The sequence below is a fragment of the bacterium genome, assembly GCA_021372535.1.
GTDB lineage: Bacteria > Latescibacterota > Latescibacteria > Latescibacterales > Latescibacteraceae > JAFGMP01.
In genome coordinates this window covers 1-57,671 of the sequence record JAJFUH010000183.1, presented here as the reverse complement: position 1 = coordinate 57,671, position 57,671 = coordinate 1, and the positions used below count along the sequence as shown (strand labels likewise).

47 protein-coding genes (1 of these 47 running past the window's edge) are annotated in these 57,671 nt (G+C 50.2%); 18 read left to right on the top strand and 29 right to left on the bottom strand.

The window, feature by feature from the left end; translation table 11 throughout:
- From LLG96_16270 to LLG96_16220, 11 genes are all read right to left on the bottom strand, one after another.
- Positions 1 to 214, bottom strand: the beginning of a protein-coding gene (locus tag LLG96_16270) for a phosphomannomutase (GenBank protein ID MCE5251765.1). 1,166 nt of this gene lie to the left of the window's left edge; only the first 214 of its 1,380 coding nucleotides appear in the window; it begins with the start codon at positions 212 to 214; the stop codon falls past the left edge of the window.
- A 188-nt stretch (positions 215 to 402) separates the two neighbouring features.
- Positions 403 to 2,466 carry an AAA family ATPase gene (locus tag LLG96_16265; protein ID MCE5251764.1) on the bottom strand — a complete coding sequence of 688 codons (2,064 nt, stop codon included), beginning with the start codon at positions 2,464 to 2,466 and terminating at the stop codon, positions 403 to 405.
- Between the two features lie 270 nt (positions 2,467 to 2,736).
- On the bottom strand, positions 2,737 to 3,747 hold the full coding sequence (locus LLG96_16260) for an SLBB domain-containing protein (GenBank protein ID MCE5251763.1): 1,011 nt from the start codon (positions 3,745 to 3,747) through the stop codon (positions 2,737 to 2,739).
- Positions 3,744 to 4,148, bottom strand: a complete 405-nt coding sequence (locus LLG96_16255) for a response regulator (GenBank protein MCE5251762.1) — start codon at positions 4,146 to 4,148, stop codon at positions 3,744 to 3,746. The genes LLG96_16260 and LLG96_16255 overlap by 4 nt, the downstream gene beginning before the upstream one ends.
- A gap of 16 nt (positions 4,149 to 4,164) precedes the next feature.
- Positions 4,165 to 4,749, bottom strand: coding sequence for a dephospho-CoA kinase (gene coaE / locus LLG96_16250; protein ID MCE5251761.1), 585 nt, complete (start codon positions 4,747 to 4,749; stop codon positions 4,165 to 4,167).
- Positions 4,750 to 4,989: 240 nt separating this feature from the next.
- On the bottom strand, positions 4,990 to 5,883 hold the full coding sequence (locus LLG96_16245) for a lysophospholipid acyltransferase family protein (GenBank protein MCE5251760.1): 894 nt from the start codon (positions 5,881 to 5,883) through the stop codon (positions 4,990 to 4,992).
- A 169-nt stretch (positions 5,884 to 6,052) separates the two neighbouring features.
- Complete coding sequence (locus LLG96_16240; protein ID MCE5251759.1) at positions 6,053 to 7,036, bottom strand: hypothetical protein; 984 nt, start codon at positions 7,034 to 7,036, stop codon at positions 6,053 to 6,055.
- A 44-nt stretch (positions 7,037 to 7,080) separates the two neighbouring features.
- Complete coding sequence (locus LLG96_16235) at positions 7,081 to 7,842, bottom strand: 2,4-dihydroxyhept-2-ene-1,7-dioic acid aldolase (GenBank protein ID MCE5251758.1); 762 nt, start codon at positions 7,840 to 7,842, stop codon at positions 7,081 to 7,083.
- Between the two features lie 391 nt (positions 7,843 to 8,233).
- Positions 8,234 to 9,658 (bottom strand): FAD-binding protein, encoded by a 1,425-nt coding sequence (locus LLG96_16230; GenBank protein MCE5251757.1) that lies wholly within the window; start codon positions 9,656 to 9,658, stop codon positions 8,234 to 8,236.
- Positions 9,659 to 9,662: 4 nt separating this feature from the next.
- The gene (locus LLG96_16225; GenBank protein MCE5251756.1) at positions 9,663 to 10,667 is read right to left on the bottom strand and encodes an electron transfer flavoprotein subunit alpha/FixB family protein; all 1,005 of its coding nucleotides are present in this window, start codon (positions 10,665 to 10,667) and stop codon (positions 9,663 to 9,665) included.
- A gap of 15 nt (positions 10,668 to 10,682) precedes the next feature.
- Positions 10,683 to 11,477, bottom strand: coding sequence for an electron transfer flavoprotein subunit beta/FixA family protein (locus LLG96_16220; GenBank protein ID MCE5251755.1), 795 nt, complete (start codon positions 11,475 to 11,477; stop codon positions 10,683 to 10,685).
- 409 nt (positions 11,478 to 11,886) lie between these two features.
- Here LLG96_16220 and LLG96_16215 point away from each other — a divergent pair, with 409 nt between their 5' ends.
- From LLG96_16215 to LLG96_16150, 14 genes are all read left to right on the top strand, one after another.
- Positions 11,887 to 14,721, top strand: a complete 2,835-nt coding sequence (locus tag LLG96_16215; GenBank protein ID MCE5251754.1) for a M14 family metallopeptidase — start codon at positions 11,887 to 11,889, stop codon at positions 14,719 to 14,721.
- A 158-nt stretch (positions 14,722 to 14,879) separates the two neighbouring features.
- Positions 14,880 to 15,329, top strand: a complete 450-nt coding sequence (gene smpB, locus LLG96_16210) for an SsrA-binding protein SmpB (protein MCE5251753.1) — start codon at positions 14,880 to 14,882, stop codon at positions 15,327 to 15,329.
- Positions 15,326 to 17,005 carry an N-acetylmuramoyl-L-alanine amidase gene (locus LLG96_16205; protein MCE5251752.1) on the top strand — a complete coding sequence of 560 codons (1,680 nt, stop codon included), beginning with the start codon at positions 15,326 to 15,328 and terminating at the stop codon, positions 17,003 to 17,005. Before smpB ends, LLG96_16205 begins: the two co-directional genes overlap by 4 nt.
- Before the next feature lie 3 nt (positions 17,006 to 17,008).
- The gene (locus LLG96_16200; GenBank protein MCE5251751.1) at positions 17,009 to 17,818 is read left to right on the top strand and encodes an ATP-binding protein; all 810 of its coding nucleotides are present in this window, start codon (positions 17,009 to 17,011) and stop codon (positions 17,816 to 17,818) included.
- Between the two features lie 9 nt (positions 17,819 to 17,827).
- On the top strand, positions 17,828 to 18,553 hold the full coding sequence (gene rph / locus LLG96_16195) for a ribonuclease PH (GenBank protein MCE5251750.1): 726 nt from the start codon (positions 17,828 to 17,830) through the stop codon (positions 18,551 to 18,553).
- Positions 18,550 to 19,158, top strand: a complete 609-nt coding sequence (gene rdgB, locus LLG96_16190) for an RdgB/HAM1 family non-canonical purine NTP pyrophosphatase (GenBank protein MCE5251749.1) — start codon at positions 18,550 to 18,552, stop codon at positions 19,156 to 19,158. The genes rph and rdgB overlap by 4 nt, the downstream gene beginning before the upstream one ends.
- Before the next feature lie 5 nt (positions 19,159 to 19,163).
- Positions 19,164 to 20,918, top strand: coding sequence for a BatD family protein (locus LLG96_16185; GenBank protein MCE5251748.1), 1,755 nt, complete (start codon positions 19,164 to 19,166; stop codon positions 20,916 to 20,918).
- A gap of 57 nt (positions 20,919 to 20,975) precedes the next feature.
- Positions 20,976 to 21,779, top strand: a complete 804-nt coding sequence (locus tag LLG96_16180) for a glycerophosphodiester phosphodiesterase (protein ID MCE5251747.1) — start codon at positions 20,976 to 20,978, stop codon at positions 21,777 to 21,779.
- A 413-nt stretch (positions 21,780 to 22,192) separates the two neighbouring features.
- The gene (locus LLG96_16175) at positions 22,193 to 23,575 is read left to right on the top strand and encodes a 4Fe-4S dicluster domain-containing protein (GenBank protein MCE5251746.1); all 1,383 of its coding nucleotides are present in this window, start codon (positions 22,193 to 22,195) and stop codon (positions 23,573 to 23,575) included.
- Positions 23,559 to 24,641: an RnfABCDGE type electron transport complex subunit D gene (locus LLG96_16170; GenBank protein ID MCE5251745.1), complete on the top strand. Its 1,083-nt coding sequence runs from the start codon at positions 23,559 to 23,561 to the stop codon at positions 24,639 to 24,641. Before LLG96_16175 ends, LLG96_16170 begins: the two co-directional genes overlap by 17 nt.
- Complete coding sequence (locus LLG96_16165; protein MCE5251744.1) at positions 24,638 to 25,213, top strand: RnfABCDGE type electron transport complex subunit G; 576 nt, start codon at positions 24,638 to 24,640, stop codon at positions 25,211 to 25,213. The genes LLG96_16170 and LLG96_16165 overlap by 4 nt, the downstream gene beginning before the upstream one ends.
- A gap of 25 nt (positions 25,214 to 25,238) precedes the next feature.
- Entirely contained in the window at positions 25,239 to 25,874 is a 636-nt protein-coding gene (rsxE, locus tag LLG96_16160; protein ID MCE5251743.1) for an electron transport complex subunit RsxE, read from the top strand.
- 3 nt (positions 25,875 to 25,877) lie between these two features.
- Entirely contained in the window at positions 25,878 to 26,471 is a 594-nt protein-coding gene (locus LLG96_16155; GenBank protein MCE5251742.1) for an NADH:ubiquinone reductase (Na(+)-transporting) subunit E, read from the top strand.
- A gap of 160 nt (positions 26,472 to 26,631) precedes the next feature.
- A complete protein-coding gene (locus tag LLG96_16150; protein MCE5251741.1) occupies positions 26,632 to 27,714 on the top strand; it encodes a 2Fe-2S iron-sulfur cluster binding domain-containing protein in 1,083 nt (360 codons plus the stop codon).
- A gap of 422 nt (positions 27,715 to 28,136) precedes the next feature.
- On the opposite strand, the gene LLG96_16145 is transcribed toward LLG96_16150, so the two are convergent.
- Positions 28,137 to 29,111, bottom strand: coding sequence for an aldo/keto reductase (locus LLG96_16145; GenBank protein MCE5251740.1), 975 nt, complete (start codon positions 29,109 to 29,111; stop codon positions 28,137 to 28,139).
- 342 nt (positions 29,112 to 29,453) lie between these two features.
- Between LLG96_16145 and LLG96_16140 the strand changes: the two genes are divergently transcribed.
- Positions 29,454 to 30,170 (top strand): GntR family transcriptional regulator, encoded by a 717-nt coding sequence (locus LLG96_16140; protein MCE5251739.1) that lies wholly within the window; start codon positions 29,454 to 29,456, stop codon positions 30,168 to 30,170.
- Positions 30,171 to 30,279: 109 nt separating this feature from the next.
- Here LLG96_16140 and LLG96_16135 read toward each other — a convergent pair whose 3' ends face one another.
- Complete coding sequence (locus LLG96_16135) at positions 30,280 to 31,263, bottom strand: hypothetical protein (GenBank protein MCE5251738.1); 984 nt, start codon at positions 31,261 to 31,263, stop codon at positions 30,280 to 30,282.
- A gap of 462 nt (positions 31,264 to 31,725) precedes the next feature.
- On the opposite strand from LLG96_16135, the gene LLG96_16130 reads away from it, so the two are divergent.
- A complete protein-coding gene (locus tag LLG96_16130) occupies positions 31,726 to 33,021 on the top strand; it encodes a transglutaminase-like domain-containing protein (protein MCE5251737.1) in 1,296 nt (431 codons plus the stop codon).
- 16 nt (positions 33,022 to 33,037) lie between these two features.
- Positions 33,038 to 33,658: a hypothetical protein gene (locus LLG96_16125; GenBank protein MCE5251736.1), complete on the top strand. Its 621-nt coding sequence runs from the start codon at positions 33,038 to 33,040 to the stop codon at positions 33,656 to 33,658.
- Positions 33,659 to 33,776: 118 nt separating this feature from the next.
- Here LLG96_16125 and LLG96_16120 read toward each other — a convergent pair whose 3' ends face one another.
- Positions 33,777 to 34,499 (bottom strand): TIGR00730 family Rossman fold protein, encoded by a 723-nt coding sequence (locus LLG96_16120; protein ID MCE5251735.1) that lies wholly within the window; start codon positions 34,497 to 34,499, stop codon positions 33,777 to 33,779.
- A gap of 233 nt (positions 34,500 to 34,732) precedes the next feature.
- Here LLG96_16120 and LLG96_16115 point away from each other — a divergent pair, with 233 nt between their 5' ends.
- On the top strand, positions 34,733 to 35,941 hold the full coding sequence (locus LLG96_16115) for a 2,3-bisphosphoglycerate-independent phosphoglycerate mutase (protein ID MCE5251734.1): 1,209 nt from the start codon (positions 34,733 to 34,735) through the stop codon (positions 35,939 to 35,941).
- Between the two features lie 140 nt (positions 35,942 to 36,081).
- Here LLG96_16115 and LLG96_16110 read toward each other — a convergent pair whose 3' ends face one another.
- From LLG96_16110 to topA, 15 genes are all read right to left on the bottom strand, one after another.
- On the bottom strand, positions 36,082 to 37,242 hold the full coding sequence (locus LLG96_16110) for a cysteine desulfurase (protein MCE5251733.1): 1,161 nt from the start codon (positions 37,240 to 37,242) through the stop codon (positions 36,082 to 36,084).
- Between the two features lie 387 nt (positions 37,243 to 37,629).
- On the bottom strand, positions 37,630 to 39,675 hold the full coding sequence (locus LLG96_16105; GenBank protein MCE5251732.1) for a BatA domain-containing protein: 2,046 nt from the start codon (positions 39,673 to 39,675) through the stop codon (positions 37,630 to 37,632).
- A gap of 43 nt (positions 39,676 to 39,718) precedes the next feature.
- Entirely contained in the window at positions 39,719 to 40,618 is a 900-nt protein-coding gene (locus LLG96_16100) for a DUF58 domain-containing protein (protein MCE5251731.1), read from the bottom strand.
- Positions 40,615 to 41,613: a MoxR family ATPase gene (locus LLG96_16095; protein MCE5251730.1), complete on the bottom strand. Its 999-nt coding sequence runs from the start codon at positions 41,611 to 41,613 to the stop codon at positions 40,615 to 40,617. Before LLG96_16095 ends, LLG96_16100 begins: the two co-directional genes overlap by 4 nt.
- Positions 41,614 to 41,684: 71 nt before the next feature.
- The gene (locus LLG96_16090) at positions 41,685 to 42,944 is read right to left on the bottom strand and encodes an asparagine synthetase B (GenBank protein ID MCE5251729.1); all 1,260 of its coding nucleotides are present in this window, start codon (positions 42,942 to 42,944) and stop codon (positions 41,685 to 41,687) included.
- 8 nt (positions 42,945 to 42,952) lie between these two features.
- Positions 42,953 to 44,725, bottom strand: coding sequence for a hypothetical protein (locus LLG96_16085; protein ID MCE5251728.1), 1,773 nt, complete (start codon positions 44,723 to 44,725; stop codon positions 42,953 to 42,955).
- Positions 44,722 to 47,940: a hypothetical protein gene (locus LLG96_16080; protein ID MCE5251727.1), complete on the bottom strand. Its 3,219-nt coding sequence runs from the start codon at positions 47,938 to 47,940 to the stop codon at positions 44,722 to 44,724. Before LLG96_16080 ends, LLG96_16085 begins: the two co-directional genes overlap by 4 nt.
- 85 nt (positions 47,941 to 48,025) lie before the next feature.
- Positions 48,026 to 48,700 (bottom strand): DUF4159 domain-containing protein, encoded by a 675-nt coding sequence (locus LLG96_16075; protein MCE5251726.1) that lies wholly within the window; start codon positions 48,698 to 48,700, stop codon positions 48,026 to 48,028.
- A gap of 1 nt (position 48,701) precedes the next feature.
- Positions 48,702 to 49,862, bottom strand: a complete 1,161-nt coding sequence (locus LLG96_16070) for a GuaB3 family IMP dehydrogenase-related protein (protein ID MCE5251725.1) — start codon at positions 49,860 to 49,862, stop codon at positions 48,702 to 48,704.
- Positions 49,863 to 49,883: 21 nt separating this feature from the next.
- Complete coding sequence (locus LLG96_16065) at positions 49,884 to 51,575, bottom strand: Ig-like domain-containing protein (protein ID MCE5251724.1); 1,692 nt, start codon at positions 51,573 to 51,575, stop codon at positions 49,884 to 49,886.
- A 5-nt stretch (positions 51,576 to 51,580) separates the two neighbouring features.
- Complete coding sequence (gene argF / locus LLG96_16060) at positions 51,581 to 52,513, bottom strand: ornithine carbamoyltransferase (GenBank protein ID MCE5251723.1); 933 nt, start codon at positions 52,511 to 52,513, stop codon at positions 51,581 to 51,583.
- Between the two features lie 170 nt (positions 52,514 to 52,683).
- A complete protein-coding gene (hslU, locus tag LLG96_16055; protein ID MCE5251722.1) occupies positions 52,684 to 54,048 on the bottom strand; it encodes an ATP-dependent protease ATPase subunit HslU in 1,365 nt (454 codons plus the stop codon).
- A 1-nt stretch (position 54,049) separates the two neighbouring features.
- Positions 54,050 to 54,589, bottom strand: coding sequence for an ATP-dependent protease subunit HslV (hslV, locus tag LLG96_16050; GenBank protein ID MCE5251721.1), 540 nt, complete (start codon positions 54,587 to 54,589; stop codon positions 54,050 to 54,052).
- 92 nt (positions 54,590 to 54,681) lie between these two features.
- A complete protein-coding gene (gene xerC, locus LLG96_16045; protein ID MCE5251720.1) occupies positions 54,682 to 55,584 on the bottom strand; it encodes a tyrosine recombinase XerC in 903 nt (300 codons plus the stop codon).
- A partial coding sequence (gene topA, locus LLG96_16040) for a type I DNA topoisomerase (GenBank protein ID MCE5251719.1) occupies positions 55,584 to 57,671 on the bottom strand: 2,088 nt, incomplete at its 5' end. The genes topA and xerC, both read right to left, overlap by 1 nt.

Here is a 57,671-nt window from a genome sequence, read left to right as displayed (position 1 = left end):
CTACCGTATCGACCCCGGCATCATGAATACCTCTCTGAAGAGACTCCGAGACTGCTTCACTTGTTTCCCTGATATCACGACCGACTGCCACCGGTCCCTGGGGACAAATTTCCGCAACATATGCACGGCCAATGTCATAGGCCATATCTATATTGAAATCATCGGGGATTCTTCCCCGGATGTCATATGCTTTGAAGCAAGCGAGTTTCCTGATATCCATATATGACCCTCACCGGTAAAATGATTATGATCTTCAGTATGTATATCAAAGTAATATCAGAGATAAATAAGTGCAAGAGGGTACTGTCATGAAATGAAGAAAAAAGAGGAATACCTGCGGCAGGGTCCCCCCCTTTATACTGCACCCCTTAGTGGTATCCCTGCCGCAGGCAAGCAAATCGCTCATGAAAAACGGCTTATAAATCCTCCCATGAGTTTCTTGATTTTTTCAACATTATTTTTCGGTATTTCTTCCTGTTCCTCGAGCCCGTAATATGCTTCGTTGTATTTGTATTCAGGGTAATCGGCAGTATTATCGGCTCTCATACCATTGAGCACTATTCCGACCAGATGAGCCTTGACCGTGTCCAGCTGTGATTTAGCCCGTTTTAATGAGCCACGGGATACTTTCCCGACAGCATAAACGAGTACAACCCCATCCACCTTTCGTCCCAGAACAGCCGGGTCAGTGGTCGGAAGTACCGGTGTACAGTCAAACAGTACCATATCGTAATCATTCCGGACCTCATGTATGAATTCATCCATGACATCGCTGTTCAGCAGTTCGGACGGATTCGGAGGTATCGCCCCGCAGGTAATGATATGAAGATTATCGATGCCGGGAGTAAGAACAATATCGCTCATCCCAAGCTCGCCGGTAATAATATCCGTAACCGTCTTAACGCAGTCACGCCACTTGAAATTACCGAGGATAATCTCGCTGAGTCCCCGCTCACGATCGAGTCCGAAAATCTGATTCAACTTGGGTTTACGCATATCGCCATCGACGAGGAGCACGCGGTTTCCGCTCTGGGCCATGGTCAGGGCAAGGTTAACGATAGTGGTCGTTTTCCCTTCGCGGGGTGACGATGACGAGAACATGAGCACTTTGACTTCCCTCTCAAATGAAATGAACTGAATATTGGTTCTCAGCGCCCTGTATGACTCGGCGAGTGTGCTCTTTGGAGCATACTTGATTACGAGACGTATCTGGTCATCATTCGTTTCCGGACTGGCAGCATCGCTTGCGGCACTTTCCGAGCTGTATCGCCCGGGGCCGTATTTATCTTTGAGATACGACATTTCTATTTGGGGAATGATGCCTACAACCGGCACACCGAGATAGGCTTCCACATCTTCGATGGTTCCGATGGATGTATCAAGGGCCTCAAAAACAAATCCAAAAACCAGGCCGAGTATCAGACCGAGAAGCAGTCCGATAAATGTAACCGATGTGGTTGATGCCGGCGAATTAACCGGTTTAGGTTCAATGACAGCAGGAGTTATTATAGTAATTTCGTCGATGTTTTCGGATTTCTTTATCTGAACGGCCTGGAGCTGGCTCATGTAATCAATATACTGATTACGAAGGAGATCTATGTCGGTCTGCATTTTCTGGAGTTCTTCCTTCTTATTATTAACATCCTGAAGCTGCTGCCTGAGATTTTTGCCGACCATTTTAAAACCTTGTTTCTGCGAATTTATCAGGTTAAGTGTCCCTTTCAACTGGTCAAGGAGCGTTTTTTTGGTACTCTCAATTTTATTATTAACCGTCCTGACTTCGGGATGCTCATCGGTATAATACCGTTTGAGATCGTCCCGCTCACTATAAAGTTTCAGGAGCTGGGAATAGTTATCCCTGAAAATAACCCCCTCTTTCTCAGCAAACGCTCCCGAAATTGCTGAATCATCCAATATGCCATTTTTACCAACCTGGGCTATCATCGCCTCAATGGAATGTTCACGGGGGGTGAGATCATTTTCATTGCGATAGAGGTTCATCATATCCTGAGAAATCGCATTATTTGTGTAATAAGGCATAAGACTGTCATTGTCGGCTGAAAATTGTTTTAATGCAGCTTTTGCCACTGCCATTGCTTTTTCATTTTCCACAAGCTTCTGTTTGAGATACTCGATGGAATTATCGATACGCTTGTTGACTTCAACCCGCCTGAAGTCTTTATAGGTTTCGGCAACTATCTGAGCCAGGTCACGAGCTTCCACCGGATCATATCCCATAGTATTTATGGTAACAATATTCGTAAACTCAGATCGTTCCGGAGTTACCATGGTGGTAATATTATTCACGACACTTAAAAGCTTTGGGTCTACCCTGATAGCCTCATTACTGTCAACTTCGGCAATCGCTCCGAATCTCCGGGCCACCTCCGCCATGACAGGAAACGATGTTATGGTCTTGACCTCGGTTTCGATTTCATCGGTACTTGTATAACCATACGACTGCATAAAAATCTCGTCACCCTTTATTACCTTATCGATACGAATCGTCGACGAAGAAGCATAATATGCAACGGTATTTCTTGCCTTGAATTTAGCAAACACAAAAGATAAAACCGCCATCGCAATCATGGAAAATATTATAATCGATCTTCTTTTCCTTATTATTCTCCAATAATCGCGCAAATCAATATCATACTGTGCCATTCCGGTTACCTCGATATTACACTAATAAGCTTTATAAAACAGTTCTTTAAAGTATTTATGCGAATACTCTCATCATTTCGTTGTCTGATATAACGTGAAAGTATAAGTCAACGTTGAAAGAATTCCAAAGAATGTCGACACGGTTTGTAGAACGAGCGGCATCCTGCTCGTAGGTACAAAAATCATGTCACCATCCCGGAGTTGATAATTCAACTGTGTATTACCTTTATTAAATATATTTTTCAGGTCTACTTCCATTACCTGAGCCTTTTTCCCTTTGTTTACCCTGATAATTCTCACGTTTTTAAGATCGGCCTGTGCGGTCCATGAACCGGCTTTGACAAGAGCGTCGAGGAGCCTTTCCCCCTGGCGCATTTTATATACTCCCGCCGTTCGAATATCGCCGAATACAATCACCGAAAAGTCTTCAATACCGGGAACATAAACGATATCACCGGGCTTCAGTAAAAAATTAGTTTCATTTGTGGGATTTAAATTTACTTTCCTGAAATTGAAAAACCGAATCGTTCCATCCCGTGAAATAACCCGGATAGAATCCTCATGGGCATTCTCGAGGGGACCTCCGGCTCGTGCAATGAGCTGCAGAATACGCATGGGAGCATTCAACTCGAAGTTTCTGTTGGCGATTTTCCCATACGTGGAAACAGTCTGGGAATACGAGCTCATGACGGTGATGACGACACGGGGTTCCTTGATATAGGTTCGCGCAAGCTCCTCGAGTTTCTTTTGTGCCTCAAGCACCATCAATCCTCCGAGTACGACATCCTGCTCGATAAAGGGAAGGTAAACGCTGCCGTCGCTCTGAACATATTTTTCAAGTTCAGTGGTCTGTTTTTCGCCAGCATAAACAACAATAAGCAGTCTGTCGAGGGGATTAATCATATACGTTTTCATGATATCCTGGGTATTGAAAGAGTTGTCACCGGCAGGAACATTAGGGGTTACCGGAGCAGTTTCCTGTGCCGAAACCGTCCCGTTCAAAACCAGTATACCCACAATGAATAAACAGCGTAATCCCTTTATCACACACGCCGAAATATCGTTTACCATGAGGTTTTTCACAGATACTCCACAAATTTCGTGATTTTAATGAACTGTAAAACGTTCTTGAGGTGATTGAAACACAATGGTTTGTTTATGTAATCAAATGCCCCGATTTCAAGGGATTTCTGGGCAATGTGCTCTGTAGCAAATCCTGACATCATCACTACCTGAATCCGGGTATTCATGTCCTTAATAGAGCGAAGGCACTGGAGACCGTCCATATCGGGCATGCGAATGTCGAGCAATACCACGTGGGGCTCGAAATCGTCAACTATTGGTAAAGCGGTAACCCCGCTGTCGGCGGTTTTGACAGTATATCCCTCGCTATCGAGAAAATCAACCAGAACATCCCTGATTGTTTCTTCATCGTCCACAACAAGAATTTTAAAAGCTCCCTTTACCAAAGAATCACTTTCCATTTCAAGCCTCTATACATCATTTATGTATGTGAGTCAGTATTCCCCCAAAATCAGGTAAAGAATCATCAGAACCGTTGTTTTGTACCACGATATCGGCTCTTCTGATCTTTTCTTCCTCCGAAAGCTGAGCAGCAAAGAGATCATCAATTTCCAACGAAGTACGACCGTCCCGCCGGATTAACCGTTTTCTTCTTATATCTTCATCGGCAGCAACACAAACAACTTTATCGAATATATTCCCGATTCCCCATTCGAAAATAAGAGCACAGTCCACGACAGCATCGCGCCCGGAGGATCGCAACGCGAGAACATGCTCTTTAATCTTCAGTATAAGAAGCGGATGGACAATCTGATTGAGCTTGCGTGTCTGTTCAGGGCCGGAAAAAGCACGTTTGGCAAGTACCCGTCTCTGAAGTCTTCCATCGGGACCGATTATATCGCTGCCAAAAACATGTGCCAGCTTTCCCAGAATCTCCTGATCGTTTTCAACTATCTCACGGCCGATTTTATCGGCATCAACAACAATCCATCCGTGTTTTTCAAACTCACTGGCAAGAAACGATTTCCCTGAACCGGGACATCCGGTCAGTCCGATTATCATAGCAATTTCACTATCTTACTGATAAAAAGTTCCCGGGTTTATCAAAATACTGCTATAATCCGGTATGGTTTTCAATGATATACCGATCAAAACTACCCTTTTTGCCGTGGTTAATACTTAATGGATTCCCGTTTTCACGGGAATGACACAAAACCGATTAATCAGTAACAATATGAGTTTTATGAATTAATTGAACAACAATATTATTATATCTTTCAGAGTACCGAGTATTTTATACTTTCAATCTTCCTGAGGTGACGATTTCCAGCGGCGGTGCATCCAGAAATACTGCTCTGGATAAAGCCGTATAACATCCTCCATTACTTTCGTATACCGCTGCGTGAGCGATTCCACCGTATCACCGGGGTAAATATCGACTTCACGGAAATAAGACTTATAACGGCCCGGGCGTGTTCTGACCGTCATAATCACCATCAGAGGAGTGTTATATTTCAGCGAAAGCTGCGCCGGCCCCTGAGGAGTCGAAGCTTTCCTTCCGAAAAAATCCACATATACGCCTTTTCTGCCGACATCCTGATCGGAAATAAGCCCGACAGCGCCTCCTTCTCTCAAAGCCCGGACGATATGTTTAATCGGTGCACCGAGGTTTACAATCCTCAGGCCGAACAATTCACGATACCGTGTTATCAACGTGTCCACAAACGGATTGGACTGGGATTTTGCCACAACAGTCACCGGAATACCCGCAGCCACAACCGACGCACCATTCAGTTCCCAGCTGCCGAAATGACCGGTGGTCATGATAATTCCACGACCTTGCATGAATACCCGGTGAGCCTCATCGGCATCAGACATATCGACTATCGAAAGAATCCGGCCTGCCAGCTTCGGGGCGAGGAGCAGCTCGATGAATGTTATTCCGATATGCTCATATGACCGGCGTGCTATCTCTTCCAGCTTTCGTTCGGTTAATTCCCCGCCCAGAGCATTCCTGAGATTGTCCATGGTGACATTACGGCGAATTCTGAACACATGGAAAGCCCAGAACCCAAGAATCCGCACAAATACATATACCCAGGCTGTCGGTATCGTCCTCAACACAGCACCGGCCATTACGAGCGAAATATACTCGATACGGTGCATGAATGTCCTGACGATACCCCTCTTTTTCAATCCTTTTCTCCACAAATACTGATATCAGCGGTTTCATTCAACCGCATACTATAGAAAAATATAGTATTTATCATAATAATGTCAAGGACTTTGATTATCAACAGGAAAAATACAAATCCACGTAAATTCGCAGCTTCTTGAATTTTATCAAAAACAAGAGCTGTTCCTGTTACTCTTCGGATGGCGGTCCGGGCCTGAACCGTATGATGTTCTCGGCGGCATCGACAACCTCCCACTGGCTCATGAGACGTTTATTCCGCCTTCGCTTGATAATGTATACAAAAAAAGACAAGAGCAGTATGATCGTCCATGTGCCGGGTATATATGTGAGAAGCATCCGTTTGCCATATGCCCTGCGGACAGAATCCAGATAATCACGCTCAAATTCCGCGGTCGTTAAACCGGAAGCCTCGAAAAATGCACGGTCAAATTCATATCCCCGCGACAGGTTTCCGAGTATCAGCGGCACAACGGAAGGACCACGCAGTGTTCCCAGGCGATTCACCGCCAGGAGCGACTGATCATAAGCAAGGGTAACATCGGCCCCGCGTGCCGAAAACACATCTTCGATATCCCGGAATGACATGAGCTCACCGCGAGAAACCTTCCATACCATATAGAGCCTGCCGCGGATTCCCCATTCGCCCGACAAGGCCTCGGCACAACCCTCGTGAAACCAGCGCGGTACGAACGTTCCTCCGGCGGCATCATAAATGACACAATGGACAATTTCATGGGCGAGAATCCGCTCGATTTCCATTTTCAGACCGGGCAGAGGGGATACAACGATTCTGTTTCCCGGCATGGCAGCCGCCGCGCTCCAGTCTGGAAGCACTCCCTCGGTTGCTTTACTGAATTCCTCGTCGGTGCCGGTGAGGATTATCGTTAAGGGTTTTTCAGGCACATGTCCGAGCTCGGCGGTAATGACCCGGAAACTCTGTTCGGCGGACTCTGAAACGAGCCGTGCATACCTTTCCCCGATGTCCTCATACTGTACGACGATATGGGGTGACGAAACAGTTCCGGTCTCACAGCGACATTCCGAGGGTATCCACATCATGAGAAGAGAGATTAATAGAATATCATACCCTGTCTTCCGTAAAACCGACCAAAACCGGATATCCCTTATCTTACATGATTTGTTGCCATTCATGCGATATTCCAGGAATTCTGTAATTTATTTTATCTACCTTACTTTCATTTCGAACCACGGAGCGCATCAATAACCGCATGAGCCGATTTCCAGAGATAAACGGTATCCATACCCACGGTAACCAGTGTAAAGCCCTGTTTGATATACTCTTTTGCTGCTTCAGTATCGAATCCGAAAATACCGATGGGCATCCCTGATTTCGAACACGCTTCCCTGACCCTGTTGATTGCGCTCAGAACTTCCTGATCCCTGACTTTTCCGATTTTCCCCATGCTCCCCGACAAATCATACGGTCCCACAAAAACAGCATCGATTCCCGGAACAGCAAGAATCGAATCGATATTTTCAACAGCATCTTTATGCTCGATCTGTATAATTACCGCTACACGCTCATTGGCATGCGCGACATATTCAGCGAAATTCATTCCATATTTCTGAGCCCTGGACATTCCCACGCTCCGCGCTCCCAGAGGGGGATACTTGCACAGCCTGATTACCTTTCGCGCTTCCTCGGCTGTGTTTACCAGCGGAATAATGATGCCTTCGACCCCCGTATCGAGCAGTTTTTTTATCCAGACCTCATCATTCGCGGGAGCACGAACAATGCAATGGCAGGGTCCATGAACCACGCCGAGAATTACCTGAATATCATCAACATCGAGAGTAGTGTGCTCAGTATCGAGAAAAAGCCAGTCAAAACCTGAATCAGACAGTATTTCAGCAACCTCGGGTGAAGACAGCGTAAGCGCTGTTCCGATAAGGGTGTCTTTTCTCCGCAGCTTGTCCAGAAACGTTTCATTCGGCATGGCAACCTCATGGGATTAACGGATTTAAAATGAAATACGCACCGGTAACTGTATATTTTAATAAATAACCATTGATGTTAATCCGTCCTGTTCGCAAATATTTAACGGAATGCGGATGTTCGCGGATTTATTGTTTTATTCTTTTCAGATGTGATCTATCGGCAATTTCAAAAGATAGTATAAATAATCTATTATATCAATTTGTGTTTTGTGGTGAAATATTCTCATAGATAATCCAGGCTAATAATATCTGGTAAAACAGATTTATTCATACGACAGATGTCGGCAGTATCGCTTGAATACGTCTGTAAAACCCGCAGATTCATAACAAAGAGGGCGGCATACAGTTAACCGCCCCCCCGGAGATTGTGCAATACGTGCCGTCAATGACTCATACATCAAAAATCTTTCCCGGATTCATGATGTTGTTCGGATCGACCGCCCGCTTGATGCGCCGCATGAATTCGAGCTCCGCATCCGACTTGACGATGTGCATGTACTTCTTGCGTTTATGGCCGATGCCGTGCTCCCCGCTCAGGGTACCGCCGAGCTTGAGCGTCGCAGTGTAGAGCTCCTCGAGCGCCAGTGGAAGTTTACGATGCCATTCATCCATCGAATCGGCGGGATTCTTGATGGGTGTCGCATGCAGGTTACCGTCCCCGGCGTGTCCGTAGCATGGAATCTGCATGTTGTACTTTTTTGAAATCCTGGCTATCTCCGGCATGAGGTCAGGTATCTGCGCGGTCGGTACTACGATATCCTCGAGACTCTGATGCGGGCTGACTACCTTGAACGCTTCGGCGATATTGCGCCGCACGCTCCACAGCCGTTCCGAGGTGGTGTAGTTGTCCGCGACATAGACCTCGATAGCGCCGTTGTCCATGCAGAGATTACCGATGGTATCATAATCGCGCTCGACAATCTGCTCGTCGCTGCCATCCACCGTAATGAGCAGCATGGCGCCCGCTTTCTGGTAGGGAATGGATTCATTGAGGTACCCGCACGAGGTGTGAACCGAAAGCTGATCCATGAACTCGATGGCGGTTGGAATGACACCGCCCTGCGTCATGATCTTCGGGACGACCGAAATCGCTGTCTGTACATCGGGAAACAGCGCGAGGAGATCGACCTGCGCCTTGGGGACCGGCAGGAGCTTGATGATAACCTTGGTGATTATACCGAGCGTTCCTTCCGAGCCGACCATGAGCATGCGGATATTGTATCCGGTCACATCCTTGATGATCTTCCCTCCGGCTTTTACAATCTCGCCCGTAGGGGTGACAAACTCGAGCCCCATGATGTACCGTTCCGTGACACCGTACTTCACCGCCTTGCCGCCGCCGGCGTTTTCAGCGACATTGCCGCCGACATAGCATGTTTCGAGGCTCATGGGATATCCGGCGAAGAAAAGCCCGTAATCCTTGAGCTTCTCGTTAATCTCGTTGGTGACGACACCGGGCTCGACAACCACCATCATATTTTCGGTGTCGATTTCGAGAATCTGGTTCATACGCTCTACCGACAGGAGAATGCCGCCGCAAATGGGCACCGCACCGCCCGAAAGTCCGCTGCCAGCACCGCGCGGAGTGATCGGTATCAGCTTCTCGTTCGCCAGCCTGACCATGGCGGCGATTTCCTCGGCGGTTCGCGGCTTCACAACCACATCGGGCATGTGGGCATATTCCGTGTCGGCCACCTCATCGTGAGAATAGGGCTCCATCTTCTCAGCGTCGGTGACCACATACTGCTCACCGACGATATCCTTCAATTTCCGGATAATTTCCTGATCAATCTTACCATATCGAACAGCATTCATATCTCTATTCCTTTTCAGCTTTCCGCCTGTCAAGTTCCTTGATGAGTTCCGGAATGATCTCGAACAGATCACCCACGATTCCGAAATCAGCAACCTGGAAAATCTGGGCATCGGGATCGGTATTGACCGCAACGATCGTTTCCGAGGTTTTCATCCCTGCAAGATGCTGAATGGCGCCGGAAATACCGAAAGCCATATAGAGCTTCGGAACGACCGTTTTACCGCTCAATCCCACCTGATGGGGATATTCCGCCCAGCCGCGGTCGATTGCATCCCTGCTCGCACCGACAGCCGCATCGAGCCTGTGTGCGAGATCATAGAGCATTTTGAAGTTCTCGCCCTTTTTAAATCCGCGGCCTCCCGAAACGACCCTGTCGGCTTCCTCGATATTGATCTCCCCGCCTTCCATGGGACGGAAACCGAGACGCTCCTCGCGGCCTTTCAGAATCTCATCGGGAATTGGTACCCGTACGATTTCACCGGTTCTGCCTTTTACAAACGGCGGAATGGGTGTGGAGCGCGGACGGACGGTCGCCATCTGGGGACGGTGGTTCGGTGTTTTAATGGTCGCCATGATATTGCCGCCGATAGCCGGTCGTGTCTGGAGGAGATTTCCCGTGCCCTCCTCGATATCGAGCTCCGTACAGTCGGCGGTGAGACCGGTTGTGGTCTTGGCGGCCACATAGGGCATGACGCTCCGCCCCGTCGTCGTTGCCCCGGCGAGAAAGATTTCCGGTTCATATGTTTTGATCAGATGCGAGAGCACATTCGCATAAAGATCGTTAAGATAGTGTGCAAGCTTAGTATTTTCAGCCAGATATACTTTATCAGCGCCTCGCTCGAACAACTCCTGTATACCACCGGGATCGACGGAAGAACCCAGAACGACCGAAGCAAGCTTCGTGCCCAGTTTATCCGCAAGCGCCCTTCCCCGTGTCAGGAGTTCAAATGAGATGGACTCGATACGCCCCTCATCCTGTTCGGCAAATGTCCAGACCTCTTGAGCCAACGAATTAACCTCCTGTTATACAAAGTCTTTCGCTGCGAGAAATTGTATAAGTTCATCAACAGCTTTTTTCACGCCAGTCTTTTTTATGTCAATCATGATTCCGTTTCTGGTGACTTTGGGTTTCATGATTTTCACCACCCGTGTCGGAGACCCATCGAGGCCGAGTTTTGCGCCCTCGACCGTAAGGTCGTTCCTGCCTTTCGGAACGATCTCCTTTGTACGGGCGGCCTGTTTGCCGCGCAGTGTCGGAAGCCGTGGCGAGCTTATTTCCTTGACAACAGTCAACAGGCAGGGCAAAGGAAGCCTGAGCGTTTCGTACCCGCCCTCGATCAGCCGTTCAACAGTCACCGAGCTGCTGTCAATCGAAACGATTCTGCTTACGAATGTTGCAAGGGGGAGGTCGAGCATGGAAGCCATCTCGGGTCCGACCTGGCCGGTATCTCCATCGGTCGCCCTGATACCGGCGATTATGATGTCATAATCACCCATGGTCCTGACCGCCTCGCTGAGAACATACGAGGTAGCCCATGTATCGGACCCAGCGAATGCCTTGTCGGTCAGAAGGATACCATCATCACACCCCATCGACAGCGCTTCCCTGATCGCTTTTTCAGCCTTAGGCGGGCCCATGGAAAGCACCTTTACCGTTCCGCCGTGCTCTTCTTTCAACTGGAGCGCGCATTCTATCGCGTAGAGATCGAGCGGATTCACGATACTCTCGACCCCTTCACGGATCATGGTTCCTGTTTTTTCATCCATCTTGACATTCCCCGTTTCGGGGACCTGCTTAATGGGTACGATTATCCGCATGTAACCCCCCTCGTTGCTGTATTATTGAAAAAAAACGAATATTCATCACAAGAGCGATATAAGATTTTTTAATATATTTTATTAGTCTTGCAAGTTCAAGTGGTTTTGAAAAAGTATGGAATTTAACCACGGAGACACGGAGAAAAAAGAATCCGGAAATTTTTTCCATACACGGAGTGTATTCGGCCAGGAAAAAGAGTATCTTTGGCATTTGAAACTGCCGGTGAGAGTATCAATTCAGAGAAATAACAGGTTGTGCACGCATGTCCTGTATACTATTTTCGTTTATTGTCAGGTTATTCCATATCCGAAAGGATGTCCGTGACGATATCACGTTATCATTAATTTCTATACACATTGATTATGCGGTTTTCCTGAATATCATGACTTTCTGAACGGGAGGTTCTATATGCGTCTGACTGTGCATAGCGTTTTTTTGGTGAAGATTGTGGTCGCTGCATGTTTAATTTCCGGCTTTTTTATCCCTATAATCCATGCTCAGGAAGGAAAACCTCCCTTCTTTCCGGATGCCCGGTATGCCAGTGAAATCCCGACGCCCGCGGAAGTTATCGGATTCTTACACGGCGACAGGCCCGCCCGTTACGATGAGGCCGTCCGTTATTTTAAAACGCTCGCGGAACGATCACCCCGAGTGCTCATGTTCGAATCAGGCTCGACTCACGAGAACCGGACTCTTTACTATCTTATTATCAGTTCCGGTGAGAATATCGGGCGTATCGAAAATATCAAGAAAAATCTGTCATATCTGTCCGATCCGAGGACACTGTCATCGGAGGATACTGCCCGTGACATCATAAAAACCTCTCCGATAGTGGTCTGGATGATGTATTCCGTTCACGGCGACGAGCTTTCGGGGGTCGATGCATCTCTTCAGCTTGCATACCATCTCGCAGCCGGAACCGACTCGACGACTGTCGGTCTCCTCGACAAGGTAATCGTGGGAATCGATCCCATGGAGAATCCCGATGGCCGCGAACGCTTCCTTGCCCAGATGAAAGTATGGAATGGCGTCATGTCAAGCACGGACGGCCAGAGTATCCAACATACCGGCGTCTGGCCGTGGGGACGGACGAACCACTACCTCTTCGACATGAACCGCGACTGGTTCATCCTGTCACAGCCCGAAAGCCGCGCCCGTGTCAAAACCCTCCTCGAATGGAATCCCCAGGTCGTGGTCGATGCGCATGAAATGGGAATGTATGACACATATTTCTTCAACCCGCCACGCGAGCCGATCAATCCCCATATAAACAAGACCATACGCGACTGGTGGCGAGTGTTCGCGGCGGAACAGTCACAGGCGTTCGACCGGTACGGCTGGAGCTATTACACCCGTGAATGGGCGGATGACTGGTACCCCGGTTACGGCGAATCGTGGCCGTACTTCACCGGCGCCGTGGGAATCCTGTATGAACAGGCGCAGACGGACGGTTCACAGGTCAAACGGCCGGACGGCACCATGCTGACATTTCGTGAGGCTGTGCACCACCAGTTTATCAGCTCCCTTGCGAATATCACAACCGCCGCCCGTAACAGCACCGCCCTGCTCGGCGATTATTATTCGTCGAAAAAGGAAGCTGTCTCGCCGCCCTCCAAAGGCGAAATCCGGGCGTATTACATCGATCCGGGCGTAAATCCTTCACGTGCCCGCCGTCTCGTGGAGCGGCTGCTCATCCAGGGAATCGAAGTAGACACAGCACAGGAGAATTTTCAGCTTAAAAACTGCATGAGTTTCCGTGACTCGCTCCCCGTTACGAAGACGCTTCCGAAAGGCACGTATATCATCAACCTTTCTCAACCGCTCCGGCCGCTCATCAACGCCATCCTCGAATTCGATCCGCGCATGTCGACCGCTTTTCTCCGGACAGAGCGTGAACACCTCGAAAAAGGAAAAGGCACACAGATGTACGAGGTCAGCGCATGGTCGATGCTGCTCGCCTATGACGTCGATGCCTGTGTGTCCCCGGAAGCACCTCCCGGGAATACGGCCCGGCTCAAAGGCATGCCCGAACCCGAAGGATCGGTTGACAATCCCGCACCGGCTTTCGGATTTCTCATCGATTTTCGCGACGATTGCGCCGTCGATGCGCTTATACAGCTCTTCAATCGCGGATACACCGTGCGTTCCGCCGAAAAGCCGTTCAGGGCCGGAGGACGCTCCTTTTCCCGGGGCAGCCTGCTCGTGAGGCTGAATGAAAATCCCCGGTCGGTAAGCGGCGAGATGCAGGCGATAGCCCGTTCCGCACACGTCTCCGTGTACGGGGTCGATACGGCGCTGAGCGAGGACGGGCCGGACCTGGGCGGGAATGAATTCAGACTGCTCACCGAACCCCGAATTGCCCTTCTGGCCGGTCCCGACATCGACATGTCCCATTTCGGGGCGCTGTGGTATCTCCTTGATTACGAGATGAAGTGTCCGCATACGGTTATCGATAACAATTACTTCGATAATTTCGACCTGCGGAAATATAACGTACTGATACTCCCCTCGGCGGGCGGGAGTCCCGAGACATATAAAAAGATTCTCGGCGAACAGGACATGAAAAAAGTCCGGGAATGGGTCAATAACGGAGGAACGCTGATAGGAATTGGCGCTGCCGCCTCATTCCTTGCCGACAGCACAACCGCGTTCAGTAATGTCAGATTGTACCGTCAGGTGCTGAAGGACATCGATTCGTACCGCGAAGCCGTGCTATGGGAAGAGAAGGCGGGGCTTTCGGTCATAGACAGTCTTGCGGTCTGGGAGGGTAAGGAACCCGCGAAAACCCGTGAGAAAGACAAGGAAAAAGAGAAGAACGGTAAACCCGAACTGACCGCCGACGAATTGTCGGATCGTGACGCAAAGCAGCGGCTCTATATGCCCCGCGGCGCCATTCTCCGCGCCGATGTGAACGGGGAGCACTGGCTTGGTTTCGGAGCAGGGGCTCAGGTCCCGGCGATCGTGTATACCTCATACGCTTTCCTCTCGAAAAATCCTGTGGAGACAGCAGCGCGTTTCGGTGACTCGGCTCATCTGCGACTGTCGGGACTGCTCTGGCCGGAAGCGAGGGCACGCTGGGAAAAAACAGCCTATGTAACCCGTGAGGCCAGCGACAAGGGACAGATTATCCTGTTTGCCGGCGATCCCGATTTCCGCTCGTATTTTTACGGCACCGCGCGGATATTTCTGAACAGTATCCTACTCGGACCGGGCTTCGGAACAGAACGTATGGTCGAATGGTAGGAACAAAAAGCAGGAAATCACAGGCAGATTCATCGTTTATACCTGCGTGCACCGTTTTCGTCAGGTTTGAGTAATTCGAGGTTCTTTATCTGGCCCAAACCATTGAACAACCATAAAACACGTTGATTACCTGTATATCCAGCCATTATATTAACACCATGAAAATTGCTACCAAAAACAAGAAAGCCTATCACGATTATTTCATTCTCTCGAAGTACGAAGCAGGTATCGTTCTCCAGGGAACTGAAGTCAAGTCGATACGGCTGGGACATGTCAATCTCAATGACAGCTATGCCAGGGTGATCGATAACGAGCTCTGGCTTATCGGCTTACATATAAGCCCCTATGAACAGGGGAATATTTTTAATCATGACCCTCTCCGGAAACGGAAATTGCTTCTGCATTCAGCCGAAATCGAACGGCTTCGTAAAAGCATCGAAGAGAAAGGATTGACAATTGTTCCATTATCATTATATTTAAACGGGGGTCGAGTCAAGGTAGAACTTGGACTGGCGCGGGGAAAGCATCTCTACGATAAACGTGAGGATAAAGCCTCACGCGACGCTCGGCGTGAGATCGACCGTGCCCGTAAAAAGGCGGCCTTATGAAAGCGCGATACAATGAGACTCCCGTACAGTCACCGGATTATCTCCCGGCATTTCAGACTATCTTCCGCTCATTATTACCGGTCAAGGACAGAATTTTTGACCACTTTTGGGCAAATATCAAGACCTCTTGTTACAGGATCATCGTTTCCGTCATTATTGCTTCCTTTATAACCTGTCTCGGAGCGTTTCGGGCTGATTCCGCCAATCTCTCGTCGGTTTCCGTCGTACCGGTCGACAGAATACCGTATGTGTCGATGGTCGAGCTCGCCGAGGCATTCAGGCTCAAAATCGATTATAATCCTCTTATCAACAGCCTCACGGTGAAAAGAGGTGCTAAAACACTGACACTCCAAAACCGTTCACGATTTGCACAGTGTAACGGCGCCACAGTGAACATGATGGCTCCGTCATGTCTGGTTCATGGAGCGTTATATGCTCCGGCTTCGACAGTACTGCCGCTGTTTTCAACGCTTCTCAACGGTTCGATCCGCTGGGATGAAAGAGTGCGGGCGGTTATTACGGAAGGCATGACAGGCTCCGTGCGGTCGGTGTCATTTGAAGAACGAACCCAGGGGACGCTCATCAGAATAGAGCTTGCGGAATCGCTGGCTTGCAAGGATACGCTTCAGTCTATCAACGGTCAGCGGTGGCTTCATCTGCGGTTGGAGGACGGGATATTCGATCCCGATTCACTCACCGTGATGCAGCCTGTCGGCATGGTTCGCTCACTCAGAACCTTTCCCGGTAACGGGGAGCTGATCGTTTCGTTCCTCGTTTCGGACGACATGGAAAATTACGATGTGACCAGAGGTTCCAGGCCACATGAACTTCTCATATCCCTCCGCCGTAAACGGTTGAATACGATCGCGTCGCTGGCCGAAAAACCGCCCGAACCCGTGGCGAGTATTCCGGTTGAACCGAATGTCAACGGTGATCTCTGGGTTATTGACACCATTGTGATCGACCCGGGCCACGGCGGCATAGACCCGGGAGCGGTGGGGCCTGGTGGAACGCAGGAGAAGGACGTTGTGCTCGCCATCGCAAAGGAATTGAAGAAAATCGCCGACAAACAGAAAGAAGTCAAGGTCATTCTCACTCGCGACACCGATGTCTTTGTTCCTCTCCACGAGCGGGCGAGGACTGCTCTCAAAAGCGGCAAGCTTTTTGTCAGCATTCATGCCAATGCAACCAAAAGCAAAAATGTTTCCGGTATCGAAGTGTATTTTCTCTCAGATGCAAAAACCGAGGACGCAAAACGGGTTGCGGAACGTGAGAACGCGGTGATTGCATTCGAGGACAACCCGCAGCAGTACGCAAAAATGTTCGATAACAATGATATATCAAAGGAACTCAAGGAAATCCAGTTCGACATGGTTTCAAACGTATTCCTTAAAGAAAGCCAGAGCATGTGCTCCATCCTCCTCGACACCACCGTGTCCTCAACCCGCCAGGAAAATCGCGGAGTCAAGCAGGCGGGGTTCCTCGTGATGCGTAATACACAGGCAGTCATGCCGAGTGTTCTCTTTGAAGTCGGTTTCATCTCCAATCCAAAAGAGGAAAAAATGCTCAGGCTCGCCAGCCACCAGAAACGAATAGCTGCTTCTATTTACGAGGCTGTCATACTGTTTAAAAAAGGCGTGGAACGAGACCTCTTTACCGTATCGAGGAGCCAGTAGGCAATGAAACGATGCAGAATATGCGGTTCGAGCGGTATTATTTATGACCGAGACATCAAAGCCGGTACACATGGCGAGCTCCGGATATGCGACTGTATAGAGAAGCTGTGTTCCTGCGGGGGTGCCGAACCCTACCAGGTGTTCGACAACAAGGGTAATTTCTCCTGGTGTCCCTGCAGGAGCGCACGGCTGAAGCTTGCCACGGTAAGAAAAGCGTTCAAAGAAGCCCAGGTCCCCAATAAGTACAAGTGGAAATTTATCGAGGATTTCGAAATCGTCAATGATGTTGCACAAAAACTGATCGGCATGGTAACTACGGTCGTGCGCGACATCGAACCCCGGCCTGATACGATGAAAGGGTACTATTTCTGGGGCGCCGCCGGCAGCGGAAAGACACTCCTTGCCTGCATCATACTCCAGGAGCTCATGCTCAAGTACGCTCTTGGCGGCAGATTCGTCGATCTCTCACGCCAATTTTTCCAGCGGCTGAAACGGTCGTATGACAGTACCGACGAGTTGTACGGCTCCGGAGGCCAGATTCTTGACGCGCTCATTGAAATTCCGTTCCTCGTGGTCGATGATTTTGGAGTTCAGCGCAATACGGAATGGGAATCGGAGATGCTCTACAACCTCATCGATTCACGGTACGAGATGGAGCATCTGACCATTATCACCTCGAACATTCACATAAACGATTACAAAGAAATCGCCCACGGGCGCATACATTCCCGTATCAAGGAAATGTGCTCCGTTATCAAGGTCGACCTCCCTGATTATCGCGATAAATACCTCAGGGAACACAACTTTACCTGATCGAAGCCCATGAATAAACGTCCCGACAACCGTCAGCCGGACGAAATCCGCCCGCTGACCCTGATGCGGAATTACCTTCCCCATGCGGAAGGCTCCTGTCTCGTTGACCTCGGAGGAACACGCGTCATCACCTCAGCGAGTGTGACGGACTTTGTGCCGCAGTGGCTCGCCGGACAGGATTCCGGCTGGATAACCGCAGAGTATGGCATGCTGCCGCGTTCCACCCATACCCGTAACCGGCGTCCGTCCTCTTCTCCTCAGCAGAACGGGCGAACGATGGAAATCCAGCGCCTGATCGGCCGCGCCATGAGAGCGGTAACCGACTATAAGAGTCTCGGCGAACACACAATCACCATTGATTGCGATGTCATTTCAGCGGACGGCGGCACACGAACCGCATCGATCATCGGCGCAGCGGTTTCGCTCCATGATGCGCTGACATGGATGCTCGAAAAGGGCAAGATCAGGGACAATCCCATGAACGGTCTCGTTGCGGCCATAAGCGCCGGTATGGTTAACGGCGCCCTTGCCCTCGACCTCACCTACGCCGAGGACTCCGGCGCTGATGTGGATATGAACATAGTCATGACCGAAGCGGGGGAGCTCGTCGAGATACAGGGGACAGCTGAACACAGAACGTTCGACCGGAGCACGCTCGATGCCATGCTCGATGCGGCGGAACCGGCAATCCATACCATTATCGAAATACAGAAAGCAACCCTGCATATATCATGAAACTCGTGATAGCCACAACCAATCCCGGTAAGATCACCGAGTTTGAAAAACTCCTCGCGGGACATGACATCTCCGTTACTTCGCTCAAAGATTATCCCGATATGCCGGATATAATCGAGGATGGCGCCACGTTCCTTGAAAACGCTCTCATAAAAGCCCGCGTGACATCATCGTTTACGGGAATCATGTCCCTTGCTGATGACAGCGGTCTCGAGGTCGATGCTCTCAATGGCATTCCGGGGGTCATGTCGGCCCGTTTTGCGCCGACCACCGAAGAGCGGAACAGCAAGCTTCTCGATCTTCTCAGGGATGTGCCGGATCACCTGAGAACCGCCCGGTTTGTCTGTGCGCTCGCTCTTGTCCGCCCTGATGGTTTCGAATGGACCACTATTGGTGTCAGTGATGGGATAATAATCCATGAACAGCGCGGGGATGGCGGTTTCGGGTACGATCCGCTGTTTCTCTATGAGCCCCTCGGTCTGACATTTGCCGAAATTCCCCTCGATATAAAAAACACCATAAGCCACCGGGGCAAGGCGATGCATGCGTTCAAATGTGCTGTTGAAAGCGAGGAAATCCTGGGGAAATCCTGTGACGAGGAGTGAAGGCTTTGCGGCTTGGAGAACGGGGAAAAATCTGCGGTTCGTTTCTTGTCCTAATATGTGTAATGAGCAGCGTCCTCTCTGCCCAGGACCAGGAGAACACGCTGTCATCGACAATCAGCGCTTCACGGATTTCCCTCCATGACAGGCTTGTCCTTACGGTTACCGCAACAGGCCCCTCACGATTCAAGGAATATTATCCCCGGCTTTTTCCGACACCGGAGTTCAGTACGATATGGGCATATACCACAGTTCAATTACATTCTCAAAACAAAAACCTGCAATGCACCATCGTTCAGACTTACCAGCTCATTCCCCTGAAAACCGGAACGTTCACCGTGGGAAAGACCAACTGGGTACGCTCATTCAACGAGGGTAATTCTGTCGAAGTCGTCGATGGGCCGCCGCTCCTTAAACCGGACAAACTCCAAACGAATCACACGTTCCCGGGAGATGACAGATATATCTTTGTCACATCATCGGTCAATAAAAAAGATCCTTATGTCGGTGAACAGGTATTGTTCGAATTAACCCATTTCGACAATATTTACAATACGGATACGAATTACACCGCACCACCGGTAGCCGGATTCTGGTCGGTAGAAATGCCGGGAGTAATGGAAAAATCGATCCGTATCAAAGGCGAACAGTGCTGGTTCAACGTTTACAGAATCGCCCTTTTCCCGGCAACATCAGGTGATCTGGTCATTGGATCTGCAAACCTGACCTACTCTTCTGTTAAAGGTCTGATAACCCAATGGGGCCAGCTTATCTCGGAGCCGATTGTTCTCCATATCAGGCCGCTGCCGGAAAATGACAGACCATCCTCGTTTGCCGGTGCGGTGGGGAAATTTTCGATCACAGCATCGGTACAACCGACAGAACTCGATGCAGACAACGAAGTTACCGTGACCGTTACACTGACCGGCCAGGGTAACCTCGGCCTTGTTTCGAGCCTCACCGAACCTGACTTGTCCGCATTCAGAACATACGGCCCTCATGTCAGCGAAGATATAACAAAAAACGGCCTGACGGTCGGCGGCACAAAAACATGGAATTATTCTCTCGTGCCCCCGAAGGAAGGCTCCTATACTGTCGGTTCGTTTGCTCTTTCCTATTTCAATCCCCGCGATAAGTGCTATCATACGGTTTCCACCAAGCCGGTGACATTGACCGTCTCACCCGGAACAGCGGTTAAAGAACATTCGGTCATTCCGCAAGATATTCAGGAAGACATTGCTCACATCGCTTCTGATATCCGCTATATCAAGCCCGATAAATCAGTACTTGAAAACTCCGGAAAAAATCCTCGCACATTTCACTTTATATTTCTCTTATATATCGTTCCCTGCGCAGTGTTTTTTATTTCGTACGGGGCGAAAAGAAGACATGACAGAATTATAAGCGACAGGAGTATGCAGCGTAAGCGCACAGCTCTGAAGCGGGCAACGAAACGGCTGGATGATGCTTCACACCTGATCGGCCAAAACGATATGAAAGGATTTTACCGCACCATACATGAGACAATAACGGGTTATATCGAAGATATATTCACTATCGATACTGTCATGACTGTCCCGGCGGAGCTTGAGGACATCATCATCCGTCATGGAGCGGCGCCTGAGCTTGCGGAACGAATACGGACGATAATCGAGATATGTGATTTCAATGTGTTTTCATCTTCGTTTGATAATTCTGTGAATCCTGAAAATGTTATTCGGGATACGGTTCAAATCATTTCCATGTTGAAGAATATTCATTGAACTACCTGCCACAGAACTGCGGAGCTGTTCATCAGAATTTCGAAATCGGAGTCAATTATGAATGAATTATATACCCTCTTTCTGTTCACCGCAGTCATTATGCTGTTGAACGGGTGCGGCAGCACTCCAGCTATCATTGCCCATCGCGGAGCATCGTATCGCGCCCCGGAAAACACCCTCGCGGCGGTTAAACTTGCCTGGGAACTCGGCGCCGATGCGGTTGAGGTGGATGTTCATATGACGAAGGACGGAAAAATAGCTGTCATTCACGATGCCACGACAAAACGGATAACCGGCGTCGACCTTATGGTAAACGAAACATCCTCCGAAGCACTGCGAGAACTCGATGCCGGGAGCTTCAAATCACCGGAATACGCCGGTGAACGCATTCCGTTCCTTGATGAGGTCATCGGGACGATTCCTGACGGGAAACGTCTCTTCATAGAAATCAAGAGCGGCCCTGACATTCTCCCGGCGCTCAGGGAGGTCATCGATAACAGCGGGAAAAGGCTGTCAATCGTCATCATCGGTTTCGACCTCGATACGGTTTCGCGATGCAAGGTGCTCATGCCCGAAATCCCCGTTCACTGGCTTGCCGTATCCAAAAAAAACGAGTCGAGCGGGACATACAGGCCTTACGATGCCGGTCTTATCGATATCATAAAAAAACACAACCTTGACGGGCTCGACGTTCATTACGGCGGGGTGACAAAAGAATTTGCCGGTGCGGTCAGGTCTGCGGATCTTGCGCTGTACGCATGGACTGTGGATGATCCGTCTGTTGCCCGGAAGCTCAGGCAGTACGGCGTGAATGGAATAACCACCAACCGTCCCGCATGGCTCAAAGAACAGATGCGGTAATTCAGGATATGTAATATGATTTCTAAAAAATGAAATTCAACAAACCTCTGTTCACCCTCACCCCCTGCCCCCTCTCCCGTAAACGGGAGAAGGGAAACATAAGACATTGAGATTCGATATGTTATCTCCCTTCTCACATATATGGAAAATGGGTCGGGGATAAGGGTATGAACATGACATAGTACATCGATTAGTCTATAGTCAAATAAGAAACAGTATAAAACAATACCCGGCATGAAATACCGCATCGAATCTGAAAATCCCCTCGGACTCCTCTGTCACTCAGTCACTTAATCACTTTGTCACATTATCCCTTTGTCCTTTCAGATTATTTGTTGCATTGCACTGTGGGAAATTGTATAATATGAGCTTAAAATTCAAACCGATACTCTCCAAACCGGAATACTCTTTTTATGGCTTTTCACGGCGGCTACAGTTTCAAGCATTTTGAGGGCAAAGCGGAACCTGTTCTGAGAGCCCTACCTGTTCCCGAAAAAGCATATATATCCTTCTGTAAAGGTACTCTGATATCGGTATCTCCGCTTGTAAAGCAGGGAGACTCGATCCGTGCCGGTGAAAAACTTTTCGAGCATGGCGACGGCTCCCCGAAATGCGTTTTTCCGGCCCCTGTCGGCGGGAACGTTGCCACTATCGATGACAGCGGGATAACCATCACCCCTGATAGTTCTGAATCGTTCGAATCCGTTGCCGGTCATACAAGGAATCCCTGGCATCTGAATCACGGGGAGTTGTTCGGACTTATCTGTTCGAGCGGCTGCAGCCTTCTCTTTGATCATTGGTTCGATACTCCGGATATGTGCGGTTCCGTACGGCATGTTATCGTCAATACAGTCCATAACGGTCCCCTCGATCAGGGATGGTCGCCTGAGATGTTTGCGGATACCACCCTGTTTCCGGGCGGACTGAAGATACTCAAGGCGCTCTTTCCGCAAGCGGAGACGGTTATCACTGTTACCGGAAAAACCGCCCGTTTTTTTTCCGCGCCGGATATCAGAGAAAACGCTAAAATCATAACGCTATCCGATAAATACCCGCAGGAACACCCCGAACTGCTCGCACGCGACGCCGCTCATATGAGGCTTGTTTCGCCGGAGGGTGTTCGCGACCGGTCGATAACCATCATGCCTTTTGTCAATGTCATCCAGCTTGCCGAAGCTCTTACTCAGGGAAGGCCGCTTATCGACCGTATTCTCATGGTAGCCGGACCGGGCGTATCACGGCCCGGGTGGTACCGTATCCGCATCGGAATGACGTTTGAGGAAATTCAGCGCCGTCTCCTGAAGTCGGATGAAAAAGAATCATGGCGCATCGTGCGCGGCAATCTTTTCGAGGGCGAGGGAATTTCTTCACCCGGAACATCGTCTGTCCGTCCCACAGACAAAGAGATTTCGGTGATACGGGAGCGTGCGGTCAGGGAGCTGTGGCGATTCATGAATCCGGGGTTCAATCTCGACAGTTTCCCGAAGGTCACCATGGCCGACTATATCCCGCTTCTGCCAAAACAGCTCGACAGCAATGTCCACGGCGGTGTTCGGCCCTGTGTGCAGTGTAATTACTGCGACGAGGTGTGCCCGGTGAATATTTATCCGTTTCTTATCTGGAAATACGTGGAAGCGGGAAAGACCGAGGAAAGCTACCGTTTCAAGCCCTGTGACTGTATCGGATGCGGATTGTGCGATTATGTGTGCCCATCGAAAATAGCGATTTCCGCTGTCGTTACAAAAGCAAAACATGAGTATCGCGAATCGAGGAGGTCCAATGAACTTCCTCATTGACCGCTTCAGAGAAATCATCGAGTTTTTCGACAGAAAATTCGAGAACACCAAACTGAATGACCCCTGGGGCACCATCTCGACATTTTTCTTCTCGTTGAAAACGGTCAATCCTCTCGCAGGCCCCCATATCAGGGACAACACCGACCTCAAACGGTACATGTCCGCGGTCATGGGCGCCGCAGCCCCAACTGTCCTTGCCTCGATTTATTTCTTCGGCTGGAGGAGTCTCGCGCTCGTTATATTCTGCTATGTTCTCGGAATCATCATCGAAATGGGATTTGCGACTGCAAAAGGCGAGGAAGTAACCGAAGGGATGTTCGTAACCTGTATTCTCTACCCCATGATACTCCCGCCGACCATACCGTTCTGGATGGCCGGTGTCGGGCTTGCGGTCGGTCTCATACTCGGCAAGGAAGTTTTCGGCGGTACAGGGAAAAACATCTTCAATCCCGCGATTGTGGGACGGGTGTTTTTGGCAGTGACATTCCCGGTTCACATGGCATCGCGATGGGTAACCCCGTACGGTGGATTTCCCGGTGGATTCTTGCACTGGGTGAAATCGGGCGATGCCGTCACCGCAGCATCCCCTCTGATCGATTTCAAGAACGGAACAGCATCGAACATCACCGATATGCTCATCGGCTCGACAAGCGGCTCTCTCGGTGAGACATCGGCGATTCTGATCATCATCGGAGGCCTGTTTCTCCTCTATACACGTATCGCGAACTGGCGTCTGACTCTTTCAACGATCGTATCGGCCATGGTTCTTGCAGCTCTCATGCATGCTGCCAATCCGACCGCGTTCGCATCGCCGCTTTTCCATCTAGCCGGAGGAGGACTCCTCTTCGGCGCATTTTACATGGTCACCGATCCGGTCAGCAGCCCGTTCACGAGCATCGGAAAATGGATTTACGGCGGGCTGATCGGCGCTGTCACGATCGTGATTCGCAACCTTTCGGGTTTTCCCGAGGGAATGATGTTCGCAATCCTGCTTCTGAATATGTTCGCCCCGGTCATCGATGATGCCGTGCTTGCAATGAAATACAAAAAGGCAGGTGGAGCATGAACAGCCGCGCCTGGATGATAGGTCTGCTCGTGATCATGGCGGTCATCTGCTCAACGGCGCTTGCCGTCGTGAATATCAAAATCGCTCCGGTCATCGAAAGAAACCGTCAGATAACCTCGATGCGCACGGTGCTCGATGTGTTCGGTGTACCCTACGATATGCTCGACGAGAACTCAATCATCAGTACCTACAACGAACGCATTAAGGAACGTAAAGCGGGAGAGCTCACCTTATTCGACGAGCAGACGACCCATGCAACCGCAGTTTCCTTCGAGGGGAGCGGATTTCAGGGACATATATCGCTCGTTGTTGCGCTCGACGGCGAAACCATCACCGGTTTCAAGGTGGTCAGCCAGGAGGAAACACCTGGGCTCGGGTCAAGGATATCAGAGGATTCTTTCCAAAGATCGTTTATCGGCAAAAAGGTATCGAAAGGAATCGCCCTGAGCAAATCCGGTAACGCCGGCCCGGGAGAATTCGACGCCATTACCGGTGCGACCGAAACATCGAAGGCGCTCGTAAAGATTTTGAACAAGGGTTTTCAGGAATACTTCGAACTTCTTAAAAAATAAACGAATATCATCATGAATTGATTTGATGGTATCTATAAAGGATGGGCTTGAGACAGTGGGATTAAAACAGTCGAGAGAGTGGAAAATATTTTATGACGGGTTCTGGACGAACAATGCCAGTTTCCGTATGATGCTCGGCCTGTGCTCGACCCTTGCGGTCACCAACAATCTCCGCAACTCGGTTGCCATGTCGCTCGGTGTCATTTTTGTGCTCGTAGCCTCATCCACGATCATCAGCGCCATGCGAAGTATTATCCCGTCTCGGGTGAGGATGGCCGTGTTCATGATGGTGATATCGACTTTCACTATCGTCGTCGACCAGGTGCTGAAGGCATATTATCCGGCGATTTCAAAAGCGCTCGGCCCGTATGTGGGACTCATCATCACCAACTGCATCGTGATGGGACGCGCCGAGGCGTTCGCAATCTCGAATCCTGTACTCCCCTCAATGGTCGATGCGCTGGCGGTATCGAGCGGCTACGGTTTTTCGCTCCTCATGCTGGCGACGATCAGGGAAATGCTCGGATTCGGCACGTTTTTCGGGTTCACTGTTTTAGGCGACTGGTGGACACAGTGGGTTATCATGATTCTCGCGCCCGGAGCGTTTTTTGTGCTCGGCCTCTATATCTGGCTGCTCAGGACGATATCGAAGGAGAGTTAATCCATGGAGCTCGATTTTCTCAACCTGTTCATAATCTTTTTCGCAAGTATATTCACCCAGAATGTCGTGCTGACTTACTTCCTGGGAATTTGCCCATTTGTCGCCGTATCAAAGGAGATTCCGACAGCGTTCGGCATGGGTATGGCAGTCATTTTCGTCATGTTCATGACCATGGGTCTGAACTGGCCGCTCTACCACCTTGTTCTCGTTCCGCTCCATGTGGAATATCTATCGTTCCTCGTGTTTATCATGGTGATCGCAACTTTTGTCCAGATCGTCGAAATCTTCATCGACCGGTACTCCCCCATCCTTTATGTCTCGCTTGGGGTGTTCCTCCCGCTCATTACGGTGAACTGTGCAATTCTCGGCGTATCGCTTTTGTCGGTTCTGCGGAATTACAACTACCTCCAGAGCCTGGCATTCGCCCTCGGGAGCGGAATCGGCTGGACCCTTGCGATCATAGCTATGGCGGGTATACGGCAGAAATTGCAGTTTTCAGCGATACCGAAGGGCCTTCAGGGGCCGGGTATCACCATGATCATCGCCGGTATCATGGCAATGGCATTCATGGGTTTTGCGGGAATAATCAATCTGTAAGAGGGCTGTGAAAAAGTATATTTTTCACGAGCCCCATGACGAAATGTGTTGTTTTGTTGCTGTCAAGGGCATGTAAACCGGCACTTCGTGCCGTCCTTGACAGCTTATATCCACGTAAATGGTGTTTATCACAACACTTTTTAAGGGGGAATTGGCTTTAGTGGCGCTCCTGACTCCGATATTAGTTCTTTCTCTGATAAGCCTTATTCTGGGTATTATGCTTGTCTTGGCGGATAAGTTCCTTGCCGATTACGGCGAGTGCAGACTCATCATCAACAGTGAAAAGGAATTCACCATCCGCGGCGGCTCGACAATCATGTCCTATCTGTCGGCGAACAGGATTTTCATTCCCTCGGCCTGCGGCGGCAAGGCAACCTGCGGCCTCTGCAAAGGACGAGTCGTAACCGATGTCGGCCCTCTTCTGCCGACCGAGCGTCCGTTCATGGATAAAGAGGAGCTCGCCAACCATACGCGCCTCCTCTGCCAGGTCAAGGTCAAAAAGGATACCGAGATTCTCATTCCCGAGGAATACTTCCTCGTCAAGGAATTCCTCACCACAGTGGAATCCATAACCCCGCTGAGCCATGACACGCGGATGTACCGCTTCAGACTCATCGAACCGAATGAAATCACATTCAAGCCCGGACAGTTCGTCCAGTTCCGTATCCCAAAAGCCGGCGAGGAACGGGCATACTCGATCGCATCGAGCCCCAACGCGAAAAATATCGTCGAGCTTATCGTACGCCTCGTTCCGGGCGGACTTTGTACAACGTACATGTTCAACAAACTCAGGGTCGGCGACCAGATATATCTCACCGGGCCTTACGGTGAATTCTTCCTCCGCGAGGAAACGAACGATCCCATGGTCTGTGTCGCCGGCGGCTCGGGCAGCGCACCCATACGGTCGATTGTCACCTACCTGAGCGAAAAGCAATCAGACCGCAGGATTATAAGCTTCTATGGCGGTCGGGCGCCGAAGGATATCTATTTAACGGAATATTACGGGGAAATCGGGAAGAATCTCAAGAATTTCAGACATATACCCGCTGTCAACGAATCGACCGGCGCCGATGGCTGGAAAGGCGAGACCGGCCTCATCACCGAGGTGATGGAGCGCTCTCTGACCGATGTCTCGAACTGGGAAGCATACATGTGCGGCCCCCCTGCAATGCTCCACTACTCGAAGCTTCTCCTCAAAAAGCTCGGCATCGACGAGAACCGGATTTATTTCGACGAGTTCTGAGTAATCACTGTCAATCCTGATTATTATGAATAGAATGCGGATTTTCGCGGATCAGGCGGATTTACGCGAATGTGAATAATTTGTAAGTATTATTAAATACAAACATTAATGATACAATATGGTATAATATGAATTTGAGGAGACACTTATAGAAAAATCATAGAGGATAGAGTTTAATAATATACAATTATTATATCGTTGATACACATTTTCTCTGCTTTTCGGTTTTCCTGTTCCGATTAATAATGAGATATCTTACACGATAAAGTGTCATTCCCGTGAAAACGGGAATCCATCAAAACTCATGACAGAGAGATGTTAATACTGGATTCCCAATTCACTTCGTTCTTGAGAATGACAATACTCGTACAATAAATTAGTGATTATGAGCCCATTGAATAACAAGATGATTATACACGCGCTCAGACCGATCTGCCGTCACGATACCCGGGACAGAGATAATAGAGCGAACCATCAGTGGGAGCCGCGGCTACTTTCTTTTCCAATACGGTTTTTTCCTCGTCGCTCATGGGCTTAAACGAACGTGCGATAGCACAGCACGATTCCAGAACCTGCATGCTCGGCATGCCGACCACTGTGCCGCTTACCGGCAACCCCATGGCGTAGCGCACCAGCTCGGGAGCCGTTGCGCCGCCCTTGCCGATAAGCTTATCCTGCGCCGTGGTTTTCATTGCCATCACCCCCACACCTTTTCCGAGTGCGTAGGGCAATACCCGCTGCAGGAGCTCCTGTTCGCGCGCCGCGTTGCACGGGAACATCATAACATCGGGTCCGATGCGGTCAATCGCGGCGATATGAACATCGGCATTCCTGTGGGTCGACCATCCGATAAAGCGTATCACTTTTTCTTCCACGAGCTTCCGGGCAGCGCCAACAGCCCCGTCAGAAGCGGTAAGCTTGTTGAAATCCTCCTGCTCGTCCACTCCGTGGAAATGCAGGAGGTCGATGTGATCGGTGTTCAAATTCTTGAGTGACTGCTCGACTTCCCGAAGATATCCATCGGCATCCCGCTTGCTCGATTTGCTGGAAAGAAAGATTCTGGAGCGATAGGAAGGTGTGAGGTATTTGCCGTAACGCTTCTGGCTCTTCTGATCCTCGCCGTAATCGAAAGCTGTATCGAAGTAATTCACTCCGAGTTCTATGGCACGGTTTATCATGCGTTCCGCCTCGTCCTCATCCTTGAGTATGTCGGCATAGCGGGAACCGCCGCCAAATGCCAGGAGGGAAACCATTTGACCGGTCTTCCCCAGCGGCCGTAACGGCATTGCAGACCGGGGGGCAGCATTTGTTGTCCCGCCGGAACTTCCTAGAGTGGTCAATCCTATTCCGGCCACACTGCTTGTGAGAAAGTTTCGTCTCGTTACGTTCGGGCTCATATGATTCTCCGTTGTTTATGTAAATGATTCATTCAGTTGCCGTACATCCGATATGGTAATCCTGCTAAGGTAATATATGGGGTTGTTTCCCATATCAAAAACAATTCTAGTGTTTTTACTAATAATGTAATCTTTTTAGATTATCCCGTTTGAATAATCTTATGTTTCTCTCCTTCCGGAAAATTCGATCATCGGTTTTTAGGCAACGGTGCTTGACAAATATGGCTATCGCTGCTATATTTACTTCTGTATATTATTGAAAATAACATATTTAAATAATTTAAAACTCTATATCCAAATTTATGGTTTTTTTCAAGGATTTTATTTTGACAGGGCGTCTTAATGAACAAGCCGCTTTACATCTCCGTTGCCGAGCGACTCCGTGATTCCATTTTTTCAGGTGAGTATGTGGACGGTGACCGTCTTCCGACCGAGCCGGTTCTGGCAAAGCAGTTCGGTGTGTCACGGGCGACGCTCAGAGAAGCACTCAATCAGCTCGAGGGTGAAGGCATCATAAACCGTATCCACGGCCTCGGGACCTTCATTACAGCCAGAAAACCGTCCCTCACTCTCAACATCTCTATTCCGCGAAGTATCACCGAAATGGTCGAGTCTCTCGGATTCATGCCCGGCACAAAAACCATGAAAGTCAGAACCGAGAATGTTTTCCCCGATGATATGGAGCGGCTCGAAATTAATCCGGGATCGAAAATCATCCGGATCGAGCGGGTCCGGACAGCCAACGGACAGCCGGTTGCATACACGATCGACACCGTTCCCGCGTGGGTTCTGACCAAGTATCCCGATCGGCAGGGGGATGATAACTTTTCCCTTATCGAACACCTCAAATACAACTGCGGAATTGAGCTGGTCAGATCAAAATCAATTCTTATTCCCCTTCACAATGTCAAAAGTGTGGCGGAAAAGCTCGAAATCGATCCTTCATCGCACATTTTCTTTTTCGAGGGTATTGCCCGTACGGAAGATAATACACCGGTTCTGATGTCGCGCGAATACTTCGCACCATGGATATTCAGGCTGTCGGTTGAGCGGGGATAATAACATCGACAATCAAAAAAGCCCTGCGCAACTTCTCCGCCGAATAATGCCGAAACACAGGACGCCTGATTATTCCGTCGGTGAGATGAATAAACATAAACCTGCTTGGTTACCTGAGCCACATGGCTTCCATGAATGCCTCGAACATGATCGAGCTGACCGAATCATCCACATTGATTCCCTCGCCGTCACCGTAATTGAACACGATAAATCCGCCATTGGGTGTTCCCCAGTTTTTAACGAGGGCGTGGGCTTCTTCTCGGATGGCGACAGGATTGCCGGCGGGGAGTGTCGCCTGAATGTCCACTGTGGTGAGAAAGGCTATCCGACCGGCGAAACGGCGCCCGATCTCCTCGATGCCGTATGCCCGCGGCTGCTGCATGTTCATGACATCGACACCCGCATCGATAAACCGGTCCACCAGATCGTTGATACGGCCGCATGAATGAAGAATGAAATGGTAACCGTGGCCATGATATGCGCTGACCAGCGTGCGATACCGCTCGAAAAAGAAATCATCGAACAACCCGGGTGAAATGAAGGGTGCATTCTGCGTCCCCCAGTCGTCGGTGAGAAAGACACCGTGCACACGGTCGCCGAAACGACGGTGAACCTCATCGATCTGGCGGAGTTTAAAATCGAGAATCATGTCGAGCACCCGTTCGATTTTTTCCGGTGCATCATAGAAATCCATGAGAGTCCGGGTAAACCCATGGAGCATATGGAGACGTTCAAAGAGATTGAAATGACTGGTAAGGCAGACATACCGGTCACGGGGGTCGGCGATTTCCTTTTCGGCCCGTTCGAAATAGAACGGATCTGTCGGATCGGGAGGAATATAGCTGTCGAGCTTCGACCAGTCTTCAAGAGGACCTTTTACAACCTGTCCCATGTTTTTCACTTCCGTCACCTGCCATTGGCATCCCCAGTCATCGAGTTCCGGTATATCGAAAAACCAGCCGGCTTTCTGACGGTCCATTTCCCATGAATCGCATACATCATCGGGTGCTTTCGGATACACACGCTGAAAAAAGGGCAGCCTTTCAGGTTTATCAAACTCGATTGCCTTCCTGACAAGCTCATATCCGGTCATGAAATACCTCCGTTATAAGAAAATTCTTGGGTTATTCAATAAGCTCATAATCACTGATTTATTTTATGAGTATTGTCATTCCCAAGAACGAAGTGAATTGGGAATCCAATATTTACATCATTCTGTCAAGAGCACGGGATGATGGATTCCCGTTTTCACGGGAATGACACTATAAAAGAAAAAAACATCTAATTCATAAGTATTATGCACTCATTGAATATCCAGAATATTTTGTTCCCCCAACATAAAGAACGACTCGCGTATACCTTAAGTATATAACGTCAACACATGGATAAAAATGACATTTTTACGGTTGAAAAAGTAATTGTGTACTTCCCATGAATCTTTTTTACAATTTGGCTAAAAATAAAAAATTGTGTATACTATATCATACATATATACAGTTATTTCCTGTTTTTTGTAAATACCGTGAAAATGGTTTCTTCGAAAAGGAGAAATGTTATGACTCCATCAAAAAAGACCGTTCGCATAGTAATACTTTCGGGAATTCTGACTATCCTGTTTTTTTCGGGGCTCTCGTATATATTCGTTAAAAGCTACCAGGACCCGAGATGGCGTATATTCGATTTCAACAGCCGTCAGGCTTCCGAAGGGGAAATATATAATGTTGCCGAGGTACACGCTATAAAATCGATTAAGCTCGTTGGTCCCCGTAAGCTGAGATTCGAATTCACTCCCCCGTTCCAGACCGAAGCATGGAAAATACTCACCGCAGAGGAAAGACGTGAAGTATCGCGTGACGTATATCCCGAAATCCAGTTTTCGGACAAGCCATCAAGCGAAACATATGTTTTTATTCCTGAAGACGTGAAACTTCTCAAGGAAATAGTTATCAACATTTCGTTCTATCCGAAGGAAAACTATACTAAACAAGGGCTGTCATGGCCTGACAATTATTATTCGCCCTATTCGAGCATACCATTCAGCATAACTGAACCGTATTCTCTCGATGAATGGACAGGGCTGACGGATAAAAATCCCGAAATCATCGAGGCGCGGAGCATCATGGGAAACGCGGTCAGTATGTACGGACCTGTCCTGGAACGGTCAGAACAGGTTTTTCGTTTTGTCATGGAAAAAATCGAAGAATCAGGCGGCACACCCTCTGACAAGGTTCAGGATGCTTCGCCGCTTGAAACGTATGAAATGCTGAGCGGCGGAACAGGCAAGGGATGGTGCGAAAATTGGGCGCTTGCCTATTATTTGTTCGCGAACGCCGCAGGTATTAAAACACGGCTTGTCGACCTCGCAGGAAAATTCGGCCCGCTCAAGCTCACCGGCCACTACTTCTGCGAAAGCTGGGACCCCATACAGGCAAAATGGTATTTCGTCGATCCCATGTCGCGAGCAGCGAATATCAAAACCTCCTCGGGCCGTCTTCTCGATACGCTCGAAATTAAAAAAATGTTCGATCTCGATAAATTCACCGACGAAACCGTACTGACCTACAACCATTCGACACGATCACTCGACCCGAGACCACACACGTCATTTTACAACGGCAATAAAGGGTACTTCACCGGAGACGTCGTTCTCGCCTATAAATTCGGTTATCCAAGAAACAAAGAATACTCGAGAGTCGGGCATTTTCTCCACTATCCGACTCTGCTCTATGCGCCGTTTGCGCTACCGAAACTCTGCATGATTAAAACACTCGTAATGGCTGGTTTTATTATATGCGCCATAATAACAGGAGTGTCCGGTCTCGTTTTGATTGGAGATGTTCTCAAAACGTAGCCGTAGGGAAGGAACCATGAAAAACCGCACCTGCGCTTTCCCCATGATACGAGTGTTTATTCTCATAATCGCCGGAATTGTGCAATTATCTGCTCTATCATGGGGTTACGAGGCAAAGAAAGACAGCATTCGGATCAGCGAGTTCCCTGTCTATAATACATTCATGCCGGGAAATGTGGTAAAATTCGGTATTCAGTCGGGTTTTGTCTTCACCAAACATCTTGACACAGGAGTTGATTGCGGCGCCCGAATAAGTCAGATTTTCTTTCACCCGTATTTTCAGCTTACATCACAGATTCATTTCTGGGAAGCTACTAAAAAAAATATGGACAAGACTGTTTTTGGACTGGAAGAAAGTATAACCTATCAGATTCCATTTTATCACCGCATGAATATATTCGGTGGATTTTCCCTGAGTTACATGGGAGTATACAGCGAGGAGAAGATTACCGAAAACGGTATTGACAGAAAAGAAGAAACGAAAGAAAACACGTTCGAATCATTTGTTACTTCAGGTTTAGAATACTATATGGAACGCAACAGATCATTTTTTCTTGAATGCAAATATGGAAAAACAATCGTATCAAGGGAATTTCACTGCATTTTCGGATTGAATTTCTATTTGAAAAAAAAGTAGAGCTTCTCGGACTATTTTAATGAATCCGGTTTATCGGTGTACTATCAAGTTGCGTTCGGTGAAGTAATAAAGTCTGCAATAGACCCTGAAATAAATTCAGGGTGACACGGCTCTATTTCTATAAAAGTCCGAGCTCTTTAACTTTGAATATTATATAGTGCGCAGCCTCTTCAACCTCATCGGTAACGATAAACAGATCGAGATCGTCACGATCAATGTACTTTTCACCGAGCATGTTTACTTTTATCCAGTCGAGCATCCTGCCCCAGTAATCATACCCGTACAATACCACCGGAAAAGGAGTGATTTTCCCGTTTTGTGAGAGTGTGAGCGCTTCGAACATTTCATCGAGTGTTCCGAAACCTCCGGGAAATATGACATAACCGAGCGAATACTTGACAAACATCATTTTTCGGACGAAGAAATAACGGAATTCCAATGACATGTTCTGATAGGGATTCGGATCCTGTTCCTTCGGAAGCTCGATATTGAGTCCGATCGAGACGCCACCCGCTTCTTCGGCTCCACGGTTTCCCGCTTCCATAATGCCGGGCCCGCCGCCGGTTATTACGGCAATACCGTTCTGGACGAGTAATCGCCCTGTTGCGCGGGCTGCTTCGTAATACGGAGTTCCGGGAAGAGTTCTGGCTGAGCCGAATATCGATACCGCCGGACCGATTTTCGAAAGCGCGTCGAAACCCTCAACAAATTCCGCCTGAATCCTTAAAACCCTCCATGGATCAGAATCGGTGAAATCAATCGATTCATCCCGTTTTGATGAAAGAAGCTCGTGATCGTTGGAAATCCTCTTCTGGACATTATTTTTATACGATATCTTCACCTGTTTCTCCTTTGTTCAACGAGTGTGTTTGAAAAAATAACACAGGTCATTACCGGAGTCAAGTCAAGAAGCCCCGGAGTGTCGATAAAAAACAAGCCTGACCGGATATCGGGGAATTTGTTTTCATCCCATACACCCAGAGTCTGCTTATGAAACTTGATTGCGATGTTTTTTTTTCCTATATTATTATTCATGATTTTTATAACAGAGGAATTTCTTACAAGGGAGAGATAATGCATAATATTAATCTTTTATCCGAGCTGAAGGTAAAAACCGACACTAAAATACTCCTCATGGTTATGGATGGTCTTGGCGGCTTACCCGGCCCGAAAGGGCTGACCGAGCTCGAGGCTGCCTCGACTCCGAATCTCGATGCCCTTGCCGCACGCGGAGCCTCCGGCCTCATCGACCCGGTCAGGCGCGGAATCACTCCGGGAAGCGGCCCGGGACACCTGGGACTTTTCGGATATGATCCGCTGACATTCCTTATCGGACGCGGTGCTCTCGAAGCGGCAGGTATCGGATTCGATCTCCAGCAGAATGATGTTGCCACCCGTTTTAACTTCTGCACCCTCGACGGAAACGGAAACATCACCGACCGGCGCGCGGGGAGGATTTCCACGGATGTCAACCGTAAACTCGTCGAAAAAATGCGTAGCGTTACCGTACCCGGGATTCAGGTATTTGTCGAGACTGTCAAGGAACACCGGGGCGTCGCGGTTTTCCGCAAGGAAGGGCTCGCGGGCAATCTTCACGATACCGACCCCCAGCGTCTGGGTGTCCCTCCTCTGAAAGCCGCACCATCCGACAGCGGCGAATCCCATAAGATGGCTGAAATCGCCAACAATTGGCTCGAAGGAGTTTATGAGGTTCTCAAGGGAGAATCACCTGCCAACGGCATCCTGACGCGCGGCTGGTGCAACTATCCCGATATTCCGATCTACCAGGAGATATATGGCCTCAACCCAGCCTGCATCGCCCTCTACCCCATGTACCGCGGCGTTGCCCGGTTTATCGGCATGAAGGTGTATACCGAGGGAATCAAGGATTTCGCATCGAAGATCGATGTCCTTAAAAACGTATGGGGACAACACGATTTCTTCTTCTTCCACTATAAACATACCGATTCGGCAGGCGAGGACGGCGATTTCGACCGTAAAGTCGCCTGCATAGAAGAGTTTGATAAGGCCCTTCCCTGTATTCTCGATCTCAAGCCGGATGTGATTGCGGTTACGGGTGATCATTCCACTCCGGCCGTCTATAAAGCCCACTCATGGCATCCCGTACCGGTGCTGATCGCCGGGAAATATATCCGTCCTGACCGTGTGGCTGCATTCGGGGAAAACGCCGCAATCAACGGCGGACTCGGGCGGTTCGAAGCCCGTTACCTGATCAACGAGCTCCTCGCCGCTGCAGGGAAAAACACGAAATTCGGGGCGTAAATCCGCTGAATTCCATACAGTATGAAAAAGGGGGCGCTGACAGCCCCCTTTTTTCCCTATAATGCAATCTTCTATACTACTTTTATTTTATATCATTTACAGAACACGATAACTGGCCTGTTTTACGGAATCGATGCGACTTACCCGTTCCAGAGCGGCGACATGCTCCTGAGCCGTGCGACAATCGGCGGCAGTATTTCGAGTACCCGGTCGACATCCTCATCGGTGTTATCGAAGCCGAGCGAGAACAGAATCGAGGCGTTCGCCAGCGCCGGATCGAGTCCTATGGCGGAAAGGACATGCGAACTTTTGAGCGCCTTGTCGGCGCAGGAGGAACCAGACGCGGCCATGATACCCTTTCCGGCAAGGCTGTATATCATCGATTCGCCTTCGATAGCCTCGATGCTGACATGAACATTCCCCGGAAGGCGTTTCGTACGGTCGCCGTTCACGACCAGTTTCGGAATCGCCTGTTCGAGCCCGGCCATGAGCCTGTCCCTGAGCCTTGTAACCGCAGCGACCCGCGACTCCATTTCACGAATCGCTATTTCGGCAGCTTTTCCGAAACCGGCAATCGCTGGCACATTCTCCGTACCCGCCCGTCTCCCGCGTTCCTGAATACCGCCGTCGATCAGTGAAAACACACGGACACCTTTACGGATATAAAGCGCGGAGACTCCCTTCGGCCCGCCGAAACTGTTTGCTGAAACCGTCAGCATGTCGACACCCAGGTCATTAACATCGATGGGGATGACTCCGGCAGTCATGACTGCATCGGTATGAACGGGCACTCCTTTTTCACGTGCTGCGGCGGCGATTTCCTGTATCGGCTCGATGGTGCCGATTTCGTTGGATGCATGGATCACCGACACGAGCACCGTATCCTCCCTGATGGCGCTCGCCACATCGGAAGGATTGACGAATCCCCTGCTGTCGACTCCTGTCGTGGTCACTTCCCAGCCAAGCCGTGTCAGAGCCCGCGCAGCATAGAGCACCGACTGGTGTTCTATTGCGGAAACTACGATATGACGCCCCTTTTTTGTCGAGGCCCATGCAGTGCCCTTGACCGCCAGGTTGTTCGACTCGGAACCGCACGAGGTAAAATAGATTTCTCCGGGATCGGCCCCTATCATTGAAGCGACACGCTCACGGGCAGTATTGAGGGCTTCTTTCGGTTTTACTCCCATACGGTGGATGCTCGACGGGTTGCCGTAATCGCCGGTAAAAAACGGGGTCATCTCCTCGAATACCTCTTCGAGCAGCCGTGTCCCCGCAGCATTATCAAGGTATATATCTGACATAGCACACCTCACGAGATTTCAATGTGCGACTGTTTTCGTTCATCCGCTTTTACTATTATTAAAGCGGTACCTGTTAATCCGACCTATTCACAAATTTTATAAGAACATGGATTATTGCAGATTTTATTATTGCTCCGGTGGTTAAACAGTGACATAAGCATTGTATCATGCCGAACTTGTTTCGGCATCTATTCCAAATATTAGTATCAATATTTATTCGCCGGAGCAATATCTTGTTGATGTGGCCGATTAATTGTCATTATTGATAGTATTAATAATATATTATATCTTTTTGTGGCTTTATGGCTTTGTGGCAAAATATTTTTATTGAATTAATCGGGGCAACAATAGTCGTTATTATTAGAACGGAAATTTGAGGAAACGGATTCACAGTTTCCGGGAAAGCACCATTTCGATCACAAGAATTACAAGCGCAAGCATAATGAACAACCCGAACAACTCGGTGCCGTAACGGTCGCCCGTTATCGTTGCCATGAGGTTTCCCGAGCCGTCAAGCGCCTTCCAGCTCACATGCCTGTATGCCCGGGCAATCAGTTCCCTGCCCGCCCGCTGGAATAGGAGCTCGTTACGGGGGATATCGGCGCTGAACCTCTTCAGTTCCTCTCCTCCAGCAATCACCGAGTAAAAACCGGGTCTCCCGGCTGTTTCGCCCTTTATAACGGCACCTGCACCGGTATAGTCAATGGTTACAGACCGGGCCGGGCCGTCCTCCGGCTTGATAGTAACAGGAGTATTGCCTGTGATATCGCCAATCGTTTCATCGACCGTCTCACCGCAGGAATAGCTTTCTCCGGTCACGAATGTTCCGGAAAGATACTGTATGGTTCGTATAAAAAGAGGCACAAAAATTCCGGTCAAGGGGAGTTCGCTGCCGGAAACGGTCGCATCGATTCCGAATACCACGGCACGGCCTTTTCCCGACCGTGCATCACCGATCGCCATCGAGCCATCGCTGAACCGGGCGATTACATTGGTGGTTCCGGAAGGCTGTAACATCGCATACGAGCGGACATCGGGTTTCCGGAAATTCCCATCGCGGGACACTCCCCTCAGTATGGGATGATTCATGTCAAACCAGTCGATACGGGTGTAACCGCCCTTTGATGTATCACGTAAAAGGACACGCTTTTCAACGGTTAACGGGATAATATCCCTGAACAGGCCATTTTCATAAAGTCCGGAATCCATAGTCTCCGGCGGAAACACCACGAGCCCTGCGCCGCGTTCCACAACAGCGCTCCGGAGGGAACGATAGAGATTTTCCGACAATGAGGGAACACCGGAAAGCACGATTACATCGGCCAGGGCGATTTCATCGGGCGTGACCTCATCGGAAAGGACGGTCCTTACAGAAAACATTGAGCGTTCGGGATCGGGATCGAGCACACGCTGGAGAAAATAGAGATCATCCGGCTTGCCTCCGGCAACGAGAACAGCCGCCTTTCGCGGTACATGCAAAACGAGACGCCGTGTTTCGCCGGATTCGAAGCGGCCATCGCCGGCAGTTGCATATACCGAATACCAGCCGGGTTTTTCCGGTGTATAGGAAAAATCAGCCTCTATGACGCCGCCGGCACGTTTATCCACCGGTGTTCTCCCTTTGCGCTCGCCGTTGACGAATAACTCGATGATAACCTTGTCGTCCTCTTCACCGGCGAGTCCTGAGGCCCGGAAAGTGACATTTCCGCCCGCCGTTACGAGACGGTCGACCAGTTCCAGATTATCGATGACCGCGCCGCCTCTTTTTTCCGGCCCGAGCAGAATATGGTAAAGGCGAACCGCATTCGACGCAGCGCCGATAGAATCAGGCAGCGCATTCGACGCCCCGTCTGTAAGGTAATACAACTCGCGATTCGGGGAGCCCGATGTATTGAGAAGGCTCACGGAGCGGGTTACAGCCGCTGTGGGATCGCCTCCCGTAAAGGAGGGTTCAATGGTTTCGAGTGCCTTTACAAGCTCCTTTTTATCAGTCGTCATACCGGGGCCGACCATATCGGGACTGCCGGCAGACAGAATCACCGCGCCGGAATCATCATCGCCGAGCATTTCCAGAATCTCGCGCGCTCTTCTGAGAGCGAGGTCGAACAGAATCTCGCCGTTATGAACATACTGCATGCTCGCCGAACCATCGATCACAATCACCGCGGCAGTCCGGGCGTTACGGCGGAAAACACTCCTGATGGCGGGCCGGGCAAAGGCAAGAACGATAAGGATAAGGATGATGGTTCGAAGGAGCAGAACGATGAGCTGTTTTAACCTGAGACGGCGGATACGGTCGGTGCGCATCTTTTCGAGCAGCTTGATGGACGGAAATGCGACATCACGCGCACGGCGCCGTGATATAAGATGTATGAGGATCGGCAGAACAGCAGCGCCGAGTCCGAAAAGTATAAAAGGATTGAGAAAATTCATGATTGTATGCTATACCGGAAATGAGTCAAGATTTTAAACACCGTCAATACAGTCTCTTGCGTTTCGCGAGATACTCAGAGAGCGCCCGGTCGAAGGGAACATCGGTGGTGAACAGCGCATAATCGACGGATATATCGTGCATGGCGCGAACCATCTCCGCCAGATGCTGTTCGAGCATCGAACGGTACTGACCGCGGATATGCCAGGGCTGGGTCGTTATTCTCCCGCCGGTCTCCATGTCGATGAACCGTGTCTCGGTATCGTAATCGAAATCCAGCTCCATGGGATCGAGCACATGAAAAACGAGGACTTCATGACCGTTGTGCCGGAAGTGTTTCAAGCCGTGTATCAGCTCATCGGTATCGACCACAAGATCGCTTATGAGAATGACGAGACCGCGCGCGGAAATCCGCTCGGCCATGGTATGAAGAACATCGCCGGTCACTGTGAGGCCGTCCGGCTCCGTGATCGAAAGGACTTTTATGATTTCCTTGAGTTGGGACTGTACCGACCGGGGCGGCACATACGACTTTATGGTATCGGAAAAGGAGACAAGCCCGACGCTGTCCCGCTGCCGTATCATGAGAAAGGCGAGCGCCGAGGCAATAATGCCCGCATACCTGAATTTTGTCACGGAACCGCGGCTTTTGAATCCCATCGACCCGCTTCTGTCCACGATGATATGGCTCTTGAGGTTGGTTTCCTCCTCGAACCGCTTGATATACATGCGGTCGCTCCTGCCGTACACTTTCCAGTCGAGATACCGGAGCGAATCACCCGCCATGTATTGACGGTGCTCGGCGAACTCGGCTGAAAAACCATGGTAAGGGCTCTTGTGCAGTCCGGTAATATACCCTTCCACAACGAAACGGGCGATAAGATCGAGCCGTGACAGCCTGCTGACAATCTCCGGCGAAAGATATTCCTGATAGGTGCTGTTCACCCTTTCTCTCCTGTCAGCCGTTCAACGATATCCGGCGCAAAAACACCCTCGGCCTCGGCGGCGAACGTCGTTACAAGCCGGTGGCGGAGCACGAGCATGGCGACCGAGCGGACATCATCAGTCGAGGGGACAAACCTGCCATCGAGAGCGGCGCGGGCCTTTGCGCCGAGGATAAGGTATTGTGATGCACGCGGGCCGGCGCCCCACTTCACCCATTCTCTGATGTATTCCGGCGAACCTGGTTCGGTGGGACGGGTCTTGCGCACGAGATCAACCGCATAGGAAACGACATCGTCCGCGGCGGGTATTCTTCGCACGAGGTCCTGAAGCTCGATGATTTCAGCGGCATCGATTATTTTCTCCGGGGCGATATCCTCTGCGCCGGTCGTCCGCCGCACGATCTCCACCTCTTCGTCACGTTCGGGATAGCCGATCCAGAGGTTGAACATGAACCGGTCGAGCTGTGCTTCGGGAAGCGGATAGGTTCCCTCCTGCTCGATGGGATTCTGCGTGGCGAGCACAAAAAACGGCTCGGTCAGACGCATGGTATTCCCCTGAACCGTCACGGCATGTTCCTGCATAGCTTCAAGGAGCGCCGACTGGGTCTTTGGCGGTGTTCTGTTGATCTCGTCCGCAAGAATGATATTGGCGAATACCGGTCCCTTGACGAACCTGAAACTCCGCCTGCCCGTATGGGGGTCTTCCTCGATCACCTCGGTGCCGACAATATCGGAGGGCATAAGATCGGGCGTGAACTGAATACGAGAGAACGTCAGGTCGATAACACGGGCAAGCGACGAGATCATGAGGGTTTTCGCCAGTCCCGGTACGCCGACAAGCAGGCAGTGGCCGCGGCACATGAGGGTGATGATGAGGTTATCGATGATGGAATTCTGACCGACGATCACCTTGGCCAGCTCATTCTTGATTTTTTTCTGCGCTCCGGTGAGACGCTCCAGTAGCATTATGTCATCTTTGGGTGCATGTACAGGCATCGAATATCCTTTTCTATCGGTTGTTGTGATCACACTTCAAACTGTATAAATCTGCGAAACATGGTACTTTATCAGGTCTTCAATTCCTTCTTTTTCGCTCCGGGAAAGAGCACATTGTTCAGGATGAGACGGTATCCGGCCGAATTTTTATGGAGAAAGAGCTGAGTCGGCGGATCGTTGACGAAGTGACGGAAATCCTCGGGATCGTGCCCGCCCAGGAAGGTGAATGTTCCTTCCCCGAGATTGCCGTGAATGTACCGCGCAGTGCTCCGGGCCCTGTTTCTTCCCATGATGACGACATTCTTTTTGATAAGATTTTCATGGAATTCTGTGGTCTGCCCCATGAAACCCTTGATAGGATTTTCATGGTCCTGGGTCAGCATGGTCGGTACGGGATCATATTTTGCGCTGAATTCGAAAATCTCGAAATATTCCATAGGCTCCTGGACATCGCGTGTGGTAAAAACCTGTTCGGTCTCTATATCGATATCCGAAAACTCATAGATCATGGGATCGGTGATAAGGTGAAAGTTTTCGAATGCGAATGTTCGGGAAAAATCGAGCTTCGACTGGTAATCCGGGTCGTACGGGTCGCCATCGAATTCCGCAGCGACAATATCGACTCCGTGTGCGGCGAGGGCAATATCAATGGTATCGGTCGCGGAACACATGGCGAAAAGGAACCCGCCGCCGTTCACAAACTCCCTGATCATTTCTGCGACCGCTTTCTTTTCTTCCGAAACCTTCGCGAATCCGAGTTTATGGGCCATGGCCTCGAATTCTTTTTGCTGCTCGATATACCATGGGATGTTGCGGAAATTCTTGTAAAACTTCCCGTACTGACCGGTGAAATCCTCGTGGTGGAGGTGGAGCCAGTCATATTCCTTAAGTTTACCCCCGAGCACTTCCTCATCCCAGAGGGTATCGTAGGGAATTTCCGCATATGTCAGAGCCAGAGTGACCGCGTCATCCCACGGCTGCTTGTTGGGTGGAGTATATACCGCCACTTTGGGCGCCTTTTCAAGAAGCTCCTTGGACATGTTTGAATTTTCGATGGTGGTATCGAGTTCGACAAGCTCTGCCGGGCCGATAATTTTATAAGCCACACCGCGGACAAGGGCATATTCCCCGATCTCCTGATTCACGTCGATAAGAAATGAGCCGCCGCGGTAATTGAGCAGCCATTCGACTGTCAGGCCCTTTTCAATGGCATGATACGCCACGCCGTAGGCCTTGAGATGATCGGTCTGCTCAACATCCATGAAAATGAGCATCTTATCCCCATGAGCGGGAGACGCGGCGATACAGAAAAGAAGACAGAGCCAGTACATCGATTTCATCACTCAACCACCATTCTCAGTTTGCGGCGCAAAATACTGTCGTAGACCGTACCGGGGCATGATGTCATGGCTTTCAGGTAGAGCGCCCGTGCGCCTTCGGAATCCCTGCGTTCGGTGAGCAGTAAATCCGCGGCATCGATCATGGCTTCCACACGTTCGGTCGTATCATGGGCTGCCGATGCGGCATACAGATACCACGTATATGCCTGATCGCTGTTTCCACGATCACGGTTCATTCCGGCAAGAGTTAGAGCGGCCGATGACGCCGCCGCTGCCGAGGAATCCTGCGCGGCATATGTAAGGCTGTCGGCGGCTTCTTCATATAATCCCCGGTACAGGGCATAGCGCCCATGCGCGAGGGCGGTAAATCCCTTCCTGTCGGATTCGGTCGAACATCTCATGTTGAGCACCTTCAGGTCAAGTAAATCGTTCATATCGTTTTCAGCGGATGCATAACTCACGCAGGCGTCAACCTCACGGCCCATGGATTCGAAATCAGCGGTAAAAAAGTAATACAGTGCGGACCGTGAAGCGATGTCATACAACTCCTCTTTCGACCGGCTTTTAACCCTGAATTCGGACAGAACATTGTGAGCCTCCCCGGGATTACCGTCGCGCATGAAAGTATCGGCAAGAAGCATGGAGGCTTCGAGGGCGGCTTTACGGACTTTTGTAGCCGAGGCAAACTCTCTGAGCGCTTTGATGAATCCCTCGCTGCCCATGGTGTCCTTCGAGAGCTCCAGGAGCCGGAGCGTCGCATATGCTGCATCCTCGGTTCCGCCGTAATCCTGAGTAATTCTGAGATAATCCCTGCGGGCGCCTTCACTGTCTCCCATATCGGCTTTGATTGACGCTGAATTACTCAATGCTTTGATACGGTTCGGGTTGCCGGTAAACAACCGGCCGAATGCCTCGTATGCGGCAAGCGCCTCACCGGGATGACCGTCCGTCCGGAACCGCCCTGCAATATCCCAGATTTCCTGAGCGGAACCGGGGGCGACCGCAGGATCGACGAGCACAGCCAGCGCGCCGCGGAAATCCCCCATACGGTATTTCAATCCGGACAGAAGACGGGCTGTTTTTACGCTTTTCGGATTCTGCCTGAGATAATTCTCCAGGGGCTGTACAAAAGTTTCAGGCTTTTCTCCGGCATCGAGGGCATCATCGATAATCTGTTCGATGTTCGCATATGATATTTCGACGCTTTCAAGGGATTTAAGATATTCCTCAATTGCCTTGACATACTGGAACTTGAGAAGATACAGGCGGCCGATTTCGACCGAGAATAATCCACTATCCCTGCTTTTTTCACGGGCTTTCATGTATATCTGGAGAGCCGTATCAAAATCATTGTTATTAGTCAGCTCACCCGCCGAATAAACAATACGCGAGAAATCGTTCCAGTTGTTCCCGATAATGGCCAATGCAACTTCGCGGGCTTTTTTCGTATCGCCGAGACCGTAATACGCCCGGGTAAGATACCGCATGGTCGGTAATTCGTCGGGATGGGAATCGAGCCGTGTGAGCGCAAGCTTTTCCATGCTCATGAAATCATTCAGACGCTCATTGGCGAGCATAAGACGCCAGAAATACTGGTCGTTCTTCTTTGATTCGTAAAGACGACGGTAGATTTCACGGGCTTCGGAATAGTTACCCTGCTGTTCGAACTCCTGAGCTTTCAGATACTCGCTGTCAATCAACGGTGCCTGCGCAAAGCACAGAGCTGCCGTCTGCCAGAAAAGCATCGTCCACATTGTAAGCAGCCGCCTCATCGAGCCCGTACCTCCGTGTTATCCTGAAGCATCGATTCAAAATACCGCCGGATCAGGCGCATGAATTCGGGATTGAAATCATCCTTCATCGCCTCTTTGATGCGTTCGTTCAGCTCGCGCTGTTTTTCGCCGCGGTCGCCCGCAAGCTCGTCCGCACCGAGGGAATAATCGCGCTTGGCGGTCCACGATTGCCGGTCGGTGTCCTCGTCCTTTTCACGGCGCGACCTCCGGGCATCGAGAAGCCTGCGGTACAAATCGAGCTGTCTGCGCTCGATAAGCTCGCGTTTTTCATTCAACCGCATCATCCCGGCGGTATCGTCCATGTCCTGAACAAGTTTATCGAGTATTTCCCGGAGTCTTTTATCCTCCGAGAATTTACGGCTCAATTCGGAGAGTTGTTCGGCGAGCTTCTGTTGTTCCGCGGCAAGACGGGCAAGCATCTCCTCGGTCATGCCCGGATTCATATTCATCTGGAGCGAAAGCTCTCCGCTCGCTATCTGCTGAAGCTGATCCATGAGATCACCGGGCATACCCGGGCCATCACCCGAAGAATTCTTAATGAGCAGGGTAAGGAAATGTACGGTTTTATTGAGCGTGCCCAGGGTTAAAAGAGCTTCCTCTTTTCCGGCTGCAGGATTTCCTGTGGCGAAAGCATCGAGCGTCGTCCGCGCGGTCATGTCCGCCGAAGTCATAATCTGGTCGAGAACACCGGAAACCTCGACAAACACCGCCGCGAATTCGGCAAGCGATTTCTTTGCCCTGTTCATGCCATCGATGACATCGAGCTGCTCCTTTGCAAGGTTTTCCGGAGTTTCGGTTCCGATCCTGCCGATAAGCTCCTCCTGTGTCCGGGAAACTGCTATGAGCTCGACCGCAGCCTTGAACAACCGCCGCTTTATCTCGGCGGTATTCGTTTTCTTCATCGTACTGCCAATGGTCTTCATCGTTTCCATCAGCCCTGAAAGCCTGGAATTAGACGTATCAAGTCCTTTTTGGGCCTCTTCGGGCTTATCAGCCGTCATCTTTTGTGATGTTTCCTCCATGGTTTTCGATATTTCGGAGGATTTAACTTCCGATTCGAGCCGTTTTGTATCAAGGGAAAACCGCTCGTTCAGGTCTTTCGCGACATCTCCGAGCTCTTTTTCAAGATTTTTCATTTCCGTGGCAAGAGTATTCTGCTCACGGGGTATTTCCGCCTTCTGCTGCCCCTGTTTATACTGTTCGGCGATTTCGGCCTGTCTGAACGAAATATCTTCAAGTATTCTCTGCGCCATTTCAAAACGCTGAATGGATTTTACCTGTTCGAGGAGCTTGATGAAACGGTCAAGCTTTTCCTTCATAACGTCAGAAGAAAACTTATACTGCTCGAGCGCCTTGTTAATCTTTTCCGGGTCGAGCTGGGCCGCGGCTTCGGCGAGACGCTTCAACGCATCCTTCATGTAGCCGTCGGCCAGTTCATTCATCATCTGGGATATTTTCTGCATCTTTTCGAGTGTTTCGAGCGCCGCCACATCCTCCTGGGAGAGTTTATCGGCGGTATTCTTGATCACATCCGAAAGATTCTTCAACTCCTGCTGCATATTTTCAAAATCTTTTGTGGCTTCATTGAGGGCATTTTTCTCCGACCAGTCCATCTCTTTACCGCTCTTGATGTTACGCTGCAAATCCTCAAGTTTTTTCCCCTGACGGGCTGCGCGTTCGGTCATTTCGCGAAGTGTTTGAATGCCGTTTTCCTGTTTATCGATGGAGTCGCTCAGGAGGTCGGTCAGCGAGGGAACCCTGACAGTCCGTGTTTCGGAGACACCCTTCTTCGGACCGTTGACCGTATCGTTATCATATACCGTGATGAAATACGTAACGGTATCCTCGGGTAAAAGACCCAGACCTGACAGGCTCCACTGATATTCATCGAGAATATCCTTATCGATCACACCCTTTTTAAGCGATACCTCGCGGGGTGTCTTTTCCTGTGGAAGCTGGAAATTGAGCGTTACTGCAGAAAGCCCGAAATCGTCACGCGCCCTGTATACGATGGGAAAACGCTTCGAACGCGGCAGTTCAACATCGGAAACAGGGCTCAGAATCGCCACTACGGGATTCTCGTCTTTCAGACAGGTCACCCGGTACGATATAGGATTTGAATTCGATATACCGAGCGTATCGACAAGCCCGATATAGTAATCGGCGTCGCGCGTGACGGAAAAGGAGGCGGTACCGGTCAAACGGTCAACGGTGCACTTCGTGGCGGTCGAATCGCTCCAGTGCAGCATCATTTCCGCGATGGGCTTGTTTGCCGTTGCGGTGAGAACGACTCTGGAGCCTCCGGGGGCGCGAATATTACCGTCATTATCGCTGCGGCTGACCGTGCCGAGACCGGTATAGCCGGGATAGGTCACCGCCACCGCCAGTTGTTCGATGACAGGACGGTCTATTACGGTTATCCGGTATCGCGGGGTTTCATATGCTTCCATCTCAAGGTAATACATGAAAGAGGTTCGCGGCTTTTCAACGGTCAGGGTAAATGAGCCCGATTTTTCATCGAATTGCACCGGTTTGACACTCCATATATCCGAATCATCCCACCGATAGAGGATATTCAGGGTTTTTCCCGCCCCGCCCGAAACAAATCCCGTCGTGGTAAAATTGTCTCCCCTGATAATGGAACTGTCACGGCCGAGGGTATAAACCATGATATCGCCGGGAAGAGGATAGGTATGCGTGTAATCGGCAAGACGATAGAGTCCGACAAGCATATGGCCGGGGAAAAAGAGCGATATGACCAGCACGGCAATTACCGCGCCATATGCTGCCCGCATCCATGCAACAAGGCGATCCAGAGAAACAGCGCGGCGCATGTCGATTGAACGGACTTCTTCATTGACCCGGATGACAAGCGCATCAACGAGCGCCGATGACTGGCCCTTGAGCGCGGAGTCATCGAGCTTTCCAAGCTGTACAGCGCTGATGAGACGGTCATGGAGATGCGGGTATTTTCGCTCGACCATCCGGGAGCATTCATCCAATCCGGGACTGTGAACCAGCCGGATGATGAAGAGAACGCTGAATACTGCTGCCGAAACTGTAAGGAGTGCAAAAAAAAGGATTTTCCGCACAGGAGCGGGAAGGTAATAAAACGATTCATAGAGAGCACATACCGCTGTAAGCCCGACATAAAAAGCACATGCAGCACAGAACGCTTCAGCCGCTCCAGCCATAATATACCGCCGGGACACAGCCTTCAGGCGTGTGGTAATAGTATTATATGAATTATCGGACATATGCTCCATTACAGCGGACCGCTCACTGGCTGAGTGCCCAGACAATAAGATTCGTTCCCATTTTCAACGCGGAAAGCCTGACCGGCTCAGGATCGTTATGGACCGACGGATCTTCCCATCCGTCGCCGAGGTCTGATTCATACGAATAAAAAACGACCATCCGCCCTTCATGGAAAATTCCGAATGCCTGTGCAGGTTTGCCGTCATGTTCATGTATCTTGGGAATACCTTCCGGAAAAGAGAACAATGCGTTGAAAACAGGGTGATTTTTTGGAAGAAGCACCAGTTCTTTGTCAGGAAAAACCTTTTTTATTTCCCGTCTGAAGCTTTTATCCATGCCATAATTGTCATCAGCGATCAGGAATCCTCCGGAAGTGAGGTATCTCCTGAGAGATGCAGTTTCCGACTGGGTAAACGATATGTTCCCATGCCCATTCATGTAGACGATGGGGTAATCAAAAAGTTCCTCATCCCCTACAGCGACTGCCGTTTCCGTACCGGTAACCGGAATGGATGCGTTTTCCTGAACGAATTTCATGAGATTGGGGAGAGAAGACGGATTCGAGTACCAGTCCCCTCCTCCCCCGTATTTAAGCCGGGCAATGGTCAGCGGCTCGCGGGCATGTGTATCGGATACCATTGCACCGGCAAACACAATGAGACATACCGCGGCTGTACAGTTTCTCACAAAATTCATGTCACTTGCCCATTCCCACTCGCTGAGCTGTCTGGAAAACTTTACCCTCGGTCTTTATGGAAGGTGCGATGATAATCTGGGCAAGCTGCATCTCGCGAATATTACTCGCGCCGAGAGAACCCATTGAAGTCCGCAGAGCACCCATCAGATTCTGGCTGCCGTCATCGAGCTCGGCAGGCCCGAACAGTATCTGCTCGAGGGTACCGGTAACTCCAACTCTTATACGGGTTCCGCGGGGCAGATTCTCGTGCGATGTCGCCATACCCCAGTGGTACCCTCTGCCGGGGGCTTCCTTGGCGCGGGCAAAGGACGATCCAATCATCACGGCATCGGCGCCGCTCGCAAAAGCCTTGCAGATGTCACCTCCCGAGCTCATACCGCCATCGGTGATAATGGGTACGTATCTGCCGGATTTCTTAAGCCAGAAATCACGGGCGGACGCACAGTCAGCGGTAGCGGTCACCTGGGGCATTCCGATACCGAGAACTCCCCGTGTCGTGCATGCAGCTCCCGGACCGATGCCGACGAGGAGAGCGGAAATCCCCGTTTCCATAAGTTCGAGGCTCGCAGTGTAACTCACTGTATTTCCAGCGATAACAGGCACTTTCATCTTTTTGCACAAACGCTCGAAATTAAGCGGTTCATATTCTTTTGAAATATGACGAACTGTGGTGACAGTCGACTGTACGACGAAAATATCCACGCCCGCGCTCTGGGCAATGTCGCCATACCGCTGTGCTTTCTGGGGAATCGAAGAAACAATCGCACGCACACCTGCGTTCTTGATTTCGGCAATACGTTTTTCGATCAACTCCTCTTTTACCGGAACCTTGTAGATTCCCTGCACGAGTTTTGTCGCTTCTTCGGGCGTGGAGTTCGCAATCGCATCGAGAATTTCCGATGGGTTTTCGTAACGTGTCTGGACACCCTCGAGATTAAGCACCGCAAGTCCGCCGAATTTTCCCATTTCGATGGCAAACCGTGTATCGACAACCCCGTCCATAGCCGCAGCCAGGATCGGAACATCGATTTTAATACCTTCAAGCATCCAGGAGACATCGACTTCATTGGGGTTGAAGGTAACATCACCCGGAACGAGGGCGATCTCGTCAAAACCGTAACACCGTCGGGCTTTACGTCCTCTGCTGATATACTCGCTCATACATGACCTCCGGAAGAAAGTTTATTCGAAAATGAATTGAATTGTGTCCGTTTTCCAGCGTGAAACAACCTTAATCGTATCCGGATAAGCAACAACCTGTTCGGCGGCCCGAAACGGCGAAACCATCCCGCGAAACACCGTACTGTCGCCGTCATCACGGTATGCGTATGCTATATATCGTCCCGGAAGCACCCCTCCGGACGCCCATTCGACCGGTCCTCTGATCCCGATTTCACTGACTGTACCGGTTTCGATATGTTTCCATGCTATACGGTACAGAGAGCCGTCGCCGCCCGCAGGATCGACAACCGACCCGATCATGAATCCAAGTGTATCGGAGGGAACAACCCTGAAACGTATATCTCCGGCCGTGTCCGCAAACGTGTTCCCGGATATACCCTTCAGGTTTTCTTTCTCAAGCGATATAAGATAATTATAGCCTTCTTTCCATCCGTTCGGCGGCGTAATTTCCATCTCATTCGGGGCAGAACGCCTGACAGCCAGATCCTCTCCCGATTCATCAGCCAGAGCAAAACTGGTATCCGAATCGGCGGAAATGGCAAGGATGCGATTAAAAACAAGCCTCAACGGCCCGCTGCCGGCTGTAAGAATCTTCGGCCCCCAATCAGCAATTTCAAGCGCGGTAGTATCGGGACGGTCGGTGCCGGCGAAATCGGGTTTGAAGCCGAGCGGGGCAACACCATTCCCGTCACGGTCGAAAACCTCGAGGGTGCTGACGGCATACCGTTTCCCGTTTTCCTGCGCCGCTGTCGCGACCGAAACAGTCTGTGGATTTTTCACATCGACAAAGAAGCCGTCGATTTCAAGCCCATCGAACGCCAGCTGCATACCGGCGGATACAACGGCGCGATCAAAGAATACCTCGACCCGCCTCGAATCGGATGCCCTCACCGATCTGAGCTGAACACCGGTGGTGTCCTTCGACGATACCATGATCATGGGCGCCCGCACGGAATCCTTTTCAGCAAGCTCGACATCATGGGGAGCTATGCCCACCATATCGGAACCTTCCGAATAAAATCCGTTTCCGTCCTTGTCGCCAATCGCGAAAATGCGGTAAAGTCCGTGTGACAGTCCGGTGATTTCAAAGCTTCCATCGTTGCCGCTCTGGGTAAAATAATCGGGTACATCACTGCGCGGATCGGGTGACTTACCTGCATCGGATAGCCTGTATGCCACGATATCGACTCCGGAAATCTTCTCAGGTTCCTTTGAGAAGTATCCGTATGGTATTATTCTGCCCGTGATTTTTCCGTTCTCGATGGTTGCGCCGGTCGAAAACGTGAGCGTAACGGTGTCGTCAAGCGGATTACGCCTCAGGTCGCTCGCCTTGGCTCCTATCGAGACAACATAGGTCGTGTTCATTTTAAAGGGTTCGTGGAATCGCACTTCCAGAGCCCTGCTGCCCGAATGCCACAAAAATTCCGGCCACGAAGAAGGAATGGGAACAACGAAAAAATTATCTTCAACGCTTTTGGAATCCATGGGTTCCGAAAACTCGAACAGGATCCGTTCCCCGGCAGAAACATTGATCGACATGTTGGCAGGCGATGAACCGATCAGTTCAGGCGGTATTTTATCTTCCGGACCCCCGGGCGGCAGTCCCTGTTTGGCGCATGAAAACCCTATAAAAACAAATAAGGCAATTACCGCAAGGGGGAATCGCCCATTACCACGAGGACAAAATACCACGATGTTCACTCCCTCTCACGTGACGCCCCGAGAAGGGTATAGAGAATCGCTTTCTGGATATGGAGGCGGTTTTCAGCCTCATCGAATGCGATGCTGACATCGCTGTCGAGAACTTCCGAGGTAATCTCTTCTTCCCGGTGAGCAGGAAGGCAGTGGGAAACGAGGCACTTTTCCCCCGCAGCGGAAACGAGCTTACCGTTGACCTGAAAGTTTTTAAAGTCCCGGGCGCGTTTTTCCGATTCATCTTCCTGCCCCATACTGGCCCAGACATCGGTGTATATGAGATCGGCACCTTTCACCGCCGCAAAAGGATCATGGTCTGTCGTACAGGTCGTCCCCATTTCGCCGGCAGAGCGCATGGCCCGGGTTTCAATTTCTTTCAGCGGTTCATACCCGCCCGGGCAGCACATGGTAAAATCCATCCCGGCAAGAGGAGCCAGAAGCATCAGGCTGTGTGCAACATTGTTCCCGTCACCCACAAAAACAAGCTTCTTTCCACAGAGATCACCAAGATGCTCTTTCAGAGTCATGAAACAGGCAAGCGCCTGGCAGGGATGCTCGAGGTCGGTCAGGGCGTTGATGACGGGTATGGTCGACGCTTCAGCAAGCTCGGAGACGATATCGTGACCGAACGTCCGCATGATGACGCCATCCACCCACCGTGAAAGATTCCGTGCGGCATCGGATATGGTTTCGCGCTTGCCGAGTGATATTTCATTGCCCCGCATATAGATGCTGTTACCGCCGAACTGACGCATGGCCACCTCGAACGTTACCCGCGTCCTGAGAGAAGGCTTGTCAAAAATGAGAACAACCGTTCTGTTCCTGAGCACATCCTGAAAGGATGCCATATCTCCCTTGATCGTAAGCGCCGTTGCGACCAGAAACTCGTAATCCGCCTTTGTCAAATCACCGATACTGAGAAGATCTTTTTTCATGATACCCTCTATGTTACAGCATATGCCTGAGATTTTCCCTGGTATTTTCATTTATTCAGCAAACGCTGATATTATTTATCACTCATTCTATGGGGAGCCGAAATAAATCCGGCATAACAGCCTTCCCGAAACACGCCCCACTCACCATGAACTATAAACCACAAACCATGTTAAAGGATATACCTGCTCAAATCCTCATCGCTTATTATTTCATCGAGCTCGGAGCGAACCATTTCCTTGGTTATGCGGGTCTTTTTGACCTTGCCTTCCTCAGCGGGGGTTTCAAACAGTATATTTTCGAGAAGTGTGCTCATGATCGTGTGAAGCCTCCGGGCGCCGATATTTTCCGTTTTTTTGTTGACCTTGTCGGCGGAGGAGGCAATCTCCCGAAGCGCGCCGTCCGTAAATGTCAAGGTGATCCCATCGGCATTGAGCAACGCCTGATACTGTTTGATGAGTGCATTCCGCGGCTCGGTAAGAATGCGGTAAAATTCTTCCTCTCCGAGACTGTCAAGCTCGACCCGAATGGGGAACCGTCCCTGAAGCTCGGGAATAAGATCGGAAGGCTTGCTCGAATGAAAGGCTCCGGCTGCTATGAACAGGACATGATCGGTCTTTACCATCCCGTATTTCGTCATCACGGTCGATCCTTCAACTATCGGGAGTATATCGCGCTGAACACCTTCACGGGATACATCGATGGTTTCATGCACCGATTCGCCCGCGATTTTATCGATTTCATCGACAAACACAATCCCGGACTCCTCGACCATCTGGAGCGCTTCCTTGATCACATTATCCATGTCGATGAGTTTACGGCTCTCTTCCTGCTGGAAAATGGTACGCGCCTCGTTGATGGTAACCTTCCGTTTTTTGGAACGGCCGGACATGACACCGCCGAATATCTCCTGAATATTGATTCCCATTTCCTCCATGCCCTGCGGTGTAAAAATCTCGATCATCGGCGACCGTTCGACCGGTACATCGATCTCGATCATCCGGTCTTCCAGATGTCCGCTTAAAAGCTGTTCCTGGAGTTTGCCGCGGGTTTTCCCGCGCCGTTCGTCACGGACTTCACTTTCGCCTGACTCGATGGCTTTTGTCCCGGCAGCCGGAAGAAGAAAATCGAGAATCCGGTCATCCGCAAGTTTTACCGCCGTTTCCTGAACCTCTTTGTTGCACCGCTCTTTGACCATGTTGACCGCAAGGTCCGCAAGATCGCGGACGATGGATTCGACATCACGGCCCACATAACCAACTTCGGTGAACTTGGACGCCTCAACCTTGATGAAGGGAGCATCGGCAAGACTCGCCAGACGGCGGGCGATTTCGGTTTTTCCTACACCGGTCGGGCCGATCATGATGATATTGTTGGGCATGATCTCCTCACGAATATCTTCAGGGACCATGCGCCGCCTCCAGCGGTTTCTGAGGGCAATCGCCACCGATTTTTTCGCTTTTTCCTGGCCGATGATATATTTATCGAGCTCCTGAACGATTTCACGCGGTGTCAGGTGTTTTTGACGATCGGTCATATCAGAGCTCCATCACGGTTATACGGTTATTGGTGTAAATACAGATATCAGCGGCAATGGAAAGCGACTTTTCAACGATCTTTGCAGCCGAAAGACGGGTTCCATCAATGTAAGCGCGGGCAGCCGCGAGCGCATACGGAGAACCTGAGCCGATGGTGACGACATCGTCGTCGGGCTCGATGACATCTCCTTCACCCGATATGATGAAGGAGTGTTTCTTGTCCATGATCACGAGCATTGCTTCGAGACGTCTGAGCATCTTGTCGGTACGCCATTCCTTGGCAAGCTCCACGACAGCCTTGGGCATATTCCCGGAATATTCTTCCAGCTTGCCCTCGAATTTTTCAAACAGTGCAAATGCATCGGCCGTCGCTCCCGCAAAACCCGCGAGAATGGAATCATTATAGAGGCGCCTGATCTTCACCGCCGAGCTTTTAACAACCGTATCGCCGTATGTCACCTGCCCGTCTCCGCCCAGCGCCACTTTACCATTCCGTCTCACTCCGAGAATCGTTGTTGCATGCATGCGTTGATCGTGCACAGCTTTTACTCCGTATAATAGTTTTAACTTGATTCCGTTCAATTCCGCCGGTGTTCAAAACTTCCGGTCTCCGCACCAGAAAAACTCCTGATTCAGGCCCGTGGATGCGCCTGACGGTATGCCTTTATAAGCCTGTCCATGGTGACATGGGTGTAAATCTGGGTTGTGGAAAGCGACGTATGTCCCAGAAGTTCCTGAACCGCTCTCAGATCGGCGCCGTGATCGAGCATATGGGTGGCAAACGAGTGCCGCAGTACATGGGGGCTTAGATGCTCCTTTTCGGAAACCATCCTGAGATGTTTTGTCACAGCCAGTTGAATGCTGCGCTGTCCCAGGCGTTTACCCTTTGTGTTCACGAACAGCGCCGTCTCACCCGAAGATCCGCACCTGACAAGCTCTTTTTCACGGAACGGCAGATAGTCTCTCACCGCTTCCACTGCCTTACGGCCAATGGGAACGATACGTTGTTTTCTGCCTTTACCCAGAACACGGAAAACACCGTCGAAGTAATCGATACTGTCTACATTAAGTCCATGAAGCTCGGAAAGCCGTATGCCCGTACCGTAGAATACCTCGAGGATAGCCCGGTTACGGAACGAAATCATATCCTGTCCGACCGGTATCGACATGGTATGCATAACTTCCGTCTCGCTCAGAAAAACAGGTTCCTTTTTTTCGATCTTCGGGGTTTTGATCTCTCCGGCGGGACTTTTTTCAAACACACTCTCATTGACGAGATATTTACCGAAAGATTTGAGCGAAGCCAGTTTACGACCGATACTTTTCCGGGAAAGGCCGGCCTGCGACAGCGCATATAGATAATCACGAATGTTCTGTCGAGAAAACTGATCGAGACTCACCGGTACATCACCTGCCCTGGTCTGCAGAAATCCCATAAACTGTCGGATATCGCGCTCATAGGCCTCAACGGTATGCCCGGAGTAATTTTTCTGGACCATGATATACTTGAGAAACAGCTCAAGATATGTTTCCATCACGTCAACTCGAGGTCGTTTTTATTAAATGTACCTTTACAGGACGGGCATGAATAGGACTCGCCATTTTTTGATTCGACCAGTGTGGGACTTTCACATGCCGGGCACGAGATGCTGACCGGTTTCGTCCAGCTCGCATATTTACACTTCGGATATCGGTTACAGCCATAAAATATCCGCCCCTTCTTGGACCGTTTCTCGACAATCTCACCGTCACACCCTTTCTCAGGACATTTAACACCGAGCGTGAACGGCTTTATATTTTTGCACTTCGGATAATTGGAGCACGCAATAAACCGACCGAATTTTCCGTTCCGTACTTCCATGGGTGCGCCGCATTTCTCGCATCGTTCATCGAGTTTTACAGGCGCATCCTGTTCGAGCGGCTTCGTATTCTTGCATTTCGGAAACGCGGAACATGCCATGAATTTCCCGTTACGGCCCCAGCGGATAACCATCGGAGATCCGCATTTGTCGCATACCTCATCCGTTTCCTCTATCATGCCTTTTTTTAATTCTTTTGTCTGTTTTTCTATGTTTCCGAGCGATTCGATAAACGGTCCGTAAAAATCGTTCACGACAGACAGCCACTCGTATTCACCCGATTCGATTTTATCGAGCTCCTCTTCCATATTGGCGGTGAAGTCAACGGAGAAAATGTTCGGAAAACCGTTCACAAGAAGGCCGGAAACCTTTCTGCCGAGTTCGGTGGATAACAGTTTTCCTTTCTCACGGATGACATAGTCTCGCTGGAGGATGGTGTTGATTATCTGTGCGTAGGTGGACGGCCTGCCGATACCTTCCGATTCAAGCTGCCGTACGAGCGTCGCCTCGTTATAGTGAGCGGGCGGCTTGGTAAAACGCTGATCCGAAGAGATATCTTTAAGGATCAGTTCATCCCCGGTCTTGAGGTTCACGGGAAGATCGGATGATGGTTTTTCTTCGTCATCCTGGCTTACATCCTTGTAAACCATGAGGAAACCGTTGTAATCAACATGCGTTGCACTCGACCGCAGCTCATATTCGCCCGCTTTGATGTCCACGGTGACCACAGTAAGCTCAGCCGGTTTCATCTGGGAAGCAACAAACCGGTTCCAGATGAGCGTATAGAGTTTCAGCTGTTCGGCGGTCATGAAGGATTTCACCCGTTCGGGCGTTCTCTCCATGGATGCGGGCCTGACAGCCTCATGGGCATCCTGTGCGCCCTTCTTTTTCTGGTAAAAATTGGGTTTTGCGGGAAGATGATCGGTTCCCCACTTACTCCCGATATATTCACGGACTTCATCAAGAGCCTCGGGAGCGATTCTGGTCGAATCGGTTCTCATATAGGTTATCAGACCTGCATAACCATCATCAAGTTCCACACCCTCATACAGAGTCTGTGCGATGCGCATGGTTCTTGAAACGGTAAAACCGAGCCTCCGTGAGGCTTCCTGCTGGAGTGTACTCGTAATGAAAGGCGGGAAAGGCTGACGTTTCGTTTTCCTGCTTGTGACATCGGCAACCGCAAATGACGATGATCTGAGATCACGGACGACCGAAGCAGAATCTTCGGAATTTCCGATTTTTATCAGTTTACCGTTCTTCTTGATAAGCTTTGCTTCGAATGACTCATGCTGTTTCGTATCGAGCAGGGCTTTTATTTCCCAGAATTCCTCGGGGGTGAATGCCTCGATTTCCATATCGCGCTCAACCACAAGCCTGAGAGCCACCGACTGTACACGGCCTGCGGAAAGACCGGAATACATCGTTTTCCAGAGTATCGGGCTGACCTTGTATCCCACGAGCCTGTCGAGCACACGCCGGGCCTGCTGGGCGTTTACCTTGTTCAGGTCCAGTTCCCCTTTTTCACTGATCGCTTTCAGAACGGCGTTCTTGGTGATCTGATTGATGAGCACACGGAATGAGGGCTGGTTTTCTTTCAGAATGCGACCGGCGACATGCCAGGCAATCGCCTCACCCTCACGGTCGGGGTCGGTAGCAAGAAATACGGTATCAGCCTGGTCGGCGGCTTTTTTGAGATCGGAAAGAATTTTCGCTTTCCCCTTTATCACACTGTACAGGGGCAAAAAACCGTTCTCTATGTC

Bases quoted from the DNA above. Each gene is read 5' to 3' on its own strand.
- LLG96_16070 (MCE5251725.1), bottom strand. From the start codon at position 49,862: ATGAGCGAGTATATCAGCAGAGGACGTAAAGCCCGACGGTGTTACGGT.
- LLG96_16215 (MCE5251754.1), top strand. From the start codon at position 11,887: ATGCGTCTGACTGTGCATAGCGTTTTTTTGGTGAAGATTGTGGTCGCT.
- LLG96_16125 (MCE5251736.1), top strand. From the start codon at position 33,038: ATGAAAAACCGCACCTGCGCTTTCCCCATGATACGAGTGTTTATTCTC.
- LLG96_16085 (MCE5251728.1), bottom strand. From the start codon at position 44,725: ATGAGGCGGCTGCTTACAATGTGGACGATGCTTTTCTGGCAGACGGCA.
- hslU (MCE5251722.1), bottom strand. From the start codon at position 54,048: ATGACCGATCGTCAAAAACACCTGACACCGCGTGAAATCGTTCAGGAG.
- LLG96_16255 (MCE5251762.1), bottom strand. From the start codon at position 4,148: ATGGAAAGTGATTCTTTGGTAAAGGGAGCTTTTAAAATTCTTGTTGTG.
- LLG96_16115 (MCE5251734.1), top strand. From the start codon at position 34,733: ATGCATAATATTAATCTTTTATCCGAGCTGAAGGTAAAAACCGACACT.
- LLG96_16230 (MCE5251757.1), bottom strand. From the start codon at position 9,658: ATGAATGCTGTTCGATATGGTAAGATTGATCAGGAAATTATCCGGAAA.
- LLG96_16200 (MCE5251751.1), top strand. From the start codon at position 17,009: ATGAAACGATGCAGAATATGCGGTTCGAGCGGTATTATTTATGACCGA.
- rdgB (MCE5251749.1), top strand. From the start codon at position 18,550: ATGAAACTCGTGATAGCCACAACCAATCCCGGTAAGATCACCGAGTTT.
- LLG96_16165 (MCE5251744.1), top strand. From the start codon at position 24,638: ATGAACAGCCGCGCCTGGATGATAGGTCTGCTCGTGATCATGGCGGTC.
- LLG96_16175 (MCE5251746.1), top strand. From the start codon at position 22,193: ATGGCTTTTCACGGCGGCTACAGTTTCAAGCATTTTGAGGGCAAAGCG.
- LLG96_16135 (MCE5251738.1), bottom strand. From the start codon at position 31,263: ATGACCGGATATGAGCTTGTCAGGAAGGCAATCGAGTTTGATAAACCT.
- xerC (MCE5251720.1), bottom strand. From the start codon at position 55,584: ATGGAAACATATCTTGAGCTGTTTCTCAAGTATATCATGGTCCAGAAA.
- LLG96_16180 (MCE5251747.1), top strand. From the start codon at position 20,976: ATGAATGAATTATATACCCTCTTTCTGTTCACCGCAGTCATTATGCTG.
- LLG96_16110 (MCE5251733.1), bottom strand. From the start codon at position 37,242: ATGTCAGATATATACCTTGATAATGCTGCGGGGACACGGCTGCTCGAA.
- LLG96_16095 (MCE5251730.1), bottom strand. From the start codon at position 41,613: ATGCCTGTACATGCACCCAAAGATGACATAATGCTACTGGAGCGTCTC.
- rsxE (MCE5251743.1), top strand. From the start codon at position 25,239: ATGGTATCTATAAAGGATGGGCTTGAGACAGTGGGATTAAAACAGTCG.
- LLG96_16130 (MCE5251737.1), top strand. From the start codon at position 31,726: ATGACTCCATCAAAAAAGACCGTTCGCATAGTAATACTTTCGGGAATT.
- LLG96_16155 (MCE5251742.1), top strand. From the start codon at position 25,878: ATGGAGCTCGATTTTCTCAACCTGTTCATAATCTTTTTCGCAAGTATA.
- LLG96_16240 (MCE5251759.1), bottom strand. From the start codon at position 7,036: ATGAATGGCAACAAATCATGTAAGATAAGGGATATCCGGTTTTGGTCG.
- LLG96_16105 (MCE5251732.1), bottom strand. From the start codon at position 39,675: ATGAATTTTCTCAATCCTTTTATACTTTTCGGACTCGGCGCTGCTGTT.
- LLG96_16265 (MCE5251764.1), bottom strand. From the start codon at position 2,466: ATGCAGTCGTATGGTTATACAAGTACCGATGAAATCGAAACCGAGGTC.
- rph (MCE5251750.1), top strand. From the start codon at position 17,828: ATGAATAAACGTCCCGACAACCGTCAGCCGGACGAAATCCGCCCGCTG.
- LLG96_16145 (MCE5251740.1), bottom strand. From the start codon at position 29,111: ATGAGCCCGAACGTAACGAGACGAAACTTTCTCACAAGCAGTGTGGCC.
- LLG96_16235 (MCE5251758.1), bottom strand. From the start codon at position 7,842: ATGCCGAATGAAACGTTTCTGGACAAGCTGCGGAGAAAAGACACCCTT.
- LLG96_16205 (MCE5251752.1), top strand. From the start codon at position 15,326: ATGAAAGCGCGATACAATGAGACTCCCGTACAGTCACCGGATTATCTC.
- LLG96_16090 (MCE5251729.1), bottom strand. From the start codon at position 42,944: ATGTACTGGCTCTGTCTTCTTTTCTGTATCGCCGCGTCTCCCGCTCAT.
- argF (MCE5251723.1), bottom strand. From the start codon at position 52,513: ATGAAAAAAGATCTTCTCAGTATCGGTGATTTGACAAAGGCGGATTAC.
- LLG96_16140 (MCE5251739.1), top strand. From the start codon at position 29,454: ATGAACAAGCCGCTTTACATCTCCGTTGCCGAGCGACTCCGTGATTCC.
- LLG96_16220 (MCE5251755.1), bottom strand. From the start codon at position 11,477: ATGCGGATAATCGTACCCATTAAGCAGGTCCCCGAAACGGGGAATGTC.
- LLG96_16080 (MCE5251727.1), bottom strand. From the start codon at position 47,940: ATGGCTGGAGCGGCTGAAGCGTTCTGTGCTGCATGTGCTTTTTATGTC.
- LLG96_16075 (MCE5251726.1), bottom strand. From the start codon at position 48,700: ATGAATTTTGTGAGAAACTGTACAGCCGCGGTATGTCTCATTGTGTTT.
- smpB (MCE5251753.1), top strand. From the start codon at position 14,880: ATGAAAATTGCTACCAAAAACAAGAAAGCCTATCACGATTATTTCATT.
- coaE (MCE5251761.1), bottom strand. From the start codon at position 4,749: ATGATAATCGGACTGACCGGATGTCCCGGTTCAGGGAAATCGTTTCTT.
- LLG96_16170 (MCE5251745.1), top strand. From the start codon at position 23,559: ATGAACTTCCTCATTGACCGCTTCAGAGAAATCATCGAGTTTTTCGAC.